The organism is Segetibacter sp. 3557_3, assembly GCF_004354985.1.
In the GTDB taxonomy this organism is placed as follows: Bacteria; Bacteroidota; Bacteroidia; order Chitinophagales; family Chitinophagaceae; genus Segetibacter.
The window spans coordinates 343243-400913 of the sequence record NZ_SMSK01000002.1; the positions used below are offsets into that span (position 1 = coordinate 343243).

Below are 57671 nucleotides of genomic sequence, written 5' to 3' on the forward strand. Positions count from 1 at the left end.
GCGGCGTGGGGAAAATGTAAAATGCAAAATGTAAAATGAAAAAGTGCGCCTGCACGGGAAAGCATTGTTTTGCAAACCAGAAGGTGAGTCGTCTGTGAACCACTCAACTGATCAACCTTTCAACTGATCAACTCTACCTCCGCGCCCACCTCCGCCTCTCCCGTTCTCTGCGGTTAGGAAAATGTAAAATGAAAAATGCAAAATGAAAAAAGTGCCCCTGCAGGGTAGAGCATTGTTTTGCAAACCAGAGGATGTGTAGTCTGCAAACCAGGCAACTGATCAACCTTTCAACTGATCAACTTTCCCTCCGCGCCACCTCTGCCTCTCCCGTTCTCTGGGGTTGAGAAAATGTAAAATGCAGAATGTAAAATGAAAAAAGGGACTCCTGCACAGGGGAAACTCTGCTGCACCAATATTGACTTAGTTCCAGGCAACGTTTCAACTGATCAACCTATCAACTTATCAACTCTACCTCAGGGCCACCTCCCCATCTCCCATTCTCTGCGGTGAAGAAAATGTAAAATGCAAAATGTAAAATGAAAAAGTGCGCCTGCACGGGAAAGCATTGTTTTGCAAACCAGAGGATGTGTAGTCTGCAAACCAGTCAACTGATCAACCTTTCAACTAATCAACCTTCCCTCCGCGCCACCTCCGCATCTCCCGTTCTCTGCGGTGAAGAGTCTAATTCGCCAATCCGTAATTCGTAATCCGCGAATTCTTTACCCTTCCGGCACAAACAGTGCCTTCAGTTCACTTGCATCTGCAGGCTTCATTTTTCCACCCAGTATCAGTCGGAGTTGCCGGCGGCGAAGTGCCCCTTCATAAAGTCTTACCTCTTCTTCTGTTTCTGGTTTAAGTTGGGGAACTGCACGAGGTTTTCCATTCGGATCAAGTGCAACAAAAGTGAAATAGGCCTCATTACTTTCATAATGATATTGGTGCAACATGTCCTCTCCCCAAACCTTGATGTGGATCTCCATAGAAGTCGTAAATGCCCTCGACATCTTGGCTTCGATATGAACAAGGTTGCCCAGTTTAATAGGGTTCTTAAAGCTAAGGTTATCTACACTCGCGGTCATGCAGGGCGCATTACAATGTTTTGCCGCAGAAATACTCCCGGCGATATCCATCCAGTACATCAATCTTCCACCCATCAGGTTGCCAAACGTATTGGTATCGTTTGGTAAAACCAGTTCATTCATTACGATAAAGCTTTCACTTGCCAGCCTTGGTTCCATTTTGAAAATTTGCGCAAAGGTATTGTATTGCCATTCCCTTGCATCAATCGATTTCTAGCCGGTTCATCGCGCAAACACTAAGGCAATAAAATGTTAGGGTCGCAATAGCAATTGAGCCGTTAGGACCCCGGGGAAAGGAACGGGGTTTTACTGCTATGATAAGTACCTTCAGTTGCAGGTGGAGAAATCCGCAATCAGTATTTTTCAGCCTTGTCGAGTTGTGCCAGGAACTTCTCTGCATTTTCGAGGTGTGCCTGCTTTTTCTGGTCGCTCATATTATCAAAGGTTCTGATCAGCATGCCAACACGTTGATTGCGCTCCATTACATCCCGGTGTACATGCATAAACCGCCAGAATAAACCATCCCAGGTTTGCTGCCATTCGCCCTTTTGGTAATCACTCATCTTCATAATGTAATTACTTCCACTGATATAGGGTTTGGTCATCATGAGCCCACCATCCGAAAACTGGGTCATACCGTAAGTGTTTGGCACCATTACCCAGTCATAAGCATCGCAATACATCTCCATAAACCAACGGTACACGTCGTCGGGATCGAATTCGCACAACAGCATAAAGTTACCCATCACCATAAGGCGTTCGATATGATGCGAATACCCAATTTGCAGCACCCGTTTTATAACGGTGTCGACAGGTAATATCCCGGTGGTACCTTCCCAGAAACTCTTCGGGATCTTACGCGTGAAGCCCCAGAAATGCCTGGTCCGTTGTTTTCTGCCTTCAAGTACGTAGATGCTCCTGATGTACTCCCGCCAGCCAATAACCTGTCGGAGGTAGCCCTCGAGCGAATTCATCGGAACCGCCAGTGCTTCTGCACTTTCAAGCGCCGCATCAACAATTTGTTGTGGCGTCACCAAGCCAATATTCAAAGCGGGCGTTTGTACACTGTGGTATAAGAAATATTCTTTTTTGACCATTGCATCTTCGTATACACCAAAACGTTGAAAGCGATGATGAATAAAGTCTTTCAACCATTCACGCGCTTCTTCAAAGGTTGTTGGAAAGAAAGAATTGCCACTTTGCTGAATAGGGTCGGCGGTGCCGGTGTTCTTAGCGTAGTGCTGTTTCACATATATCCGCGCTTCACGAACATACTCGTTCTCCTCGGGAAGGTCAACCACTGGAACGGTTTCACTCTTTGGCATTTTCTTGCGGTTCTCTGTATCGAAGGACCATCGGCCGCCAACAGGGCCACCCGTGGGTGTAAGCAGCAGGTTCCGCTTTTTTCGTTGCCATGCATAAAAGTCCGCCTGGAAATACGTCTTTTTCGAATTAAAAAACTCCCTCACCTCTGGAATATTGTTTAGAAAGTTCGGTGTTTGGTATTGCTCAGGAACAATTTTGTGCGTTCGGCAAGCCTTTACGAGCCTGCGTTCAAGCCAGTCGTCGACAACATCAGCAAAGTGCACCTCGCGTACTCCTTCGGCTGCCAGTTGCGGAATGAGTTTCCTGATGTCATTGTTTTCGTTCGTAGACTCGATATAGGTAACCTCAATATTTTTTGCCTCGAGATAGTGCTTGTAGAATTGCATGGAAGCACGGTGCAATACGAGCTTCTGTTGGTGGAAGGAAAATTGATCGAAAAACAACCATTCTTCTACAATTACCACCCGCCGGTCAGGTCTGATTGCCGGGTGATCTTCGAACAACTGGTGCGGAAAAACAAGGGTGACGGATGGCGCCATAAGTAGCTTTTTTTCCTTAACAGGGCAGATATTATAATGTTCATCTACAATCAGGGCGTTTTTTCGTCCGGGCCAAACGACAGCATCCGTACCCGGTATCGAACCCTTTTTGTATTCCGTATGTTTATCATATAACGCCTTTTAGCAAGGGCGCAATAATTGTTTACTTATCAAGTTCTACCGATATTCGCACATCATTCACTTTGCATGAATATATCCTTCGACAATACGGAAAATGCATTTGCCTACAAAACCAATAAGCAATTAAAGAAATCCCGGTTTCTTTTCAAAACAATGAGTTACTGGCTGCTGGCAAAAGCAGGTGTGAGGCTAACCCCTATAATCATGAAGCTTGGCCTTCCGATCAAAGGATTGGTGCGTAAAACCATATTTAACCAATTTGTAGGCGGTGAGACATTGCAGGAAACTGCAGGTGTTGGTAATGTGCTGGAAAAATATGGTGTACAGGTGATTTTGGATTACGGGGTCGAAGGAAAGGAAGGCGAAGAGAATTTCGATCAGGCTACCCGTGAATTTATTAAAGTAATCGACTACGCAGCCAGTCAGAAGAATATCCCTTACATCAGCGTAAAAGTTACCGGTATTGCGCGTTTCGACCTGTTGCAAAGACTTAACGAAGCGCCGCGGCTACGATCTGGCATCCACGACAACGAATTTGAAGACCAGGAGTGGGACCGTGTAAGTGAGCGGATGTACCAAATTTGTCACGAAGCAGCCGAAAGAAACATCGGGGTACTCATCGATGCCGAAGAAAGCTGGATACAGGATCCTGTCGACCGGTTAACGATGGAAATGATGGAAGAATTTAACCAGGAGAAGGCCATTGTTTATAATACAATTCAATTGTACCGGCACGACAGGCTCGATTTTCTGAAATTATCCCATCGTATTGCAAAACAGAAGGGGTTCTTGCTAGGGGTAAAACTCGTGCGGGGTGCATACATGGAGAAAGAGCGTTCCCGCGCAGCTGCTAAAGGTTATGTTTGCCCCATCCAGCCTGATAAAGAAAGTACCGACCGGGACTATAATGCGGCGGTAACTTATTCTATAGACCACCTACAGGAGATTGCCGTAATCGTAGCAACCCACAATGAGCAAAGCAACCTCTTGGCGGCACATTTAATGGAGCAAAAGAACATTCCGCATAACCATCCACATGTGCACTTTTCCCAACTTTATGGAATGAGCGATAACATAACATTTAACCTGGCTAAAGAAGGTTTTTCAGTAAGTAAGTACCTGCCTTTTGGTCCGATTGACGATGTTATTCCTTACCTTATGCGGCGTGCACAGGAAAATAGCAGCGTTAGTGGACAAACCGGGCGTGAACTGACCCTGATCGAAAAGGAGATTAAAAGAAGAGGCTAGCCCCATGTAAAAAGGTGAGGGCATCTAAATTTCGTGAACATGAGCCTGGTTTCACAATGATGAGCTCAGAACTCCAGTGGCCAACACCCAAAGCAGTTTCCTTGTAAAAACTTTCAACCAAGCACAATCCGCAATAAGTTTGCAGTTATGCAGCAGTATCACCAGCTTTTAAAGCATATTCTTGAGAACGGGGTAACAAAGTCGGACCGTACCGGTACAGGAACGATTAGTTGTTTCGGTTACCAGGTGCGTTTTCCATTACAGGATGGTTTTCCCCTGGTGACCACCAAAAAGCTGCATGTAAAGAGCATTATCTATGAACTGTTGTGGTTTCTACAGGGCAATACCAACATTGGATACCTTAATGAACACGGTGTAAAAATATGGGACGAATGGGCCGACCAGCAAGGCGAATTGGGGCCGGTATACGGCAAACAATGGCGGAGTTGGGAAGGGGCCAACGGTGTTGTGGTCGACCAGATCAGCGACGTAATCCGGCAACTTAAAACAAACCCCGATAGCCGGCGGATGATCGTAAGTGCATGGAACGTGGCTGAGCTTCCGCAGATGGCACTGATGCCCTGCCATGCATTGTTCCAGTTTTATGTAAGCCCACCGGATAATAAAAGAGGCGAGACAAAGGGCCGGCTAAGCTGCCAGCTTTACCAGCGCAGCGCGGATGCTTTTTTAGGCGTACCATTTAACATCGCTTCATACGCGCTTCTTACGATGATGATCGCCCAGGTTTGTGAGCTCCTGCCGGGTGAATTCATTCATACTTTTGGCGACCTGCACCTCTATAGTAATCATGTGGAGCAGGCCAAAATACAGCTTGAACGAAGTCTATTTCCGCTGCCCCAAATGCGGCTCAACCCTGCAGTAAACAATATTCTCGATTTTAGGTATGAAGATTTTACCCTTGAAAATTACCAGTATCATCCACATATCAAAGCACCGGTTGCTGTTTAACCGAAACAGGGTTTAAGGTCGGGTGGACTTTGGTTCCCGTTTTTTGTTAGCTCTTATTCCTACCATTTTCAATTGCACTTAAATGATCATTTCTCTTCTCGTGGCTGCTTCAACCAACAATGTTATCGGGCATAACAATCAGTTGCCCTGGCATCTGCCTAACGACATGAAGTTTTTTAAAAACACCACCTGGGGAATGCCCGTGATCATGGGACGAAAAACGTATGAATCAATGAAGGGGGAGCCATTGCCGGGGCGTTCAAATATTGTAATCACAAGGCAGAAAAACTGGAAGGCCGACGGGGTTGCAGTAACCAACAACTGGAAGGATGCAATGATGGTTGTAAACGAAACAGACTCAAAGGAGGTATTTGTAATCGGAGGTGGCGAAGTCTTCAAAGAAATCTTTCCACAGGCAAAACGGATATACATCACCCGTGTACACGCCGAAATAGAGGGGGATGTCTTTTTTCCGGAGATCGACAAAAAATGGGAACTTAAAAATAAACGGGACTGCTTTGCCGACGAAAAACATGCTTACGACTACTCATTTGAAACATGGGAGCGCAAATGAGCCCACACCTGGACGGCAGGGCGTAACCAGGAAAGAGCACCCTGATATCCTACCATCCTTCACAGCGTAACAAGCACCGGCTACTTAACGGTAAGCACTTAGTTGAAGCTCAAGTTTTGCCTTTATGGTGTTATGCCATTCCTCTTTTAATATCGACAAAACAATCGAGTCTCTCCGCCCTCCTTCAGGCTTTGGCATATTACTCCTTAGTATGCCCTCAACCTGGCAGCCGATCGATTTCATTGCGGCGATGCTTCGCTTATTATCATTGTCGGCCCTGAACTCCACCCGTTCAGCACCGAGCTGTTCAAAAGCAAACCCGAGCAACAGGTATTTGCAGTTTTTATTTAGCCCGGTGCCATGAAATGCGCTACCATACCAGGTATAGCCCAATTGCATAGTAGACAATGCCGGTTGAATATCATAAAAGCGGGTGCAGCCTGCGTAGCCATTTGCTTTTTTGTCGAAAACGATAAAAGGGTACTCCCTTTGTTGTGCCCTGCCTTCAAAGGCTTGCGCCAGGTATTTGTCCAGGTTTTCTTCGCCCCCGGCACCCTGTAAAGAATACTTCCAAAGCTCGGGCTCATTTAAACTAAACGGCAAATAAAATTCCCGATCCAACGTTTGTAAGGGCCTTAGCAACACCCTGTCGTTTTCAAGTTTGTATTCTTCGTTGAAGTTGAATTGCATAGTAGTACGATTGGACTACAACAATACGTTATTATCAGGGCAGTTTGTTTGCTTAAAAATTGTGATATTGCGCACTTAAATCTTACAACTAAATGTGTGGAATTGTTGGTTATACTGGTCACCGGCAGGCGTACCCTGTTGTTTTAAAAGGGTTGAAGCGCCTTGAATACCGGGGATATGACAGTTCCGGAGTGGCATTACTTAACGGCGACCTGAAAGTTTACAAAAAGAAAGGAAAGGTTTCCGAACTCGAAGAAGCTGTTATTGGGCAGGACCTGCAGGCCAACACCGGCATCGGGCATACCCGTTGGGCAACCCATGGCGAACCCAGCGATCGTAATGCGCACCCTCACCAAAGTGCGAGCGGTACCATAGCTATGATCCACAACGGTATCATCGAGAACTATGCCTCCATTAAGCACGAACTTCAGAATAAAGGTTATGTTTTTAAAAGCGATACCGATACCGAGGTATTGCTGAATTTTATAGAAGACATCAAGCGTAACAACAACAGTTCGCTTGAAGAAGCGCTTCGTATTGCACTTCGCAGGATCGTTGGCGCATATTGCATCCTGCTGGTTGACATTGATGAGCCTGAAACCATCATTGCTGCACGTAAAGGCAGCCCGCTTGTTATTGGTATCGGTAAGGGCGAACACTTTCTCGCTTCGGATGCTTCACCGATCATCGAATACACCAAAGAGGTTGTTTATGTAAACGACTACGAAATTGCCATCATTAAGCCCGATGAACTCGTGCTTAAGAATCTCGGCAACGAAAAGCAGACTCCCTTTATTCAAAAGCTCGATCTTGAACTCGCAGCTATTGAAAAAGGTGGCTACGAACACTTCATGCTCAAAGAAATACATGAGCAACCCGACACCATTTACGATTGCCTTCGCGGACGGCTGTTACATGAGTCCGGCAGCATAACCATGAGTGGTGTTGATAATCATCTTGAGGCACTGACCTCGGCCAACCGCATGGTACTCGTTGCCTGCGGCACCAGCTGGCATGCGGCATTGCTTGCCGAGTACATGTTTGAAGAACTATGCCGGATTCCGGTAGAAGTAGAGTATGCATCAGAATTCAGGTACCGCAACCCGGTTATCAACAGGGGCGACGTTATCATAGCAATTTCGCAGAGCGGCGAAACTGCCGATACCCTTGTAGCCCTCGAAAATGCACGTGAAAAAGGAGCCTTTATCTTCGGGGTTGTAAATGCAGTGGGAAGCAGCATTGCACGCATGAGTCATGCAGGTGCTTATTCGCATGCCGGTCCCGAAATTGGTGTTGCCAGTACGAAAGCTTTTACGGGCCAGTTAGCAGTGCTTGCCATGATGGCCCTGAAAATTGGTTATGCAAAAGGCAGCCTCAACGAGTCACGCTACCTTCAACTTATGAAAGAGCTGGAAGCGATTCCGGAAAAGGTGAGGGAAATATTACAGGACACGTCAAACATCCGGGCCATTGCCGAAAAGTATAAAGATGCAAGTGATTTCCTTTACCTGGGGAGGGGCTACAATTTCCCGATCGCACTCGAGGGCGCATTGAAGTTGAAAGAAATTTCTTACATACATGCTGAAGGATACCCGGCTGCCGAAATGAAGCACGGACCCATCGCACTTGTCGACGAAACACTGCCAGTTGTATTTGTTGCAACAAAAGACTCTTACTACGAAAAAATTGTTTCAAACGTACAGGAGATCAAGGCGAGGAAAGGTATTGTTATTGCCGTTGCAACCGAAGGCGACAGCGTTATTCCCGGCATGGCCGACGATGTTATGTATGTACCCGATGCCGATGAAATTCTTGCGCCTATTCTTAGCGTTGTTCCCCTGCAATTATTGAGCTATTATATCGGTATTGCAAAAGGGCTTGATGTTGATAAACCACGTAACCTTGCCAAGTCGGTAACTGTAGAGTAACCACGCAACAACGGGTACCCATACGCCGGTAATGGCTTTTTTTTGGTTACCAGCAGAAGCGCATTGTTCAACATCGTTGTGTCACTCCCTTGTACGGCAAACCTTTGTTCGGCGGGGCTTACAGCTCAACCTACCTTTAATTGCTATATCGGGAGGAATTCAAGTAAGCAAACGAAACCGGAAATACCAAAAGCTACGCTGTTTAGTCAGCAACTCATATCCCCTATGAAACGCTTTGCAAGCTATTGCTGCAGATCTTTGTTCCTCGTAACTGTATAACCTGCTGATGCGGGAAAAAGAACTTTCCTGTGTACAACCAACGTTATTGAATTGCCGTCTCTAAACGGGAGTGAAAGTTCAGGTGCACGCCCTTATAGGCATTGGTTTGCCGGCGCGGTGCAGGAGATTGCAATTTTGTTATGACCGTTAAATGATGCAAATTATGGGTGCTGCCACCAATATAATAAAGAAGAATTCAATGGCTTCGTTAGGCTACAATTTTGTGGCGCCACACTACATTCCAAAGGGAAAGGACGAATATTATTTACGCAATGCACAAAACCTTAATGGAGTAAACCACCGGCAACTTTCTGCATTTGAAATTGAGGTGCTTGTTCGAAACCGAAACACTTCCGACAACTGGAACAACATATTGGTTTCCGACGCTTTTAATCCTGAGCTGGTTAAGAATTGCAAATTTTTCGGGCTCGTTCGAATTGGCAAACTCGAGCAGTTCTGCCTCGAATTCAGCGACCTGAAAGTGCCGGTTGGATTATACAATTCTACCATCATCAGTTGTGATTTTGGCGACAACGTAGTAATCGACAACGTAAATTACCTTTCACATTATATTATTGGCAGCGAAGTGATCGTGGTCAACGTAAATGAGTTGGTCACTACCGATTTTGCCAAGTTTGGTAATGGGCTCGTTAAGGACGGCGAAGAAGAAAGCCTGCGCATCTGGTTGGAACTTTGCAACGAAAACGGGGGCAGAAAGATTATTCCTTTCGATGGCATGTTGGCTGGTGATGCTTACCTATGGACCAAGTACCGCGACGACTTACCCTTACTCGAAAAGTTCAAACAGTTTACAGAAGCAAAAGGAGATAAGCGCCGGGGCTATTACGGTAAGATTGGTGATCGTACCGTTATCAAGAATTGCAAGATTATCAAAGACGTGATGATCGGGAGTGATGCATACCTCAAGGGCGCAAATAAGTTGAAGAACCTGACCATCAACTCAGGACCTGAAGGTAAGTCGCAAATAGGAGAGGGCTGCGAAATGGTAAATGGTATTGTGGGTTATGGCTGTCGTGCGTTCTATGGTGTAAAGGCCGTTCGTTTTATCATGGCTTCGCACTCGCAGCTCAAGTATGGTGCCCGCCTGATCAACTCTTACCTCGGAAACAACTCAACCATCTCGTGTTGCGAGGTGCTCAATTCACTCATATTTCCTGCACACGAGCAGCACCATAATAATTCATTTTTATGTGCCTCAATGGTAATGGGCCAAAGTAATATTGCGGCAGGGGCTACCATTGGCTCAAACCATAATAGCCGGAGTGCAGATGGAGAGCTGGTAGCGGGACGTGGTTTTTGGCCGGGCTTATGTGTAAGCCTGAAGCACAATTCAAAATTTGCCAGTTACACGATAATTTCTAAAGGCGATTACCCTGCAGAACTTTGTGTTCCCTTTCCCTTCGCGCTTGTAAGCAATAACATCAGCCGCGATGAGCTTGTGTTGATGCCCTGCTATTGGTTTGCATACAACATGTATGCGCTTGCGCGTAACGAAAGAAAATACATTGATCGGGATAAACGGATTGATCGGAAACAACTAATCGAATACGATTACCTGGCACCTGATAGCATTAACGAGATTTTCATCGCGCTGGAAAAACTTAAACTGTATACAGGAAGGGCGTTTTTAAAAAGAACAAGTCCTGACGAAAGTTTTTCCGATGCGGAGAAAATCACAGCAGGTGAACAATTGCTGCTGGCTAAGGATCCGGTAATTGACGAACTGGAGATTGTTGCGCACGGGGTTGAAAATTCGAAAAGAAAAGTACTGATCATTAAAGTTCAGCAGGCCTACGACATCTATTGCCAGTTGGTTGTGGTGTATGCCTGTAATCAATTGCTCGACTTTGCCGATCAACACGAAAACTTCGAAAGCATGCTTGCTGGTATACCGGCAAAAATCAGCAGGGAAGCCTGGGCAAACATCGGCGGCCAGTTAATACCGGCTAATGAAGTAGAACAGTTGAAAAAGAATATCCGCTCCGGAAAGGTTAAGTCCTGGGATATGGTTCATGAATTCTATGGCAAACAGGGAAGCGCGTATCCGATGCAAAAACTACTTCACTCGGTAGCAGCACTCTTAGAACTTAAGCGCACAAAGAAGCTTTCGAAAGAACTATTGATGGTTAGCCTTGATGAGTTCCTGGTAACCAAAGAGTGGATGACGAAAAATATTTATCGTTCCCGCGCGAAGGACTATACCAACGAATTTCGAAAAATGGTTTACGAAAACGACGAAGAGATGAACGCAGTTGTGGGAAAGCTTGAAGACAACAGCTTTATTAAAGAACAACAGGCGGAACTTAAATTACTCAGAAAGCGGGTTGAAATGCTGAGAGCGAAGATGTTTGCAACTAACGTAAAGGGTAATAAAGAAAAGCTGGTGGCCGCCGGTTAAACATTTACGACGCTGTCCCAATTAAAGGTTTGCAGTGCGCTGTACAGGGTTGTTTAACACAGGCCTGCGGTTCTGCGCGATCACCCTCAGCATCTGGAACAGCACAGATAAGATGATTAAGGCTAAACCAATATAAAACGGGGCACTAAGCTCCTTGTTCTCCTGGTAAATAAGTATTGCCAGCAATATTCCGTAAACGGGTTCAAGGTTAAAGCTCAGGTTAACGGTGAAAGCCGAAATCCTGCGAAGTGCCTGGGTGACCAACAAGTACAACAATACCGTACAAAAAGAAGCCAATAATAATAGGTAACCCAGGTCAGTCGCCGATGGAAGTATTGAGCTCACCGGCGAGATGAGCAGGTATACGGGCATAATCAGGGTCAGGCCCAGGAACCCGCCCGTCATTTCATAAAGGGTCACGGTTTCACTGGAGTATAACTTGCTGAGGCGCTCATTAAAAACCGTGAAGAAAGCGACGATCAATGAAGAAATGATACCGAGGATAATTCCTGTACGGTACTTGGTGTCAAAATGAAAGATCAGACCAATCCCAAGGAGGGTTAATGCACTTAACAGTAGCTCGGCAAGCGAAAACTTCTTACGGTTTAGTATAGGCGCGAGAATCGCTGTGAAAAAGCCGGTCATGGAAAAACAAACGACGCCAATAGATATATTTGAGTACTTAATGCTGCCGTAAAAGAATATCCAGTGCAGGCCCAGCAAAAAACCGGCAAGGCCAATTTTTAAGAACTCTGCTCCAGAAATTCGTTCAAGTCTTTTTGAAATCAGCAGCAATACAGCCAGTAAAATGGCCGAAAGAAACAGCCGGTACCAAACGAGCAATCCTTCGTTTAGGGTGATTAATTTTCCGAATACACCGGTAAAGCCAGCAAGAATAATAGCGAGGTGAAGCTTGAGAAAAGCTTGTTTCATATGCCGGTGTGCTAATAAGATATCGAAATTCGTTCCTACAAGAATAAGCAAAAAAATACCCGCAAACAGTTGCGGGTACTCTTTTATAAAGTGTTTGCTAATTACCTCATTCTTGAAGCTGTGTCGCTGCTCATCGCGCCACCACCTGTGGTATCCATCATAGAACTAGAAGTATCCATCATAGAACGTGAAGTATCCGTCATGGTGTTAGATGTATCAACCGTAATGTTGTTAGTGGAAGAATCAGCAGTAGTTTCTGTAGTTGAATCTCCGCCACAAGCGGTAAGTGAACCAGCAACTACGATAAGTGCTAAGAATTTTTTCATAAATGTTAATTTTTTACTGCGCGAAAGTACATGCAAAAGCCATACAACCCAAAGTTGTCTGCTGATTTTAATTGAAATTAAAGTAGATATGTTCCTTTTGCTACTTTTTCCTAAAGAAAATTCTTACAGGCACCCCTGTAAACTTAAAATTTTCCCTTAGTTTGTTTTCAAGGTAGTTTTTATACGGATTTTTTATGTCGTCAGGATAGTTTGCAAAAAAGGCAAATGACGGAACATGGGTCGGCAATTGCGTAACATACTTGATCTTGATTGAATTTCCACGAACAACGGGAGCATGGTAAGCCTCCACGGCTTTTAGCATCACATCGTTTAGCTGGGAGGTAGCAATCTTGCGGGTTTTGTTTTCGTAAACCTCAAGCGCCACTTCCATCCCTTTTAGTATCCTGGTTTTTTCAACAACCGAGATAAAGATAATCGGCACATCCGTAAAAGGCGCCAGCTTTTCCTTGAGTTGTTTTTCGTAGTCCCTTGCCGAATTGGTCTCTTTCTCAACCAGGTCCCACTTGTTTACGAGTACAACGATACCTTTTCCTTTTTTTACCGCAAGGCTAAAAATGTTCAGGTCCTGCGCTGTAATTCCTTTAGAAGCATCCAGCAATAACAGGCAAACATCAGCCTCGTCCATTGCCTTGATTGCGCGTATGACGGAATAGAATTCAAGATCTTCGTTAACCTTAGTTTTGCGGCGAATGCCTGCAGTATCAATTAGTATAAACTCTTTCTGAAAAAGGTTATAATGGGTATGGATGGTATCCCGTGTTGTTCCGGCGATATCGCTAACGATCGTTCTTTCTTTCCCTACCAATGCATTCAGCAGCGACGACTTCCCGACATTCGGCTGACCTATGATAGCAAACTTGGGTAGCGGCGTAACGGTCGAAGCTTCATCAGAGTCTTCCTGGGAAATGAGAGTTGCAATCTCATCCAGGATTTCACCTGTTCCACTTCCGCTAATACTACTCACAAAAAACACCTGTTCAAATCCAAGACTGTAAAATTCATTTGCTTCAAGCAACCGATCACTGTTATCAACTTTGTTTATGCAAAGAAACACCGGCTTTGTACTCCGGCGAAGTACATCTGCCATCGATGAGTCCAGCTCTGTTATCCCGGTTGAAGCATCAACCATAAAAATGAGCGCGTTGGCTTCTTCAATCGCGATCTTAACTTGTTTGCGAATTTCGGTTTCGAAAATGTCGACACTATTGGGTACAAAACCACCGGTATCGATTACATTGAAAGTTTTACCTGTCCATTCTGCTACACCGTATTGGCGATCGCGGGTAACACCGCTAACGTCGTCAACAATGGCTTTTCGTTCTTCTACAAGCCGGTTAAAAAAAGTGCTCTTCCCAACATTGGGTCTTCCAACTATTGCTACTGTAAATCCCATATTAATTTCCTTATCTCCCCACCGGGGAGCATTTATAGACACAAAAAATTATTTCTAAGTATCGGAATATCTTTCCGCTGGTATGTAGGCCGTTTAACTTACTTAGCTGTTATAGCCATATTCCCTGAGCTTCAGTTCGTCGTCGCGCCATTTGTTTTTAACTTTCACAAACAACTGCAAAAACACCTTCCGGCCAAGAAACTGCTCCATATCTGTACGCGCAAGGGTTCCAAGCTGCTTGATCATTTTGCCACCCTCACCAAGAATAATCGCTTTCTGGCTTTCGCGTTGAACGATGATATCACCCTGGATCTTTATAAGGCTGTCTTTTTCCTTGAACTCATTAATCAATACCGTGGTATGGTAGGGGATTTCATCGCCAAACAATTGAAACACTTTTTCCCTGATCATTTCTCCAACGAAAAACTTGGTAGGAAGATCGGTCAGGTCATCTTCGTCGTAAAATGGTTCACCCTTTGTCAGGTAGCGCAGGATTAACTGAAGGAGCAAGTCAATGCCGTTGCCCTTTGCGGCCGAGATGCCGATCCATTCTTTGCAATATTTCTTCTCACTAAAGAATGCTTTTGCTTCTTCAATCTTTCCTTCTTTAGCCGTGTCGATCTTGGTGGTAACTACAATCGCCGGAACTTTAAGCCTGAGTGTTGAGAAAATCTCATCGGCCTCTTGCCAGCTTTCTTTTACATCAACCAATAGCAAAGCAATATCTGCATCTTCAAGGCTGCCTTTCACCGCCTTCATCATCTTTTCGTGCAGTTTATACTTGGGTTCTATAATGCCGGGTGTATCGGAGAAGATTATCTGGTATTCGCCAGGTTTGTTGAGAAAAGCTTTAATGCGGTGGCGGGTGGTTTGAACCTTGGAGCTGACAATGGCAAGTTTTTCCCCAATTAAGGCATTAAGCAAGGTGCTTTTGCCAGCATTTGGCTTACCGAATATATTTACAAAACCTACTTTCATCTAAGTTAAAAAACGGGGTGTTCGTTTAACCTAAAACAAACAAAGGATTGCAAAAGTAAGTTTTTACGGCCTAAGGGCGGGAATTACCTTATTATCTTAACAAAACATCTCAACCCGCTTGTTAATACCCAACATTTAGGGCATATAGGTGCTGATAGTTTTGCCTGGCAAATTGCTGAACCAAAACCCTGGTTGGCTGTTAATCGTTCCTGTTTTTAGGGCTGTTTTCATTCATGTGAGATGAATCGTTAATACCTACTGGAATCAACACTCGAACGCCCGTTTTTCCTTACATCCGCTTACCTTTGCGCATCATTTTTTAACCGGGGTTTAAGGAAGGTTTATAAGCGGGATTGTTTAATCGCTTGTTATTACGCTAAGAGATTGCTGATAAAGGGTTTGCAGTACAAGTGAGTGACACAACGATGCCGGGAAAAGTACTTCTGCCGGTACCAAAAAAAAATCGCAAGTATACATTATATGAACATATTTGAGCAACAAGCAACCGAATTTCAGCACAGGCATATCGGGCCCAACGACCAGGAAACTGCGGAAATGTTAGCGGTAATCGGGATGAAGTCGATGGATGAGTTAATTGACAAAACTGTTCCCGCGGCTATTCGTTCAACAAGTGAACTGGAAATTGCCGGTCCTGCAAGTGAGTTTCAGTACCTGAACGAATTTAAACAGGTTGCAGCAAAAAACAAGGTTTTCAGGAGTCATATCGGGCAGGGTTATTACGACACCATTATGCCTTCGGTAATTCTTCGCAACCTTTTCGAGAATCCGGGATGGTATACCCAATACACCCCGTACCAGGCAGAGATTGCCCAGGGCAGGCTGGAGAGTTTGTTGAATTTTCAAACAATGGTAAGCGACCTTACGGGCTTATCCATTGCAAATGCTTCGCTGCTTGACGAAGGTACCGCAGCTGCTGAAGCTATGGCAATGCTTTTTAATACAAAAAACAAGGCGGAACACATTACCGCGCCAAGGTTCTTTGTGGACGAAAGTGTTTTTGCGCAAACCATTGATGTTTTACAAACGCGTGCCTTACCCATAAAGATTGAACTGGTTATTGGGGACTTCCGAACCGCAAAACTGGATGAGACTTATTTTGGTGCGATTGTTCAGTATCCCAACAGCAACGGATCAATCGAAGACTACCGCGATTTCATCAAATCGGCACACGCCGTTCACGCCCAGGTGGTAATGGCAACCGACCTGCTTGCGTTAACCTTATTGACACCCCCCGGCGAATTGGGCGCAGATGTTGCCATTGGCTCTGCTCAACGCTTTGGTGTTCCGATGGGATTTGGCGGTCCTCACGCAGCATTTTTTGCTACTAAAGACGAGTTTAAGAGGGTCATTCCCGGCAGGATTATCGGTATCAGCATCGACGCTGAGGGCAACCGTGCATTGCGCATGGCACTGCAAACACGTGAGCAACACATCAGGCGCGAAAAGGCGACTTCCAACATTTGTACAGCACAGGCCCTGCTTGCAAATATTGCGGCTATGTACGCGGTTTACCATGGTCCTGAAGGTTTGAAGAGTATTGCGAAAAGGGTTAGCATGCTGGCTTATTCGCTAAATGTAGAATTGAGCGAGATGGGCTTTGAACAACAAAATCAATACTTCTTCGACACCCTGAAGGTTAAGGTTGATAATGTTAGTTCGCTGCGGCAGATTGCTGAAGCGCAAAGGATCAATTTCTTTTATTATCCCGATAACTATGTTGGAATAACGATAGATGAAACTACTGCCCAGTGTGATGTGCTTAACATATTACACGTCTTCGCACAATTGAAGGACATGGGTGAAGCCGGGGTAATGTTTGATTATAATAGTAACCTCGATAATATTCCAACACCCTTAACCAGGACATCTTCTTTTTTGGAGCACCAGGTATTTAATAGTCATCATAGCGAAAGCGAGATGATGCGTTATTTAAAGATGTTGGAAAACCGCGATCTCAGCCTTGCACATTCTATGATACCATTGGGCAGTTGCACCATGAAACTGAATGCTGCCACCCAGTTGATACCGGTTAGCTGGCCGGAGTTTTCGAGGATGCATCCATTTGCACCTGCTGATCAATGGGAAGGTTATCAGCAGATATTTACCGAGTTGGAAGACTGGCTATCAAAGATCACGGGTTTTGCCGCGACCTCATTACAGCCCAATAGTGGTGCACAGGGAGAATATGCCGGGCTTCTTGCAATCAGCGCTTACCATCGTCACCACAACCACGACCACCGCAACGTTATTCTTATCCCTATTTCAGCACATGGAACGAACCCCGCAAGCGCAGTTATGGCTGGGTTTAAAGTTGTGGTTACGAAGTGCGATGAAGCCGGGAACATCGATGTTGAAGATCTGCGTAAAAACGCTGAGAAGTACAAAGAGAATCTTGCAGGTTTAATGGTGACCTACCCTTCAACACACGGGGTATTCGAGGAAAGTATCAAGGATATCTGTGCGATTGTTCATGAGCATGGAGGGTTGGTGTATATGGATGGTGCAAATATGAATGCGCAGGTGGGGTTGACATCTCCCGGCAGCATTGGTGCCGACGTTTGTCACCTTAATTTGCATAAAACGTTTTCTATTCCACACGGTGGTGGTGGACCTGGAATGGGGCCGATTTGCGTAAATGAAAAACTGGCGCCGTTTTTACCGGGCCATGTAGATGAGCAATCAGGCGATCGTACTAGAAAAGGAGCTGTATCTGCAGCACGGTTCGGTAGTGCAAGTATCCTGTTAATTAGCTATGCCTATATTAAGATGCTCGGTCCGGTAGGGGTGCGGAGAGCCACAGAATATGCGATACTAAATGCAAATTATATGAAGGCCCGCCTTCAACAGCACTACAAAATTTTGTACAGCGGTAAAAATAATACTTGCGCCCACGAGTTTATTGTAGACCTCCGGCCATTTAAGGCATTTGGTGTAGAAGCGGAAGACGTGGCAAAGCGACTTATGGATTATGGATTTCATGCGCCTACGCTAAGCTTCCCTGTTCCGGGAACAATTATGATCGAACCAACTGAGAGTGAACCAAAGGGAGAGCTGGATCGGTTTTGTGAAGCAATGATTAGTATACACCAGGAAATTAAAGATATTGAATCGGGTAAGTCTGATAAGTCTGATAATCCGCTGAAGAATGCACCTCATACGCAACATGTTATATGCGCTGATGAATGGAAGCATAGTTATACGCGGAAAACGGCCGCTTTCCCACTGGCGTACTTAAAGGAACATAAGTTCTGGCCCGGGGTGAGCAGGGTGAATAATACCCATGGTGACCGTAACCTTATTTGTACCTGCGAGCCTATTGAAGCTTACCAGGATGCTGGTGTAAATTAATTTTACCCGACTTATAATGAGAACGATCCGGAGAAGTCCGGATCGTTTCTATTTAGATACGTTTGGGTATTTATTCAATGCTTACAATTTGATACGTTTTGCCGTTTAGTGAGCAGCTTTCACTCTCCTGTAAACCAACCAGTTTCTCACCAAGGGGAGACCTGTCGGAGATTGCAAAAACAACTTTATCGCCGATGCTTACCCGACCCAGCGCAACACTGATAAAAAATTGCTCCGTTGCTGTTGTTACAAGGCTCCCCCGCTGGATTTTAATCGTAGAGACATGGATATCCAGCTGATTTAGTGTGGCTAATTGAAGCTGTAGTTGGTTCAGGCGCTTTCGCACATTGTCCTGCTCTATTTGAAGCATGGCTCTGGCAGTTTCGTATTTGTCGCCGGCGGAGCTTTTTGTTTCATTGTGGGTGCTTTCGATAAGCTCTTTCAACAACTTCTGTTCACCGGCAACCTTTTCCGACAACAGGGCGTGGCATAAAGTGTAAACCCGTTGTTTGTTGTTCATGTAAGAAGACGGTGTTTGTATTACCGGCGCAACTAAGCTGCAATACGTTGAACGATTGCTTTACAAGGAATGCTGGAAGTAACTTCCACATGGTGACTGACATAGCGGGGAATTTGCACGACATCGCCAGGGTTCAGTAAACGGGTTTGTTGCCCAATAAAAACATTGCAGGTGCCTTCCACTATTAAGATCGTTTCCAGTTCATTTTCATGAACCTCAGCCGGAAAAGCGTGACGAACCCAAACCATGCTGGTGTTCCGGTCTGCAGTATGTTCGATCACCCTGACATACAGATCTCCAAAATCTGCCGGGACTACAAAGTGCTCGCTATCGAGCCAGGTGGAGAAGTCTGCGATAATAGTTTGGGGTGTGATTGTTGGAACACCGGACAGCACTTCGCCTTTTTCGAGCCTGCTTATATAATTGACAGCCGCCATAACCATCGGCTTTATAATTGGATCCGGTTGAACGGGGTTTTCTAAAGCGTAGGTGATTAAACTTTCTTCAAAGCGGGCAATTGCATCTGCAACTTCAGGGTACTGCTCCGCTAAAGCTTCGATAACCTGGTATTCTTTATCCGGGAGGGTTCCCAGCACGTAAGCTTCTAGCTTCCCTGACTCGATATATGCTTTAATATCTTTCATTGTATGTTTCACCTCGCTAAAACAGGGCGGGTAAATCTTTAGTAAACGTTTTGTGCCGGCAAAAGTATATTGTTTACACCTATAATTTATTGTACATACGAGAAAACCTGCTTTTCGGTTAATTATCTGACTAAAAAGCTCAACGCAAGGGTTTTTACGCTATAAAAGTAGGATGGACGGTGAAGATCAGGTTAAATCTTTAGTAAATATACGATGCGTAAGTAATTGAAAAAGCTAGGTTTAGATGTTTAGAACTGCTAATGATTGATTTGTCTTTTCTTTTCTTAAACATGATGAAATGCTTGCCATAGCGAAATAATCGGCGTAACTTTTTATCGTAAAAAACTACCATTATGAATCACTACCACATCGTTTCCCGGATAGCCATTTATTTGTTGGCGATTGTAATGATCATTTTCGGCATCTATCACTTTCTCAATCCCCGAGAGCTGGTCGGTTATGTTCCGGCATTTATCCCGGGTGGTATTCTCTGGATCTACCTGGTTGGAGCTGCATTTGTGTTGGTGGCCCTGGCCCTGATCACCAACCGGATGGTTAAACTAGCGGGTTATGTGCTCGCAACGCTGCTGATTATTTTTATACTTACCATTCACTTACCGAATTACCTTAATGCAGGCGATAAAGAAATGAAGCAAATTGCTTTGATTAGTTTGTTAAAAGATGCTGCGATTGCAGGATTTGCGCTTCATGTTGCAGCGGGCGCATACCATCAGAAGCTACACCTGGAAAACAGCGACTAAGCTATTGAACATCTCACCACAGCAGTTTATATTGTTGATTGGTGTTGTTGTTTCTGAACGCTCCGGGTCGCTCCGTTGCTGGTTAAGGACTAACCATCCGGTCCTGTGCCAAAACCCGTGCACATCGTATGGTTATTCCGGTATTTCGATTACCTTTGCTACCCCGAAAACAAAACCATTCGGGACAATTTATGCCTGAAAACGAAATTATTAACCCAAACGCTGATGCACAGGAGAGCGCCACGGTAGCACAAAATGCACCGGAAGCTTCTACAGCGACACCAAATGCACCTGCAGAGCAGCCAACCGATGCTGCTGACTCCGGACCGGCTGAAATACCCACACCAGTTCAACCCTCACCAGAAGAGGAGCCTTCAACACTTTCTGATCCCCCGGTTGAAGAACCAAAAGCTGAAACGCCGCATGATGATTTCGATTGGAGCATCGATAAGCGTAACGTAAGCACTTACAACAAGGAAGAAAGAGAAAAGTACGACAGTGTTTATGATAACACTTTTGTTCAAATTAACGACAGTGAAATCATCACTGGTAATGTTGTAGGTCTGACAAAGACAGATGTTGTAATCAATATCGGTTTTAAATCGGATGGCCTTATTTCTTTAAACGAGTTCCGCGACATTCCGACGTTAAAAGTTGGAGACGATGTTGAGGTAATGGTAGTTGAAAAAGAAGACAGGGCAGGTCACCTTCACCTTAGCCGTAAATCTGCAAGGATTTTCCGTGCGTGGGAACGTATTGTTGAGGTTCACAAAACCGGAGAAGTTATCACCGGAACAGTGACCAGCAAAACTAAAGGTGGTTTGATTGTGGATGTATTTGGAATGGAAACCTTCCTTCCAGGTAGCCAAATTGATGTTAAGCCAGTTACGGATTACGACCAGTTCGTGGGTAAAACCATGGAGTTTAAAGTTGTAAAAATCAACGAGGCTATCAAGAATGCCGTGGTATCTCACAAGGCGCTTATCGAAAGTGATATAGAGGCTCAACGTGCTGAGATCATGAGCAAACTGGAGAAAGGACAAGTACTTGAAGGAACCATCAAAAACATTACGGACTTCGGTGCGTTTATGGACCTTGGTGGACTGGATGGTTTGTTGTACATCACCGATATCAGTTGGGGACGTATCTCTCACCCTAGTGAAGTACTGAAACTCGACCAGCGTTTAAATGTTGTTGTTCTTGACTTTGATGACGACAAAAAGCGTATCAGTCTCGGTCTGAAACAACTTACTCCTCATCCATGGGATGTTCTGCCTGAAAATATTTCAGAAGGACAGGTGGTTAAAGGAAAAGTTGTTAATATTGAAGATTATGGTGCTTTCCTTGAGATTATGCCGGGTGTAGAAGGGTTGGTTCACGTAAGTGAAATTACCTGGGCTAATACCCCGATCAATGCTAAAGAGTTCTTCAAATTAAATGATGAATACGAAGCAAAGATCGTGACGCTTGACAAAGACAGTCGCAAAATGAGTTTGTCCATCAAACAAATGAGCGATGATCCATGGAGCACGATTGAGAACAAATTCCCTGAAGGCAGCAAGCACAATGGACTTGTTAAGAACATTACACCATACGGTGTGTTTGTTGAGCTTGAGCCAGGTATCGGCGGAATGATCCACATCAGTGATCTTAGCTGGTTAAAGCGTTATAATCACCCTGCTGATTATACAAAAGTTGGCGAACACATTGATGTAATTATCATGGGTATCGACAAGGACAACAGGAAGCTTCAACTTGGTCATAAACAACTTGAAGAAGATCCCTGGAATTCACTGGAAGATACCTTCTCTATCGGATCTGTGCATGAAGGCACAGTAACAAGGAAAGATGATAAAGGCGCTACCGTTCAACTTCCTTACGGACTTGAAGGTTTTGCACCGGCCCGTCACCTCGTTAAAGAAGATGGTAAGGCTATCGGACCAGATGAGCACAACCAGTTTACAGTTATAGAATTCGATCGCAATGAAAAGCGTATTGTTGTTAGCCATACCCGTATATGGGAGCAGGTTCAACACCAGGAGAAAGAAGTTGCGAAAAAAGAAGCAAAAGTAGAAGCTGATAAAACGCAGAAAGCTGTTAAAACAATTCAGCAGAAAGTGGAGAAAGCCACACTTGGCGACTTAAGTGCGCTGGCTTCGATAAAGGAAAAACTTCAACAACAAGAAGAGAAGAAGTAGTATTGTTAAGTATTAGTAATAACCCGCTGAGTTCTCTCAGTGGGTTTTTTTATTTCCTAAATTCTGCAACCAATTGTTTCTGCAGCCTGTCAAAAGAAGTGCCGATAGGTCGATTAAATAGATAGCTGCTGCAGTTACGATAACACTCCTATGAAACAAAAAGGGCTCCTTCGCGGGAGCCCTAACTTTATAAGTGCAATTATAGCCAGACACAAATTTGAGGCAAACCCAACACAGGAGTCTTGAAGTATACTGTCCCCAACAGACAGGCTACCTGATGCTTACCTGGCCAGGTAAGCCTTACCCGAGTAAAGGAAATTACAACAACTTGATATGAAGATCGCCAAAGTTCTGAAGCGACGATAACTTAAGGTCGGCAGCTGACCATCGCGGATCTTTTGAATGCGCAGGTACCGGAACAATAACACACTTCATCCGCGCTGCTTTCACTGCAATCATACCATTAAATGAGTCTTCGAAACAAAGACAACCCAGGGGACTTACATCCAGTTGCCGGGCGCAATTAAGGTAAACCTGTGGATGGGGCTTACCATACTCAAGGAACTCGGCTGTTGCAATTGCCTGGATATACGGTCGTATTTGCAGAATGTCCAAGACAACATCAACAAGGGCCTGGGGCGAAGAAGTAGCTAGTCCGATTTTGAATTCACGCCGGTGAAAAAAGTCAATGATATGCCCGACCCCCGGCATAGCCTTACCCTTAGTTCTGACCTTTTCTATTACGTTTCTTATGATCTCAGTTGCAACTTCATCCAACTGGGTTTGCGTAAATTGGTAATCCTTCATCCACCAGGCAACGAATTCACTTGTTCGCAAGCCTGTACTGGAAGCATACTCTTCTGGTGTGAGCCTCTTACCGTACCGGGCAAAAACTTCGTCAGCGGCTTCATTCCACAAAGGTTCGCTGTCGATAAGCAAACCATCCATATCAAAAATTACGGTATTGAGTTCCATACATCTGGTTGAGGTGCAAAGATAGCTGTACACCTATGCAATGCACGTCCGGATGAAGCGATTATCAACTTTAACAACCCGCTCGAAAAAAGAAAGTAACGGCATAATAATTAATGCTGGTAAGCGTTTGAAAGTCTCTAGCAAACGATATGGTTATGGAATATTACGAATACAATTACAAGCCAAATCCGCTAATGGGTATATGGGTTATCCTGGTGGGTCTTGTTACATTAACCGGAGTAATGATTGCTGATGGCGCAAAAGCAATCAGCACTTCTTTGGATCGGCTTTCCCGGTAACGAGGCGTTTGTACCCCGGGCGAACTTCGCCCTGGTCTGCTTGCGGGTAAAACAACTTTAGTCTTAAACTTTAATTACTTTTCCGAATTCTCCCCTTGCAGGATTCGAAGGCAGGATTGCGAACACGTCATCTGACGTTGTCCTGTCGATCATAGCGCAGCCGGTAAACTTCCCGAACGCCGGTAGTATTGCAAACCGTTTGTTGAAATAGAAGCAGGGAAATTTCAGGGATTGTCGTCCTCCTCCATTCAGTTCGATACAAGGGTGTATATGCCCGCTAAAAAAATATTCGGTGTTTGCTGATGGCTCGCAGGCATCTTTAATATCGTGAACAAAACAGAAGCGGTCAATGGAAAGATGGCCGGTTGTTACGGTTATAGCAGCCTGCTCATACCACTCCTTTTTTAATATGTCGTGATTGCCCTTTACCAGTTGCAGGTGAATCTCGCTTATGTCCCGTCTCCATTTTAGAAAATAATCCACCTCCTTATTGGCAACACTGTGCGACAGGTCGCCCACGATGATCAATTGTTTTGGCTGAAAGTATTGTACCTGGCTGAAGAGTCGCTGGAGATCTTCTTTGTAAACAGACTGTGGGACAGCAATACCGGATTTTCTAAAGTGACCTGTTTTTCCAAAGTGCAAATCGGAGACGATTAACGCTTGCTGGTCCTGCCAGTAAATGCACCGCTCAGCTGATAGCCATAATGTTTGTTGATGTAATAAATACTTCTCCGGTGCCTGCACGCTAAAATTTGAGGCGGCAAAGATAAGTGCATCAAAAAGAAAAACGGAAGGTTCAGGCCTTCCGTTTGTCTTGTAGTGCAGCACGTGAGATTTTAGTCCTCGTCGTGGCTGAAAGAAGCTGTTTCAGGATCTGGTAAACTACCACCTTCATCACCGTCTAAAATTCGGCTGGCGGGACCCTGGTTATCGCTTCGGAGGCTATCTTCAGCACTGGCAGCAGATAAACGATCCGAGTGATGGTGAACTTTCTCCTGAATCGCTTCCTCGCTGTTTGGATCTTCCTCGCGGTCGAGAACGCGCTCGGAGCGATCCTCCGTGTTTCCGGAAGATGATGAGCTTCCTACATTGGTTGTAGAGTTCTGTTCATTGCGGTCGGTAGTTATTCTCCGGCTGTAATCATTACCAAGATTACCTCCACCTTGTTCAAGACCTGAGCTACCTATATCTGATGTGTCGCGTGGCATAAATAAAAGTTTAATGAAGTAAAAAGATATAGTATTAAAATGTAAAAACTATGCCATGTGTAGCCCTGAGTAGTAAGACGTTTCATACCGTAAATTGCAGCCTAAAGAGTTTGATATGATGCAATGGGAGCGTATTTTTTCTGCCGACCGGATCGGGCATACTAAGGTGGAATCTGGCCCGCGATCTGGTTTTCAGAAAGACTACGACCGGCTCATTTTTTCCTCGGCCTTTCGGCGATTACAGAACAAAACACAGGTTTTCCCCTTGCCCGGCAGCACCTTTGTTCACAACCGGCTGACCCATTCTTTAGAGGTGGCAAGTGTGGGCAGATCACTGGGGAATATTGTGGGGCAAATGATCAGTTGCGAGATGCCGAAGGAAACAGACAGCTACGAATTTTATAAATACGAGTTGGCCAATGTTATTGCCGCGGGCTGCCTGGCACATGATATTGGCAACCCTGCATTTGGCCACTCGGGCGAAAAAGCCATTTCAGCTTATTTTACGACCAATGCCGGCTTGCATATAGAAGGCACTCCATTAAGATCATTTTTCGATGAAAGGCAATGGGCTGACCTTTCGAACTTTGAAGGAAATGCAAATTCGCTTCGCATACTTACGCATCGCTTCAAAGGAAGATTTCAGTATGGGTTGGGGTTAACCTACACCACCCTTGGATCAATTATCAAATACCCTTGTGAGGCGACCGCAATGGATAGCCATTTTAAGCATCGTAAAAAATACGGCTTTTTTCAATCGGAGAAAGAAGCTATGCATGAAATCGCCACAAGATTGGGGATCCCCCTTCAACTAGAGTATCCGGTGGTTTACAGCCGACATCCGTTCGTGTATCTCGTGGAAGCGGCGGATGATATTTGTTACCGTGTGATCGACATGGAGGATGCACACCGTTTAGGAATATTGCCTCACCACATTGTAAAAGAGTCGTTTCTTGACCTCATTGAAAAACTTAAACGGTCAGGTGACAATGCAGCAAGAATCAAGTTGACCTGCGACAAAATTGATGACGGGAACGAAAGAATAAGCTACCTGCGCGCACGGGTAATCAATTCACTAACAGCTTACGCGGCCGAAGTTTTCTGGAATAATCGCCGGCAGGTGCTTGCTGGCGGGTTCAACGATACTTTATTGGATGTTATCGAAACGGAATGCGATGCATTTTCAGCAGTGATGGCGCTGTCGAATGAAAAAATCTACAACCATGATACCGTTTTGGAAATCGAGATAGCGGGGTATAACGTTATGGCGGAACTCCTTCAACTCTTTGTACCTGCATTGTTAAAAGAGGCCCCGGACCATAAGGATAAGAAAATACTGAAATTGTTTCCAATGCAGTATCGCGAATTTGAGCAAACGAAGATACCGTATGAACGGGCTATGAATGCTTTTGATGTTATCTCGGGTATGACTGACTTGTTCGCGACAGAACTATACCGAAAGCTAAAAGGTATCGATATTCCTCAACACCGTTAGTTAAGACGAAGCTGCATCTTTCTCCATGGACTCATCTTCTGCAAGGCTTGTTCTCTTGGTTTCATCAGGCGGAGCAGGCGAGTCTTTCTTGATCTCCTCGGGAATATTTTTCTCCTGATTTTTGTCCTGCTCAATGGTTTTCAAGCTCCCCTCAGCGGCTGTACTTCTGTTGTCACCCTCCATATTCAGGTATTCATCGCCGGGAATTTGCATATCCTTGTCGAGGTCTTCGCGTAAAGGCTGATGTTCATTGTCGTTTGGCATAACAGTTTACAAGGCATTGATAAAAAATTATGCCCCGTGGTCGCGGGGCATAAACATAATACTCGTAAATAAGTCAGGATATTGTAAAAGTTGCGCTGCAGGTATAGTCGCAACTTGTTTGTAAAATCATTAAGATGAATTAGTTACAAAACGGATTGTAGAACAGAAACAACATTGGAGTTGTAACCTGTAACAACCTGTTCGGGAATGCCATCTCCATTAATGTCACCAATTGCAAGTGAGTATGGATATTTTGCAACATTGAAGTCTGCCCTGTTACCGATAGAAGCACCGGTAAATGCACCCGAGTTATACAAATTGCGGTACACTGATATCGACTTTGATGCTCCGCTGGCATTCGTAGCTACGATATCCGGTTTGCCGTCGCCATCGACATCAGCTATTGCAACACTGTAAGGCTTTTCGGCGGCAGAGATATCGATTTTCGCACCAAACGATGCAGCAGAAATGTTTCCACTTGTAGCGTTATTATGCAGGATTGATATTGTATTGCCCCCGGAATTAGCAGTAATTATCTCAGGTTTGTCGTCGCCATCAAGATCTGCAAGGGCGACGCCCACGGGATTATTCCCCGTAACAAAATCTACTTTAGCGTTGAACGCACTGGGGGTAATGGAGCCCGGTGTTGTATTATTTTTGAAAACAGATACCGTATTAAGCTGCTCGTTAGAGATTACCAGGTCGTTTTTGCCATCACCATCGATGTCGTCAATTGCTATAAAGCGAAGGACGGTGCCAAGGGTAAAATCAACTTTGCTGGTGAAAGATTTTGAACTTAACGATCCGGGTGCGGACTGATTACGAAGAATTGAAACAGTTCCGGTACGGTTTGCAGTAACGATATCTGATTTGCCATCGTTATCGATATCATCCACCGAAATTGAAGTAGGAGCGTAGCCGCAAGGGAAGTCGATTTTAGCGGCGAACTCGACATTTCCTTGGGTTCTTGTATTCCTGATAACCGATACAGTTGATGGCTGACCATTGTTTGCCACAATGATATCTTTTGCCCCATCATTGTCAACGTCTTCAACAGCAACGCACCATGGGTTGTTTCCTGTTGGCAGATCAATACGCTGCCGGAAAGATGAGGGCGAAATGGCGCCTGGTCGTCCTGAATTGATGAATATAGAAACGGTATTGGAAAACTGGTTCACAACGATAATGTCTGAGCTGCCATCATTGTCAATATCTGCGGTAGCGACAGAAAAGGGTAAATTCTGTGTGCGGAAGTCGACCTGGGGTTTATAAAAATTTGACGGAAGTGTAGGACCATACGAATTACCATTCGAAAAAGTAGGAATGAATGGTCGCTTAGAAAATGCAATTAACCCCGATGTTTTATTAAGTACCGAAATAGGCTTTAAGGTAGCACCAGCAGGAACAATCACTTCAAGTTTGTTTGCGGCAGCGCTTACTACTTTTCCTTCCACAGCACCAAAGAAAACGGTATTTCCAGTGGGGTTGGTATTGAAGTTTGACCCATCTATAACCACCCGGGCTCCCGCAACGGCTTTATTTGGCGAAAAAGAGTTGATTAAAGGTAACTGGGCAAGACAAGTAAGTGAGAAAGCTAAAATTCCCGAAAGCGAAAGGAGGAATTTCTTTGTAACTGGTGTCGACATAATGATCTGGTTGTTGCTGTTCAAAGGTAACTCTTAATACATCTTCGGAAAGTGGTGTCTGTAGTTTTAATCAATTATTTATTTCCTTGATATATGCCCTGGTGAACTTGCACCTCTGACCTGGTCGGGCATTTTTAAAGGGAGAAAAAACAGCTACTTGCAACAGGTAATCAAAGCGTTAGCATAGTGGAGAGTACCGTTGCCCTTCAGCACTTAGTTTAAGTATTTATTAAAATCGCGACAAATAGGCGGCAACAATGCCTACAGGTTAAATAATCCAGGGAAGAAGTATTCCTCAATGATCAGCAATGGAGATTGATATGAATCGTAGCCAAGCCTGTTGTAACCACGGCTCCGGAATGATAAACTCTATAAAATGCAGTTCCTGTCTTTCGATTTATTGGCAGTTAGGCCTAATGTTTTCGTCGACCATTGACTTTAGATCAAGATACAACTGCCTTGGCGGATCGGTGGAAAGTTGTTTTGTAACCATAACAAAGGCATAGTTTCGGCAAAGATCGATGATGGGCCAGGTACCGGCAAGGGAAGGGCTTGTGTACGCCAGGGCTTTGCCAGCGCCATTGTCTTCTAAAATCCAGCTTCCAAGCGCCAGATTATAACCCTCGGTTGCTTTCGGAGCACCTTTTATTGCAGCTGCTTCTGCTTGTAACGACAGCAATGTGGCCACAGACGCTTCATTTAGTACTTGCTTATTATTAAACGTGCCTTTATTGAGGAGCATTGCAAGAAAGTTTGAGAGATCGGCCGCTGAGGAACGGGCCCCGGTAGAAGGGTCGATTGCATCGTTGTAATCTTCATTGGTGAAGGTTGTATTTTTCATTCCCAATGGCCGGATGATCCGCTCCTGCATAAGGCGGTCAAACGAACGCTTTGTGATCACTTCAAGAACACGCCCCGCGATACTGTAGCCTGCATTACTGTACCGGAATTCGGTACCGGCATTGGTTTGTATATCTTTTTTGGAGGCATAGTCGTTTACTTCATCTTCCAGGCTCTTGAATTTGCTCTTTTGAAAGATTTTGCCCTCAGTTTTAATCCCCGTATTGTGGGTGAGGCAATGGCGAAGGGTGATAAAACCTTTGTAGTATTTGTCGAAAATAGGTAGGTACTGGCCTACTTTGTCGTCCAGCGAAATTTTTCCTTCCTGCACGTAAGTCAAAAGAAGCGCTGCAGTTAACCATTGGCTTGAAGCGCCAATTTGCTCCTGGGATTTGATGTTTAGTTTACCCAGTTCTTTTTTATACATCACTTTCCCGTCTTTATAAAGTACAAAAGCGAGGTCTTTACCAAATTTGTCTTTTTGCTGGTTTAACCGGGCTGACAGCGAAGCAGTATCCAGCTGCGCATTCGATATAAAAGCGATCGTTGAACATAAAATCAATAGACGAAAATGCATAAAGCTAAAGATGTTGTTTTTAGAAATTATCGAAAGGGATCAAGATACTTTATTTCTATGAAGTCAATCCTTGTTGACGATCGGTGTGGCTACGACAATACACACATCCAACCTGATTGTTTACACATAAAAAAGCCGCTAAGCATGCTCAGCGGCTAGTGGCGACTTTTACGCCCTCAGATTATTTTAATGGACAACCCGGTTACGCGATAGTAACCGAAGGTTTCCATGATATATCTGTAGATTGCATGAATACCTCCTTTTCTTTGGTGAGGAATGAAGGTAGTACAAAAATGAAAACCACAAAACGTAGCTCAAAAAAATTATGTGCTTTTAGCATTTTTCTAAGAAAATGGGGGTCTAGCCTTCAATCTTCCGTTTACTGTCGAGGTACTTCTGCTGAATGATTTCGCTCATAGGCTTCTCATATACTTTACTTTCAACCCACGAAATAACATCGAGGTAGGCGAAGGCGCGGGTTTCAAAACGGCTCTTCTCAAACTGCTTGATCTTATGCAGAAATTTTTCGAATTCGGGCTTCAGTTTACGGCTGGATATATGAAACGAATTCCTAAGAAACTTAAACATCAATTCTTCGATCACCGTAAGGTTCTCCATTTTTGCCATAAACCGGTAAACTGATTTGATCAGGTGTTCGAGAATATCTGAGTTGCCCAACTCATAATGCGCCATCAGGTGTAACAACCTGGCATAACACTGGAGATCAGTGCGTAAATCAACGTTGTCGTTGATAATTTTTTGCAGGTAGTCAATCGAAGTTTTGTAGTCGCCACTGCCGAAATAAAGCGATGCGAACTTGTAGTTAAAAACAAGTATCCGGTGGCCATCAATGAAGGCGGCATATTCCTGTATCTTCTCTTCTATGTAAGGAACCTGGTCCAGCGCCTCGGCGAACGTGCCCATCATGAAGTGTTGATTTATGCTTGCATGATAGATGTATACAAAGGTTTGAATGCGATTATTGTCGTGATGGTTTGCTATGGGGGACTCGGAAAACTTTTTAAACTGCAGCAGCGTTTGTTCGAATTTGCGGTGATTACGCAGGTCGAAGTGGGCATTCAGAAGGTTGTGCATGCCTTTAATGTAGTGCGCCGTCTCAACACCAATCATCTCTTCCTTTTCATGAAACAGGTCAACCCATTTTTGCGTATACCGGTAATACATAAGAAAGTCCTGGCGGATAAATGCATACCAACAATAGCTTTGATAGAGGTACAACTTCTCGTAGAAATGAGTGTCTACTTTCGAAAGATCCGGTAAATTATCCTGGAAAAACTTTTTGACTCCCGCCTCGTCTTTCTCGTTTCTCGCGTGGCCGTTTTTGATGTACCAGCTATAAAGCTGTAACGCAAGGTTTGATAACCTTGTGATCATTCCCCGCCGCTCATGAACTTCGTTTGCTTCTGCCGAAAGCCTGTCGGCCCGGTTTTGCATACTGCGGGTGATATGAAGGGTTTCAATCTTTTTTTCGAGGGAGATCACCTGAAGCAAAAAGCTGTCCTGGTAATAGGTATGGGCAAGCTCTTTTACTTTCTCAAGAATCTTCAGGCTTTGGATGTACAGGCCTTTATTGTACAATATCCTGGCATAGTCGAGTTGCTCATGCAGCTGGATGTCGATACTATCTGTGGTTTTAAGGAGTCGTAGGCTTGCAAGGACTTGCTTATACAGGTGCGATTTCAGGTTGGCAAGCTGCGGTTTCTCTATTGAGGGAAGTTTTTTAAGAAGAAGTTTTTCGTCGTAATCATTTAACCGGTCCAGGGCATCAAACAACTGGATGATCTTAAGGTCTTCTTTGGATGAACTCCGCTTGATATAGAGTTTGAAATTTCTTTTTTCAGACTTTTCCAGGGTATGAATCAGCTGAAATAATGTATCAGAAAACCGATTGGGCATAATGAAAAGATTAGCGGAAGATACAATACTGTAAAGGATTCCAGGGTGTTGAACATGTTCTTGACATAATGAAATCCCCGGAATGTTGATTATAAAAAAAATCAACACATCCTATCTTCGTAAAGCGAGTTGAAAAGAACGCATCATAAGCAGCGCATCGTTAGAAGGCAATTATAGCAGGCGGTGCAAAATAAGTGAAAAAAGACAAGCTGTAATGTTCAGCCTGGCAAATATTTATTAAGATTTTCATATGGCAAGCAATCGTTAGAGGTCGCTCCGTTTCCACGGAGGGACCATTTTTTTTATAGGACCTTGCTTAGCTGATTTCCGCCAATTTTTTCGTGTAGTCGTAGTGAAGGTCTTCGTGCAAAGCGGCTATGGCAGTCCGGGCCTTCTTTAGCTGTTGATCGTAAATCTTACTGAGTGCAATACTATGTTTGATGTTAACGCCTGTGCCCTTCAGGCTTTTACAAAAGTGTATCAGTAATTCCGCTTCTGTTTGCCGGGAAAGCGTAAAGCGACAATACCGCGAAATGTTCTTTAAAATTTTTCGCAGGCCTTTCTTCATCAGGTACAGGTTGTTTAAGGGTAGGCTTGAGAAACCTTCGTCGATTTCTGCTTTTGCACTTTCAACATAGTTATGTTCATCATGTGCCTCAAACAAGAGGTAAGATAACAGCTCCTTATTTTCTTTTTTGAATTTAGCCAGCCGGAGCGCAAGTTCCAGAAGTTGCTTCGGTGGTAAAGATGCCAGTTCGTGCTTAATCTCGTGTATCGTTGCTGCTTTCAAGGTAATTTCAACGGATTTTAAACTAAGTTCAGGCCTTTTAATGGAGCACAGTATTCCCGTTGCAATGGCTCCATTTAGTTGTTATCTCAATTATTCCGACAGACAGTCAGGTCATTTGAAGTGGTAAAGGACTTAGCCCCAGGCATAAATAAAAGGCGGTACCCGCCCAAGCTCTTTAACTATGGGTGGGAACCGACCATTTTGTGATATAGATATCCTGAAGGCAAAATGCCTCAATCCGCAATTTGTACTCCGCCAGTTTTACTAGAACTGGTATCCAAGTGCAACCCCCCGGTACCCCGGGCCAAATTGCGGAACAATGCTCAGGTCTTTCAAGTTCTTGTTTTTGTGTAATTGCGGAACGAGTATTCCCGCTCCTGCGCCAATAGCATAGCCCAGCAGGTTGTCGCTGATGAAGTGCATGCCTGCTTTATACCTGAGGTAGCCAACAAGGGCGGGTACAGCAGCACACACCCCCCACACATAAGGTTTAAGTTTTGAATCGGGGTTGAAATCCTGGAATACTTTAGCAGCAAAAAATGTGGCCGAAGCAGTTGCGGCTGTGTGACCAGCGAAAAAGGAGCGATGCGAATTCTTGTCCATTCGTTTATCCAGCGGCGCAAGTGTGCCATACACGTAGGGTCTGCTTCGTTGAACGCTGCCTGCAGTAATGGTAAACAAGGTGCCGGTTACAGCCATAGTTTCAACGTACAATGCTAAAACCTGAACGGGCTTGTGTCGCTGGTTTTTGTTGATCAGCATCATAGCAACAGGTAATGCAAAAGAATATTGAAAAGGTACGTAACTATCGCGATCTGCCCGCTCGGAATAGAAACCTGCGCTCGAACGGTCGAAGAAGGGAACTTTATCGGGTGTTTTCCGGGCAACCTCTGCTGCCGTAAGGTTCTTCTTTTGATCAATAAGGTGAACGCCCAGGCCGGTAAGCCCGATGCCTGCGGCTATGATCGGTCCATCTACCTTAAAGCTGGTTGTATACGGAGAAGTAATTACTTTTTTTGGGCGGAAGCTCCTGATCGTTGTGTCAGGAAGGGTTATTCTTATGGTGTCTTGTGCAATTGATGTGTTAACGACACATGCTAATACGAATACATGAATGTATTTCTTCATAGATCTGCTTTTTGTTTTTATACGTGATGTTAAACCTGATTGAAAAATGGCTGGCCTCCTTTGAACCGTACAGAACTGCATTGTATTAGTGTTAGCAGCGCCGTTCAGCGTGAAAAAGCTTATGCAAAAACAATGCTCAACCATTTGGTTTTAATTAACAGATGGTTATAAGCCTTTCCAGGTGCAGAAAGCGTTAACCCGGCACAATATTAAGCCCGGTTATGCAATGCGGCTGAAGTGAGTGACACAACAAAAGCCTAATAGTAGATTTACTGCCGGCTCCATAAAAATTCCTGAAGCAGCACTATTCACCAGCAGTAACATGTTGCCCCGAGCTGGCCCGTGTTATTGCTTTTTCCAATCCGGCAATCTTCCCGGTGTGTAGGGTGCTCCGTTTTGTTCGAGCACTTTTTCTAGTTTGTTGATTTCGGTGGCGACAAATTTCACCTGTTCAAGTACAGGGGCAAACTGCCTTGCAGCATCGTCGTAAGAAGTTTTAAACGTTGCGGTAGGGGTTATGGTTGTACTGATAATACCGTTCATTATATTTTGGATACGATTGCTGATGGAAGTTGGCGCCTCAAATTCACGCTTTGCCAGGGTAGGGTCTCCAACCAGGAGCTTCCCTGATTCGAGCAACCGGAGTTCAAGTGCGTTGATGTCGGTTAAGGTAGATGTTGGCAAGCCCGGCGTTTGCAGCACAGCCTCTTTGATATACTTTATTTTATTGCTTAGTTCCACACTGTATGCATTGGTGCCTTCTACTACCCGGTAAAGTTCCTCTACCTTTTTTGCAAAGGTGCTTAATACTGAATTTTCACCATCGGTCATATTGACCATATTCAAGGCGTCCACTTTGAAAGACTGGGCGGGTACCAGATCGCTGAACTTTCCATCTTCGAATTTGCTCATTGATACCGTATAAGTTCCCGGGCTAACCATGATGCCCTGGTCGGGAGAACTGAACACGTTGGTTTCGTCGAACGGCGTAAAACTTACCGCACTTTTAGTTCCTGTTCTAAAATCCCAGTTGAGCCGGTTAACGCCCTTTTTCGCGGGCGCATTTAGCCGGCGAACAACCTCGCCTGCTGCGTCCCTGATGGTAAACAATAGGTATGGAGCAGCTTCAATGTCTTCTTTCCGCAAGGAATCGATGGATGGATAAAACGGCGGATCGCCGATCCTGATCTTCTGCTGTTCGGCTTCCTGGCGTCGTTCGCGAAGTGTTTTAAGATCTTGTTTGAGGTAGTATGTTATGACTGCTCCCGGTTTCGGATTTGGGGTGTTCCAGTAACTTTCGCCCTGGAACCCTTTGCCGCGAATGCCAAGGGGCATGGACTCAATGTACATCAGCGCATTTTTCACCGGGGCAATAAATGCCGGTTTGTCGAGGTCCTGCTTATTTAAGCTTCTGAGGGGGCTATAATCGTCGAGAACATAATAACCACGGCCAAAAGTGGCCAGCACCAGGTCACCTTCCCGTTTATGAATTTCCATATCTTTTATGGCAACCGGTGGCAGACCTCCTTTCAATTGTATCCATTCGGCACCGGCATCTATGCTGAAAAACACACCAAACTCTGTTCCTGCAAAAAGGAGGTTTTTGTTGGTAGGATCTTCTGCCATGCAATAAACTGTTCCGCGTTGTGGAAGGTTGCTTTGAATGGCCGTCCAGCTTTTTCCCCCGTCGGTTGTTTTAAAAAGGTATGGTTTAAAATCGCCGTAGCGATGATGGTTAAAGGCCACGTAAGCTTCTTCTTTATTGTGTGCTGAGGCGATGATCAAGTTCACGTAAGTATTCGCTGGCACACCGGGAATATTGTCGATTTTAGTCCAGGTTGCGCCACCGTCTTTGCTGGTGTGAATAAGCCCGTCGTCGGTGCCGATAAAAAGAATGTTTTCGTCAATAGGAGATTCGGCAATTGTGGTTACCTGCCCATAAATATCTGTAGAGGCATTTTTGGCGACTGCATCAACGCTCCAGACTTTGCCCATGATGCTGAGTTTATTGCGGTCGATACCCCGCGACATATCGGGGCTGATGACTTTCCAGGTATTTCCACGGTCGTTGGTCCTGAATAGCCGGTTTGATGCAAAGTACAGGCGCTTATGGTCGTGTTGGCTGATGAGCAACGGAGCATCCCAGTTCCACCGATAAGGTTGTTCGCCTGCAGGCTCTACGGGTTTGATGTCGATGCTTTCCCCGGTTCTGCGATCAAAGCGTACCAGGCCACCGTATTGCGACTCAGCATAAACGGTATTTGAATCTTTGTAGTCGGCCTGGCTCTCAAAACCATCGCCGCCGTTGGTAATAAACCAGTCGCTGTTTACAATTCCGTTTGCGCTGATCGTACGCGAGGGGCCTCCCAGGCTAAAGTTATCCTGGGTACCACCGTAGACATAATAGAAGGGGAGGCTGTTATCCAGTGAGACCTTGTAAAATTGGGTAACGGGAATGTTTGCTTTGAAGTTCCAGTTTTTACCTTCATCGTAAGTTTCGTAGAGTCCGCCATCGCAGCCTACAAGCATATGCTGGGTATTTTTGGGATTCACCCAGATTACGTGATTGTCTACGTGTTTGCTTTTTTCGCCGAGGGGTTGAAACGTTTTTCCGCCATCCCGGCTTACCTGCAAATACACATTCATTGCATACACCTTGTTGATGTCAACGGGGTCGCAAAAGATCTCCTGGTAGTAATTGCCGGATGTGCTGTAATTGCTCCTTTTTTCCCAACTGGCGCCGCGATCGGTTGAAGCAAAAAAACCGCCCTTGCCGTCAGCCGCTTCCACAATCGCGTAAAGATAATCGGGGTTAACAGGGCTCATGGCCATTCCTATGCGGCCCAGGTCTACGCCGGTAGGAATACCCTTCATGATCCGCGTCCAGGTTGCCCCTGCATCGTCACTCTTATATAATGCACTCTCCGGTCCGCCGCCGACATAAGTAAATACCTTACGTTGTCTTTGGTGGGCGGCAGCGTATATGGTTTTAGGGTTACGGGGGTCAATCAGCACCTCGTTGAAACCGGTATGTTCACTTACTGTCAGCACCGCTTTCCAGCTTTTGCCACCGTCAGTGGTTTTATAAATGCCCCGTTCGCCGCCGCTGTTCCACAAAGGTCCGTATGCAGCAACATAAACAACATCGGTATTTGTAGGGTCGATGGCGATCTGGCCGATGTGTTCTGATTTTGTAAGACCCATGTTTTTCCAGCTTTTGCCTGCGTCTTCGCTTTTGTAGATGCCGTCGCCATAGCCTACCACCCGCTGGTTGTTATTTTCTCCGCTGCCCACCCACACGATATTTGGATTAGCAGGGTCCAGTGCAACACAGCCAATAGAATAAGCTGTTTGATTATCAAAAAGTGGAGCATAAGTGACACCGGCATTAGTGGTTTTCCAAACGCCGCCACTTGCCGTGGCAACGTAATACTCCGAGGGTCGTTGCGGATTAATCGCCAGGTCGACAATGCGACCCGATGTAAGTGCCGGGCCGATGCTTCGGAATTTTAAACCCGAAAAAGTAGCCGACTGCATAGGTGAACCTACAACGAGGCTGTCAGCAGCTTTGCGTACCTTTTTTTGAGCAATAACAGGTGTGCAAAAAATTATAAAGAGTGAAAATACAGGCAGGAAAATTCGGGTCATAGACAATGGAATTAGGTGGCGGAAATTAACAACAAATCAGCACGAAAACGGTATTTTCTGAAGTGCGGTAATAATCGGGTGTATCCTCTGGAAGAATTTAAGGGTGTCGGCTTTTGTTATACATCCGACCCCGCGTTAGCCGCCCGGCAAACCCTGTGGGGACGCGTGTCACGCAATCCTACCATAGTTTTACAGAAGCTGAATGAAGCATACAAGGTAATTTTAGCAGGAGTAAGCAGTACAGTAAACAGGTTAGGTTAACGTACCTTTAACGATAACAAACTTGTTCACAATGCCGCATTGTCTCATATTTTGCCGTTTATTTGAACTTTCCTTAGCAATTTTCTACAGGTTGCGGACATTTACACATTTTTTGTGAAAATTGTCCGGAACTTTTTCTGCTTTTGGTTGCTTACGCATATCTTTGCGCTCCGAAAAAAATATGTCTAAACAAGCCCTGATCAAACAAGATGGTTCCATTATAGAAGCATTATCCAATGCGATGTTTCGTGTCAAGCTCGAAAACGGTCACGAAATTATTGCTACTATATCCGGAAAAATGCGAATGAACTACATACGAATATTGCCGGGCGATAAGGTTGGTGTTGAGATGAGCCCTTACGATCTAAGCAGGGGAAGAATTATTTTCCGGTATAAATAAGAGTTTTGTTCCATTGCGGGTTCAACAGCCTGCGGGATTATATTAGTGAATTACCAGGAATATGCAGCAGCGTTTTCCGATAACATAGAAAACTAATCGTCATGAAAGTAAGAGCATCCATTAAGAAACGAAGCGCCGACTGTAAGATCGTAAGAAGGAAAGGTGTACTATTCGTTGTAAACAAAAAGAATCCCCGGTTTAAACAACGCCAGGGTTAATTCATCAGCAAGAGTTGGAGCCGGTTGCAACCGGTATCGCAAATTATAAAACCGAAATTTTAATATGGCACGTATTGCCGGTATAGATTTACCAAAGAACAAAAGGGGCGAAATAGGACTTACCTATATATTCGGAATTGGCCTCTCTACTGCCCAGTACATTCTTGATAAAGCGGGTATTGACAGGAGCAAAAAAGTGAACCAGTGGGACGACGAGGAGCAAACTTCAATTCGTAATATCATCAACAATGAGATTAAGGTAGAAGGTGCTTTAAGAAGTGAAGTGCAGATGAGCATCAAGCGTTTGTTGGATATTGCCTGTTATCGTGGTTTACGTCATCGTAAAGGTTTGCCATTACGCGGTCAACGTACACGTACAAATAGCCGTACAAGGAAGGGTAAGCGTAAGACAGTTGCCGGTAAAAAGAAGGCTCCCAAGAAATAAAGATTGCAGATCCCAGGTGCCAGTTTTCAAACCAATGGTTTGGAACCTGGTGCCTGTGATTTGTCGTTTATACAAGGCCGCCGGATCTGCTGCTTAGCAACAGGGAGGGGCCCATACATTAAGAAGACTACCTCAAGTAAATTTTATGGCGAAAGCACAACAAAAACAAGACAGCGCAAAAGCAGCTGCCAAGAAAAGGATTGTAAAGGTTGACGCATATGGTGACGCCCATATAAGTGCAACTTTCAACAACATCATCATTAGCCTGACAAACAAAAACGGCCAGGTGATCAGCTGGGGAAGCGCCGGTAAAATGGGTTTCCGTGGTTCTAAGAAAAATACGCCTTACGCAGCTCAGCTTGCTGCCCAGGACGCAGCGAAAGTTGCGATTGATGCAGGTTTAAAGCGTGTAGACGTTTATGTGAAGGGACCTGGAAGCGGAAGAGAAGGTGCTATTCGCGCACTTGCAAACAGTGGTATCGAAATCACCATGATCAAAGACGTAACTCCTCTGCCTCACAACGGCTGTCGTCCTCCTAAAAAGAGAAGGGTATAGTTAATTTTGGATTAGCGGATTTCGGATTGGCGGATTGAGCTGCCTTTTGAATTTCACATTTTGAATTTTGAATTATAAAGCTGGTGCAGCTCGAATTTTAAGATTTTTAATGATCTGCACCGGGAACAAAAAAATCTAAAACATAAGTTATTATGGCAAGGTATACTGGTCCAAAGACCAAAATTTCCAGGATTTTCGGTGAGCCAATCTTAGGTAATGGCAAGTGGTTGTCAAAAAACAGCAACCCTCCGGGTATTCACGGTGCACAACGTAAGCGTAAAACGTTGGGTGAATATGCACTTCAGTTAAAAGAAAAGCAAAAGGCAAAATACACTTATGGCCTGCTCGAAAAGCAGTTTCGTAATACGTTCGTGGAAGCTTCACGCCGTAAAGGTGTTACAGGTGATAACCTGATCAAATTACTTGAAGCCCGTTTAGACAATACCGTATTTCGTCTTGGTATTGCTCCAAGCCGTCCTGCTGCACGTCAGCTGGTTTCGCACAAACATATCACAGTTAACGGTGAAGTCGTAAACGTTCCATCTTTCCAGCTAAAGCCGGGAGACAGCATTGGTTTGAAAGAGAAGACTTCAACAAACACTGCGCTTACTGCTAACCTTAGGGGTAAAGGCAAAAACTTTAGCTGGCTCGATTGGAATGAAACGGAAATGAAAGGTACTTTCATCGCTTATCCGGAAAGGGAGAGTGTTCCTGAGAACATCAAGGAGCAACTGATCATTGAGTTGTACAACAAATAATCCGGTTTTCGGTGGGGGCCTGCCTTAATCACTGTGGTATTTCATATTAAACATTAAATCGTCTATAATAAGATGGCTATTTTAAATTTCCAGAAGCCCGATAAGATCGTTCTGCAAAAAGCAAATGATTTTGAGGCACAGTTTGAATTTCGTCCATTGGAGCCAGGCTTCGGTCTGACCATTGGAAATGCCCTGAGAAGGGTATTATTGAGTTCGCTGGAGGGCTATGCAATCGTGGGAATAAAGGTTGAAGGCGCAGAACATGAGTTTGCTACGATCAAAGGAATTACTGAGGATATCACGGAGATTATTTTGAACCTTAAGCAAGTTCGTTTCAAAAAGAAAGTTGAGCATGAAGTTCCATCTGAAAAGCTTACACTTAGCATAAAGGGTAAAACTGAATTCACAGCGGGTATGATAGCGGATGCCACTTCATCTTTTGAAGTGATGAACCCGGAGTTGTTGATTTGTACTATGGACAGCAGCGCTAAGCTTGATATCGAAATGACCATTTCGAAAGGTCGTGGCTATGTGCCTGCAGAAGATAACCGGATTAAGGACACTGTATTTGGATATGTTCCAATCGACAGTATCCATACCCCGATAAAAAATGTAAAATATACCATCGAAAACACCCGTGTCGAGCAAAGAACTGACTTCGAAAAGCTCATCATGGAAGTGAATACGGATGGTACAATTCATCCGGAAGACGCGGTTAAGCAGGCATCACGCATTCTTATCCAGCACCTGATGATCATCACCGACGAGAACATTACTTTCGACAACAAAGAAGAAAAGAAAGAAGACCTCGTTGACGAACAAACACTTCAACTACGTAAGATCCTTAAAACACCACTTGAAGACCTGGATCTTTCGGTACGTGCATTCAACTGCCTCAAAGCAGCAAAGATCAATAGTTTAAGTGAGTTGGTGCAATATGAGCAGGAAGACTTGATGAAGTTCAGGAACTTTGGCCAGAAATCACTCAGCGAAATTGAGCAGGTGTTGAACGAAAGAGGTCTTGGCTTTGGAATGGATTTGAGCAAACTCGGGTTAGATAAAGAAGATTATTAAAGTTAAAAGTCAAAAGTAAGAAGTCGCAATTGGTGTTAGCTCACCTTTTAGTTTTGAATTTTCTGCTTTTGAATTAATCATGTACGCTGCAAATCCTGACACGGTGCAGCGGAAAAAATTCAAACGTCATGCGTCACGGAGACAAAATTAACAACCTCAGCAGAACAGCAAGCCATCGCCGCGCCTTGTTGTCGAACCTTGCTGCACAGCTTATTCAGCACAAACGTATTACTACTACGTTGGCTAAAGCAAAAGCGCTTCGCACCTATGTTGAGCCACTGATTACAAAGGCAAAAGACAATACTACTCACCAACGAAGGGTAGTGTTTAGCTATCTCCAGGATAAAGAAGCCATCAAAGAACTATTTGATGTAGTTCGCCTGAAAACCGAGGCTCGTCCCGGGGGTTATACAAGGATCATCAAACTTGGTGTTCGTCATGGTGACAACGCTGAAGTTGCAATGATTGAGCTGGTAGACTACAACGAGATCTACGGTAAAGGCATTGGTGAGCAGAAAGAAACAGGTAAAAGAACACGTCGTGCCGGTAGGGGTAAAAGAACAACCGCTCCCGCTGATGCTACTGCTCCGGCAACTGCAGAAGATGCTACGCCTACAGCTACAACTGAAACTGAAGCTGAACAGCCTGCAACTGATGCTGCTGAGTCTACTGCAACAAGCAACGAATCAGGAGAGCAAGCACCTAAATAAATGTTTAAACTCAATAATAAAAAAAGCAAGGTCATTGATGATCTTGCTTTTTTTATGTTTAAAAGTTTAGGATTTTATATCTGGCAGTAATGATACTTTTGCGCGTTTGTTTGCGGTATTAACTAAGTCCGTGTGAAAATGGACCCTGCTACTGTTGACTTACACAAAGCGAAAACATTGGCTAACGTTCAAAAACTTCATACTTTATAATGAATCATCAACCGAATGCTATTCTATTGCTCGAAGACGGCACTTTGTTCCATGGTAAAGCTTTTGGCAAAATTGGGACAACTACTGGCGAAATCTGTTTCAATACCGGCATGACCGGTTACCAGGAAGTATTTACCGACCCAAGTTACTACGGTCAGATCGTGATCATGAATAATGTTCATGTTGGAAATTATGGTGTAAATGACAATGATATCGAAAGTAGTTCGGTAAAAATTTGTGGCTTGATTGGCCGGAACCTTGAAGAACTCTACAGTCGTAAACAGGCGAACGGTTCTTTAGACAACTACCTAAAGTCGAATGGAATTGTATCAATAGAAGATATTGATACCCGTGCCCTGGTTTCACATATTCGTACTAAAGGGGCGATGAACTGCATCATTTCGTCGGAGATTACCGATGAAGCAGAATTACGCCAACGGTTGGAGGCTACCCCGCATATGGGGGGCCTGGAGTTAGCCTCGAAAGTAAGTACACAAGAAACGTATGAACAAGGCGATCCCGCTGCAGCCATTAAGATTGCTGTTGTCGATTATGGTGTAAAACAAAATATTCTTACCTGCATGACGAGTAGGGGAGCGCATATAAAAGTGTTTCCTTCCACAGCTACGCTCTCGGACATGAAGGAGTTTAATCCTAGTGGATATTTTATTTCCAATGGCCCGGGTGATCCTGCCGCAATGGGTTACGCTGTGGATACATTGAAAGAAATCTTGAACGAAGACAAGCCTGTATTTGGTATCTGCCTGGGGCAGCAGTTGCTGGCGCTGGCAAACGGTATTCCAACCTTTAAAATGCAGAACGGCCATCGCGGTTTAAACCACCCTGTTAAAAACCTGCTTACCGGCAAATGTGAGATCACTACGCAAAATCACGGTTTTGGTGTTGACCCTGAAGCAGTGAGAAACAATCCCAATATCGAGATCACTCACGTGAACTTAAATGACGATAGTATTGAAGGCATCCGCGTAAAAGGCACAAAAGCTTTCAGTGTGCAATACCATCCGGAAAGCACACCTGGCCCTCACGACAGCCGGTACCTTTTCGATGAATTTATTGGTATGATGTCTTAAGCGCTTTAAACATAATTGTAGAAGGCTGTTCCTGTATGGGAGCAGCTTTTTTATGTCAGCTATTTGGGCAAGCCCCTGGTACCACCACTTTCAATAGCTTATGAGATTAAGACCCAAACCGGTTTAATTAAGAATTTTTTGGGACCCAGCTGCAGTATTTCAATTGTAAATCGTTGCCCGCCCGGCTGCGCCTGTCGCACGGGCGTCGCACTCCCGTCCGAACGGCTTCAGTCGGGCGGGCTTGTACTGCATCTCGTGGCTAGGCAATCAGCTGAACAGGCGCCCTAAGAAAGCGACACCTGATCAAGACTTTGATTTGTGCATTTTGATATTGTACATTCGTAGCAATCAAATGATACCGTTATGAATATTTCCATTATTAACGGCCCAAATCTTAACCTGCTTGGGAAACGCGAACCCGACATCTACGGAAATGAAAGTTTCTCTGACTTTTTGAATGAATTGAGAACACGTTTTCCTACGGTTACCTTCAACTACTTTCAGAGTAATGTAGAGGGCGAACTAATTAATGAGATCCAGCATGTAGGCTTTACTTATGATGGTATCATCATCAACCCCGGGGGATATACTCATACGTCAGTAGCAATCGGTGACGCAATTGCTGCGATCAAATCACCGGTTATAGAGGTGCACATCAGTAACATATTCGCCCGGGAAGACTTTCGAAAGATTTCGCATGTCAGTGCGAAGTGTATCGGCACAATTTCAGGGCTGGGGCTTAAAGGTTATGAATTGGCTATAAAATACCTGATGGAACACCGGTCGTCAAATGTGATCAGTGAGTTTTTGCATAAGCTTTGAGTGGGTATTGGGTATTAAGGTATTGGGTATTGGTTGATAAGTTGACTGGTTGATAGGTTGATCGGTTGACTGGTTGATAAGTTGATCGGTTGACTGGTTGATGAGTTGACTGGTTGATACGTTCAAAGGGTACAGTGTAAAGTAGGGGGCAGATAGTAAGTTGACTGTAGTGTTCCGTCAGTGAACGCAGCTGCGTAACATGATTAGGAAAAGTTAAGTACGCTTAGCTAATTGTATTGATGTCGAGGATAATCGTTTTGCTACCTCTTTTTTGAGCTTCCTGTACCATATGTTGGGTTCCGCCCGGACCGTCCCCGCCTTTGCGGTCCCATAAGGCAATCAGCGTCATTTGTGCGCCGCCGCAAACGAGTGAACTGTTGAGCATCCACAAGTTATTTCGCTCCCACAGGTAATCCGGTTGATGCCGGGCTTGCAGCCATCGGGGCAATTCTTTTGTATTGGACAGTATTCTCCTTGATAATTTATTGTATAGCGCGTCAAATCGCTCAATCCACGATGCTCCTGCGGGGGCAACTGAGGCTAGCACAAAAGCTTCACGCGGCAGCGCCAGGAAGAGTTCACTTTTAATACCAAATTCATCACAGATTTCCTGGAACAATATGTCCCCGCCACTGGCGCCACCTGATATCCCACGAAGTTTGGGATGTTTGGCCTGTTCCCCCACAATTGCTTGTTTGATGGCTGCTCTAACAGCGGCTTCTTTGCCTGCAGGGAACCGTGGTTCGGGTCGGCCGGGTTTGTCGATCATATGCCCTGTAAACAGCAAGTAATGTTGTTTATCGGCTGTTTCCGGTGCCGCGGCCTTTGAAAATGCAGCAAGCGCGGCATCCACATTGGCAGTAAGCACACCCAATTGCTTAAAGATCATAAGCTGCCTTCGTGCAGATTCAAACGTCAGGCCTTCGCTTGCCTGGATAATCTGATCGTACATGTTCCCCACCCTGGCGGGCCTTTGAAGCGTTATACATGCCAGGTCGGCTTCAGACATGCTCAACCAGGGATCGGGCTGGACCTGGTTGCTGTTGCGCTTGCGCTGTGCCTGGATCGCCCCTTTTACCATCACCGAAAGCACCCGGCATCTTTCCCGGTAATCTTCCAATTGCTCTGCAGCATCCTTTTCGGTGTCAAATTGTTCTTCCCAGGTCTCTGGAAGTGCCTCCGCAAGACAGATGATTATGGTGAGTAATGCAAGGGCATTAATGCCCGAGTAATAGTGGTTTAGATCCTGCTGGTAGCCTTCTTCGTAACCTGTGTAAGCCTCACTCAGGTATTTTGATTTCAACGCCTGTTTGCGCCATTCTTCTTCGGGGGCTCTACGCCAGGTATCCACCCACTTTACTTTTGCGTTTCTACCCCTGAGCGTAAACATCTCAGCTTTCTTTGCTGCATCATTGCCGTTTAATTTCGAAAGTACCCTTCCGATTGCCTGTTCTGAAAGCTTCAGGTATTCCCAGGCTTGTTCATGGTTTGTACGTAGTTCATCTTCGGCGCGCCGTTGATAAATGGTTGCAAGACGATCATTAGCTTCCTGGTCATATGGTGAACGCATGCGTATTTTGTCCCAGTAAATACCCGCTGATTCAAGATCGTTCGATTGAAACAAAGCTTCGCCGATGTTTCTCAACGCGGGTATCTCCCAGGGATAACCGGCAGCTTCCGATGCCAGTAACGCGAGCCGACCCAACTGTTTTCCCGCCTTGGCCAATTCCACCTCTTCACCAAAGTCAGGCGGTACGGCCAGGAAGCGTTCAGGGTCTTGAGCCTGCAACTTTGGTAACATAAAAAAGACGGGGCTGTCTGATTTGTCCGCGATCATTGTTGCACGCAATCCGTTGATCAACGCATCCAGCGCTTTAGCCGGGTTTTCTTCCGGGTAACTGAGGTACCGGTCTGTTTTCAGATCAAAAGGGATCTCGTCTTTTGAACACCTAATAAGGAATGTTTTCCGGTCACGCAGGGCATGTCGAATCCCAAGTTCGTAAAAAACATTTGCGTTGTGGATCGATAAATCGGCAATCACAAGATCGGCAAGCAGCAGCTGGGCAAACATATCTTCCCGAATGTTACCCTGCTCAATAATCACTGCTGTAGTGCTGCCGGGGATCCCGACGGCATTTAGGGCAGGCTGTATAAGTTCACTGTCGACCTTTTCGAAATCTACACCTTGTTTTGTCCCAAACGGACGAACGATAAAGGCCTGCATGATGTTTCCGGTTTCAACTAAAAATACGAATTAGGATGGTGCAAATTCGACAGCACTGCCCATTACAAAAGAGCAGCATGCTAAACGAAGGCACCAAAGTGCTGTAAGTTGACCTGCTCTTTAGCAGCCGTTCTACCTACAAGCGACATGTCGTTAAGGTAAGTAACAGAGTCCATTTCCCTGACGTGATTTGATTTGATATCGTGGAGTCCCATCGTGTCCAAACCCTCCTGGCTGAGATCGGCATTGTAACGAACATACAGAAACTGGCGGTTGGTATCCTGGTCCATCTCGATCATGTTGCCTTCTTCATCCATTGGGATCATGTACTTCAGCTCCCGGTCGATGGGAGCACCATAGGAACACCTGCCAACAGTTCGGCAATTGATATCCTGGTCGACCTGCATCGCATATAACAAATTATTTGGAAGTCCCTTCGCCGCCTCAAGCAGGTTATCGTATGTGCCGGATGTCGGTGCCGCGCCTGTTCCTACCGAAACGATCAGCAGTTTGTTTTCGCCGGTTTCCCAATTCAGGTTGTATGCTGGTTGGGTTGCCATTCGGTATAACAGAAAAGATGGGTTGTTATATGGCGTAACCCCACCATCTACAAATACAAATGTTTTTTCAGGATCATTTGGGTCCCATTGGAGTGTTTCCGGTGGAAAGAAAACCGGGGCCGCCGTACTTGCCCTCACCAGCTGATGAAGCTTGATCCGGGCGTTACAATCGGGACGAGTAAGGTCGTTGTATTTTGCCAGTGGATTATTGCTGATCGGCCATGGAGAATCTGTAGTTCGATTCATGGTTACAACAAGCAGAAGACATTTGAATTTCCCATTCTGAACTACCATATCGGTATCTGCACCAAAAGTTTCTTTTAACATGTTTAGCAGGGGCCCCGACTCATACAACGCCTTCCATCTTTTCAGGATGAAGGTTTTATCAAACATGTCTTTTCCTTTGTGCTTATAAAAGTCGAGCAGCTGTTCTACAGACATCCCAATAGACAAACCGGCAGCGATAATGGCACCAGTACTTGTGCCCCCGATATAGTCGAAGTATTCTCCCAGCCGAAAGTCTGACCCGCGATTAAGCTTTTCTCTCAATTGACTCTCCATTTCGGCAAGAAACTCCAAGGTGATTATACCCCGGATACCTCCTCCATCTAATGCAAGAATCTTTCTTGGTTGTTTCTGTTCATAGCGTTCAGCAAGGTTGCCCCATAATGACATATGCGTAGTTTTAAGAAGTTAATATGATAACCCGTTTAGTAGTGAATCCGCACCATAAATATTTGGCTCAAGCCTAAAAACAGTGATGGATTACAAAAGCGGATTACAAAAGCATGCTCTTTAGTAAACAACATCCGTCAGCGATCGCCAGCTTCAAATCGGGTATAAGGTAGAAACAAATCGTTCGGAAACAAATAGGGCTTTAATTAATTTGCTAGGCTATGTGCTTCTCTTCACTTACGATCACCTAGATGCGCGTAGCTGTGAGCGTTTATAGCAAATGATGCTTGCAACAAACGACCATGATATATCATCACAGTAAGCGAACAGGTTAGCATCACCGCTAAGTTCAAATATCGTTTTTCATCCGTTGATGAACGTAAGATTGGGAGGAACTCCATTTCCCTTAGATGATCCAATACCGGGCTAATCTCGAATTTGGAATAGGATTCCGGCCGGTGGAAATAAGGCATTATTAAGTACTTTGTATCAGTTTGGTAATCAGCAGGTTGTGGCTTGGCACAGATTGGGTATTATAGATGGAAACCTTTATAAAACACTCCAATATGAATGCTAATTACACCACTTCCAATGTTACCTTATCACTTACTCAGAACCGTTTAATTGAAGATTGTATCGCTGGTAAGAGAAAAAGCCAGAAAGAAATGTATGATCTTTTTTCTTCAAAGATGTTTGCCATCTGTTTGCGGTACGCAAAAAATCAAATGGATGCTGAAGACATTCTCCAGGAAGCCTTCGTTAAACTTTTCAATAACCTTGATAAGTTTCGCGGCGAAGGATCATTTGATGGATGGGTTCGTCGCATCTTCGTTAATACTGCAATTGAACACATCCGCAAAAGAAGCCTCAATACTGTCGTAAGCGAAGGCCTTGAGAATTCTATCGCCGACAAGTACACCACTCCACTAGACAACATGTTTCAGAAAGACCTTGTAAAAAAAGCAAACGCGCTTAGCGATGGTTACCGTACGGTGTTTACTTTATATGCTATCGAAGGCTACTCTCATAAAGAGATTGCGGGTTGTCTTGGAATTACAGAAAGCACTAGTAAGTCACAATATTCAAGGGCTAAAGCGTTGTTAAGAAGTGTGCTTACCGATCGTCCGCAGAACGAAGGTGACGACAACTAATAATGGTCGATCAATAAACTTGCATTACTGTTTATACCTGAAAGATGCCCGTTATGCCGCATAACTGTTGGGCAGATTAGCTCCAGAGGTGAAATACTATCAATGGCTGTATCATCTCATTTCTATTGTTTGGAATAACGTCAGTAAGCGACTTTGAAATGCGGCGGTACAAGCGTGCCCTATTCTTCCGACTGCGCAGCCGACGCGTAATGATGATCAATATAAGTATTCCACCCTTTCTCCGCAATCCTAAATAAATGGTAAGTCTGTCGCATTCATTAATAAGTCCCTTTATGCAAGCCACTGTTACAACGTGTATTTGCCTACAGCATCTACCTTGTACATGCACCATTACTCGAAATGTTTCTATGAAACAGGAATTGATGTATTAGTCCTCTAAAATGAAGTATATACTCTTGTACCTAACGGTAAATTTTTCGATTACTGTTACGGGTTCTTCTGAGGCTTTATCTTGGTTGCAGAAAAGCCATTTGTAACTAGAGCGCTTTTGATGCAGCAAATCCCTGTACAAAGTGGTCTAGTGTAAAATCCGTATCGTTAACAACTCATCAAACCCTTTTTAACACAACCCTTTCTTTTGCGCGAAGCCTGGTTCCAAAACCGGGTTTCGTCGTTTCAACCCAATCCTTACGCGTTTGAGGCGGTTGATCCATAGATCCCATTGCTTCGCATAGAGGAATTACTGATGGGCAAAAAGCCAACCTGTTATCGACCTTACATACATGAGGTCTTTTTTCCGGTGGAGATCAGGATTGTGAAAAAAATATGATGTCGGGTTCTGTTGTCAATATCGATGAAAAAAATGGTAACGCTTAGATGCGCAATCAAGGAAGGTATACCGGCAAAGGTGAAAGAGCTTACCCATTCTTTGAAGTGACTCTACTGCATTGCAGGAGTTCGATTCCTGCATCAGATCATTTGTACGATGGAGGATGATATAGGCTTAATTTGCTTCATACACCTGCCTTAAACCTATTAAAAACAATCAAGCTGGTATGGCAAAACCTGAGAACCGAATTGCGTGACATTATAGCACAATATGACTAAGCTATTCAATGCTAGCAAAGGGGCGCTTTGATGATACTTAAGTGCATGAACAAGGATACTAGTTTAAGCAGGCTAAACCCAAAACCTCACGCCAGTTTCTCAGCCGAAAAATCAATTGGTCAGTACGGCTCGCCGAATGAAATTCAAGAGTGTATTGTTAGTATAACAGCTTTATCAACAAAGAAACGATTGCATAAATACAGGTAGCAATGAAAATTCCCCTTGCAGTACGGTCATGACGCTTGTTGATGAAAATGGTGAATACAACAGCGTTTGCGATTAGTGAAATGCTGATGATACCTGTTAACAAAGTCTTTTGCGTAAACATTACCCTAAAGAACTCCTCAAGGGTAAACATCCTGAACTGAAACAGGTAGTAAATAAGCATCCCTGCAACGGGAGCTATAAGCCCAAGTGCCAGGCCTAATCTCAGACTATCTCTTCTGCCCATTAATTCGTCTTTAAAATCTTTCGAAGTTTGTCTTTCAGCTTATAATCGGTGAGATCAAATTGAACCGGAACGATGCTAACAAAGTTGTTGTTGAGTGCCCAAACATCCGTATCCTTTCCCTTATCGAAATTGATGAACTCACCGGTTAACCAAAAGTATTTCCGGCCGTTTGGATCTTTTCGTTCATCAAAATCTTCTTCGTACTTCGCATAAGCCTGGCGGCACAACTTCATACCTTTTATCAGGTTTACATCCACTGAAGGAATATTAACATTCAGGCATAAATGTTTGTCGATGACCTTACGGCTCAGCAACTGTTGAACGAGTAATCTTGCGAATTTTTTTGCACCCGTAAAATCAGCGTCGATATTATAGTCGAGTAACGAAAAACCAAGGCTTGGGATGCTTTCAATGGCTGCCTCAACAGCGGCCGACATGGTGCCGGAGTAAATAACGTTGATGGAATGATTTGCACCATGATTAACTCCGCTTAGGCAAAGGTCGGGTTTGCGGTGGAGGACTTTATCGACGGCCAACTTTACGCAATCTACCGGGGTGCCGCTACATTGCCATGCTTCCACACCGTCAAAAAACGAATTGGCGGAATGTAGCCTGAGGGGATGGCCAATGGTAATGGCATGTCCCATTCCACTCTGGGGCTTGTCCGGTGCAACCACAACAATTTTTCCCAGGTCTTTCACCGCTTCAACAAGCGCCTTTAAACCGGGTGCTGATATACCATCATCATTGGTGATTAAAATAATGGGTTCATCGGGTACCTGCTTTTGTGTTGCAGCAGATTTTGGTTTGGAACGGATAGGGGCATTTTTAGATGCAAGCAGTGTTTCAATCGTCTTTTTAGCTTTTGCCATGTTCAATAATATAGCGCAAAAATCCCGATAAAAAATAACGGGTCAAAATAAATTGTTTGTCAACTAATTTTATTAGTAATTTGCGGCTAAACTAATTAGTTCCGTTATGTCGCAAGCCGGTAAAAACCTAAAATACCTCCGTAAACTTAAGGGGTGGACACAGGAAGAATTTGCCAATAAGCTAAAGATTAAACGTTCGCTGCTGGGTGCATACGAAGAAGAGCGGGCCGATCCACGTATAGAGGTACTGGAGATTGTCAGCAGCCTTTTTAAGACCTCGCTCGACGAACTGCTGCTAAAGGACCTTGCCGGCATGAAGCCGGGCAGCTACCTGGATAAGCGCCGCCAGATGAAGATGACGAGTAATACCGCCGAGATCCAGTTTGTGCCTGTTAAAGCTGCTGCAGGTTATCTTGCCGGCTATACTGATCCGGACTTTATTGATGAGCTAAACACCTTCACCTTACCGATGCTTTCAGCCGGGCATTATCGTGCATTCGAGATCATTGGTGACAGTATGCTTCCAACCCCAAGCGGTTCGGTAATAGTAGGGGAGAAGGTCGAAGACGTGGAAGATATAAAAACAAGTAACACTTATATTGTCGTATCCCGGAATGAGGGAATCGTTTATAAGCGTGTGCTTAAAAGCAACAGGAACAAAAGCAAGCTTACACTCGTAAGCGACAATCCACAATACGAACCCTATAGTATAAATTCCGAAGAGATCATGGAACTATGGCAGGCTCAAATGATTATTGCAAAGGCAAATGTTCAACAACGATGGGATGTGAACCAACTCGCAGGTTTGGTAAATAACCTTCAGGACCAGATCAGCACTTTAAAGAAGAAAATCAATTAGGAGAAACCCGATAAATCCTAGGCGATATGAGGAACAAGCTTTCGTGATAGTAAAGGTTCAGCTTGAAACCCATTTAAATGCTTTTTCCTGTTCGCTGAGGTGAAACCCCCGGTATTCACCAGGCAAGAGCTTTCCCACCGTATTAGTAAATGTAATCACTCCGCGTTCAGCGCTAACGATTGCAACCTTTTTCCACCGGGTGAAGTACTGAAAACCCAGCACCATATCATTTAGCAGGGCCTCTATAGAAAAGTTGCCAATTGGAGTTTCAATAACCATTATGTAATAGAGCCATTCATTTTGCTGCCGGTATAAGGTAAACGCCGGAAATAGAACATTGTGATAATCTGTGTCAACGACCTTGCCGGTGGCACGCATTCCTAAAACATGTTCTGGCAGATGTTCAATACGGGCAAGCATAACCAAATCATTTAGTAGGTAAAACGCAACAAACACGCACCAAAGGGCTGCATGTTTTCTCATCGGGATTCACATATACTTCCTGGTCACTTTTCTTTTTTCTTCCCTTTATCTGCCTTTGTTTCCTGTTTGTTATGTGTGGTGTCATCCCCCTTATCGTCCTGCTCTTCATTTTTGCGGCTATCAAGGTTATCCCTGATTTCCGGGCGAGGAACATGCGAATTGCCCTGCTTGTTTTGTTGATTGTTGGTACCCCTTGAATCTTTCATAACTAAGCTTTAAAGTGAAGGCAAAAAAATTATACCATTGTGTTCGCCAATACCTTCTTATAATATGTCCAGTAGGCCAGAGCGTTAGCGTCCTTTGGAATACTTAATTGATCATGCACCCTAACTCATCTGGTATGCATCAATTTGCTCGCCTATCAATTGGATCATCGCGGGGTCAATAGGTTTATCAGCATTTTTAAGTGCCAGTCGCCAGCTATACTCGTCTCCGGGTTTTGAACTTGGCGTAATGGTAAACTGGTATTCGTTGTTTATTGAAACATCATAATAAAAGATGTCCTCTTCCTGGCAACATGGCTTTACTTCTGCAATGTGTAATCCATTATTATACCGGTACTCAACAAAAAATGGCGTTAACTCATCCATAGGTGGGCTTTTGATAGTCACTGGTTTCAAACCATATGCCACCCGGCTATCTTCAATTTTGTTAACTGGTATGTTTTTTATATAACGAGGTAAACGCTGTTCAGTCTACAAATCAGGTGTAATCAACGCATTAAAGCATTAGCATTCTAAAAATTCAGGTTACGTGCCAGCCCTCTGATGCATGATCTTAACCTCACCTGTAAGTTAAATTACTGCAACTTTGCGCTTCTTACAAACCGATCCAACTAATGGCTACCTCGCGTAAAGCAGCAATGGGCTTCATTTTCATCACCCTTCTTATCGATGTTACGGGGCTGGGTCTGATCATCCCGGTATTTCCAAAACTAATCACCGAACTTATACACGACGATATTAGTGCAGCAAGCGAGTGGGGTGGCTGGCTAACTTTTGCGTATGCTATCATGCAGTTTCTTTTTGCGCCCGTTTTAGGTAACCTGAGCGATAAATATGGCCGGAGACCCGTATTGCTGTTTTCGTTGCTGGGGTTTGGCATCGATTATCTTTTTCTTTCTTTCGCGCCCACGATCTGGTGGCTCTTTGCCGGCCGGCTTATCGCTGGTATTACTGGAGCAAGCTTCACCACCGCAACGGCCTACATCGCCGACATTAGTACCGATAAGGACCGTGCACAAAACTTCGGAATGGTGGGAGCGGCATTTGGCCTCGGATTTATCATTGGTCCGGTTATAGGCGGTTTACTGGGCGGCTTTGGTTCGCGTGTTCCATTTCTGGTTGCGGCCGGGCTTGCGCTCCTGAATGCATTGTACGGCTACTTCGTTTTACCTGAGTCGCTAGACAAAGCCAATCGCCGCCCTTTTAGCTGGAAGCGGGCCAACCCGCTCGGATCACTGGTTCAGTTGCGCCGATATCCTTCAATGGGAGGACTAATTGGCGCTTTTGTACTCATCTATATTGCATCGCACGCCGTGCAAAGCACCTGGACCTATATCAACATCGAAAAATTTCAATGGAGTGAAGCTATGATCGGTTATTCGCTGGGTATGGTAGGGCTACTTGTTGCACTGGTTCAAGGCGGACTTATCCGGATCGTTAACCCAAGATTGGGCAACGAAAAAAGTATTTATGTCGGTCTTATCATGTATGCCCTGGGACTTATGCTGTTTGCTTTTGCTTCACAAACCTGGATGATGTTTGCCTTTCTTGTGCCGTACTGTCTGGGCGGTATTGCAGGTCCGGCACTCCAAAGTATTATATCCGGCGAGGTTCCGGCTAATGAACAGGGCGAACTCCAGGGCGCGCTTACCAGCGTAATGAGTGCAACCTCCATCGTGGGGCCACTTCTTATGACGCACTTGTTTGCATGGTTTACAGGTCCCGCGGCTCCGGTGCAATTCGCAGGTGCCCCGTTCTTAGTGGGCGCGATCCTCATGTTAATCAGTGCCATACTTTCCTGGCTGGCGTTGCATAAAAGAAAAATCGTTACTGCTTAATACGAAAGAAAGTTCAGGCCTCAGTTAAAGGAGCTCCTCCGATCAATGTGTTTTCTTTTGGTGACCAGCGATCGTTCGCTATGGCACATCCTTGCTACGCTCAGTTCAAAGGCAACGCTTTGGGCAGCTGTGATACTGCTCTTGCTTAAACGTGCACGATTACAAAGAATAACGCATGGTAACTCCATACGTTCGTTGGTCACCCAATACCCCTGCGTAATGACCGGCATTCCCACCCGCCGGCAACAATTGTTCGAAATAATTTTTATCCAGCAAATTTCGCGACCAGATAAAGGCTGAAAGTCCCTTGCTTGCCCTGAAACCCAATCTTGCATTTACAAGAGCATAACCATCAATGTTTAAAACGGATGAAGGGGATGGGCTGGACGAAAAACGGGAGCGAAAATAACTGTCTAGTGCTATAAAGAAATTAGCGTTGTTCTCCCAAATGGTCACTGGCTTAATAAACTCGCCACCAAGTGAGCCTGACCATTTTGAAATACCGGGTAATACGCCACCGGAGATGTCTTTAAATGCTTTTTGCACCCCGTTTTCTGTTGCACCCGTTTGTTCGAGGGGCAATGGCGCGTTTGTGAACTGCACATAAGTTCCTTCTGTATACGCCAGAGCACCGTTGAACGAAAAATGGCGGTTTGCCCTAAAACTTCCATCGAATTCGAGCCCTTTCACGTTTACCTTCTCAGCATTGGCGATGTAGCCACGATTTACGCCAAGTTGAGCAGATTGCACGTTTGCCTGGTAATTTTTAATGTCGGAGTTATGCAGTACAAGATTTAGGGTCAGCTGTTCGCTTGGATTGCTTTTAATGCCAATCTCATAGTGTTTCAGATATTCTGGTTTTATTACGGCAAGTTCAAGTGCCGGGGCGCCATTAACCACCGGCAGTCCGGCTACATTTACCCCAATAGGCTTGAAGCTGGTTGAGTAAGTTGCAAATGCGTTGATGTGCTTGTTTGGCCGGTATGCAAGTGTAAGTTGGTAGGTCAGGTTATTTTCGTTGGCGTCGGCATTGTAAGCTTGGTTGCTGTAAACTGCTTCTTTAAAGCCTTGCAGGGCAACCTTGTCGGCTTGTGATCCATTGTACCTGGCAGTATCAAGTCCACCATACGTGGTTCGATCATATACCACATCCTTTTTGTCAAGGTTGAATCGTAACCCCGGTAAAACGTGTAAGCCTTTGGCAATCTCCCAGTCAACATTTGCAAAAGCCGCGGCACTCAACGACTTAATTGACTGTCTTGTTCTGATGCCAAAGCCTTCAAAAAGCCCCGGCGTTTTCCATAAAGCGCTGGTTGAGCTCTGTTGAAAACGCCACGTAGCAGTTCCGGCCTCTTCAATTGTAACGGGATCAGACTGCACCTCCTGGTTGATCGCGTATAGGCCTACAACCCCACTTACCCGTGAGGATATCTCCCCCGAATACCGGATTTCCTGCGAAAGCTGGTCCTGCTTGGAATAATTATTTGATTTTCTCAGGGATTGCAATCCGGTAAAATCCCTGTCATTGGATGGATCCCATTTCCAGTAGCGCCATGCTGTAGTAGAAGTAAGGGTTCCTGGTCCCAACTTTATGTCTACATTAAGTGATGCGCCTCCCAGGTCATTGCCGGAGTTCCATGGGCTATCATGGTCAATAACCCGGTCAAAAGGGTTCAGACTTGGCAACTTGTAATTAAGGTCAGCAATGATGGCATTGAACTGGCGATAAGCCGGGCGTTTGGTTTCTGCTACTCCTGCAACTACCTGGGCGTAGCCGTCGGGCCGCTGCCGTGTATTATCAACAACCAGGGTTAAAGCTGTTTTTTCTGAAGGCTTGTACAACAGTTGACCGCGAATACCAAAGTTATTGATCGTATTGGTAGCTTTGTCGGTGGCGATATTTTGTATTAAACCGTTCCGGTTTGTGCCCGAGAACGATATACGCCCAGCAAATTTCTTGCTTAGTGGACCGGTTATCGATGCTTTTGCCTGAACATAGCTGTAGTTGCCATAGCTTAGTTCGAAGTTGCCTCCTGGATTAAAGCTTGGTTTACGGGTGGTTATATTAAAGGCACCCGATGTGGTATTTTTACCGAACAAGGTTCCTTGCGGTCCCCTTAGTACTTCAATACGTTCCACGTCGATGAAGTCGAGCGTTGTTGCGGCAGGTCGGGCAAAGTAAACACCATCCACATAAAAGCCAACTCCCGGGTCCAGCCCGTCGTTGGTAAGTCCAAATGGTGAGCCTAACCCACGAATATTGATACCTGTATTCCGTGGGTTGGAACTATAGAGCTGAACCGATGGAATTAATTCCTTCAAGCGGTTAACGTTAAATGCTCCCGCCTCTTCGGCCTTGGCGCCACTTACCACGGAAATTGGAATTGGAATATCCTGGACAGATTCTTCCCGACGCCGGGAGGTTACAACAACACCGCCGAGTTCTGCGCTATTTTCGTCAAGCTTTATGGTCACCTTACTTTCACTGATAACTAATTCTTTCCTGGTATAACCTAAAAACGAAACGATAAGCGTGAATGGCAACTTTTGACCTGTTATCAGCGCAAACTCACCGCCAGCATTCGTTGTAGATCCATTGGTAGTGCCTTTAATAGATACCGAGGCACCCGCCAACAGCTCATTTGTACGGCTGGAAACAACTTTACCTGTTATGGTCGCATTGATTACGGGGTTGTTTGTTTGGTTGTTGGCTGTATCAATCACCTGGGCATTCGAAAGAATGGGAAACAGCAATACAAGGAATAGGGTTGTAAACTTCATTTTGGTTTAGTTAATTATCAGTTGCCTTGATTGATCTTAACAGGAAAGCTTTTCCGTTAAGCCGCGCAAACATATAGCAGCATTTTTAGTCTACCAAATTTGTAGACAATTAACTTTTGGAATATTATCCTGATTAATATTGCCGCAATTAGGATTAGTAGATAGCGGGTTATTCCAGTTTATCCGATAGCACGGCCGCCATTATTTAATTGGAAGATTGCCGTTAGGTTCTGGGGCTTGGTTGTTTTAAAAGAAGCGGGGGACTATTGGGGCTTAAGGACCAACGTTAGAGAAGGTAATAAAACTAGTACAGGCGGAGAATGCATGGAGTATACTGGTAGACCGTAAAACGAAAAAAGCCTGCAAAATTGCAAGCTTTCTTTGATCATTGAGGGGTGGAGCTGAGCGGAGTCGAACCGCTGTCCAAACATATCTGCCCTAAGCCTTCTACATGCTTATTCCGGAATTATTTGTCGGGAGGCAGCCGGGACCGGACGAACCAATCACCTCCTTAGCTGTATGGTCTTAAGCTACAATCACAGCCTTTTGTAGCAGCACCCTGTTTTGTTTTTGAGTCGGCGGGGAAGCGTGGCAACAGGTCAGCCTGCTATCCCGGCCCTAATGAGTGCTAATTCTCTGAATTAGGCAGCCATGGCGTAAGTATTTTCGCCTTTTATTGTTTGAGCCTTCAGATTTAAGTGCTAATTGCCCAACGCACTGCATGCTTATACCTACAACAACCTATGCTGTCAAAACCAATACAGCCCCAGGTAATTTGTGTCTGCAAACTTATAAAATCTTTTCCTAACAACGAT

Annotated in this window: 49 protein-coding genes and 1 other RNA gene; 22 read left to right on the plus strand and 28 right to left on the minus strand. The window is 44.8% G+C overall.

Going from position 1 to position 57671, the window contains the following annotated elements; translation table 11 throughout:
* Positions 1 to 719: 719 nt before the first annotated feature.
* Complete coding sequence (locus EXU57_RS05760) at positions 720 to 1238, minus strand: acyl-CoA thioesterase (RefSeq protein ID WP_133267225.1); 519 nt, start codon at positions 1236 to 1238, stop codon at positions 720 to 722.
* A 194-nt stretch (positions 1239 to 1432) separates the two neighbouring features.
* On the minus strand, positions 1433 to 2944 hold the full coding sequence (locus tag EXU57_RS05765; RefSeq protein ID WP_133267226.1) for a cryptochrome/photolyase family protein: 1512 nt from the start codon (positions 2942 to 2944) through the stop codon (positions 1433 to 1435).
* Between the two features lie 207 nt (positions 2945 to 3151).
* On the opposite strand from EXU57_RS05765, the gene EXU57_RS05770 reads away from it, so the two are divergent.
* From EXU57_RS05770 to EXU57_RS05780, 3 genes are all read left to right on the plus strand, one after another.
* On the plus strand, positions 3152 to 4333 hold the full coding sequence (locus tag EXU57_RS05770) for a proline dehydrogenase family protein (RefSeq protein ID WP_133267227.1): 1182 nt from the start codon (positions 3152 to 3154) through the stop codon (positions 4331 to 4333).
* Positions 4334 to 4480: 147 nt separating this feature from the next.
* The gene (locus tag EXU57_RS05775) at positions 4481 to 5302 is read left to right on the plus strand and encodes a thymidylate synthase (RefSeq protein ID WP_133267228.1); all 822 of its coding nucleotides are present in this window, start codon (positions 4481 to 4483) and stop codon (positions 5300 to 5302) included.
* Positions 5303 to 5384: 82 nt separating this feature from the next.
* On the plus strand, positions 5385 to 5876 hold the full coding sequence (locus EXU57_RS05780; RefSeq protein ID WP_133267229.1) for a dihydrofolate reductase: 492 nt from the start codon (positions 5385 to 5387) through the stop codon (positions 5874 to 5876).
* A gap of 84 nt (positions 5877 to 5960) precedes the next feature.
* On the opposite strand, the gene EXU57_RS05785 is transcribed toward EXU57_RS05780, so the two are convergent.
* Positions 5961 to 6566: a GNAT family N-acetyltransferase gene (locus EXU57_RS05785; protein ID WP_133267230.1), complete on the minus strand. Its 606-nt coding sequence runs from the start codon at positions 6564 to 6566 to the stop codon at positions 5961 to 5963.
* A 92-nt stretch (positions 6567 to 6658) separates the two neighbouring features.
* Between EXU57_RS05785 and glmS the strand changes: the two genes are divergently transcribed.
* Together glmS and EXU57_RS05795 are read left to right on the plus strand one after the other, a co-directional pair.
* Positions 6659 to 8494, plus strand: coding sequence for a glutamine--fructose-6-phosphate transaminase (isomerizing) (gene glmS, locus EXU57_RS05790; RefSeq protein WP_133267231.1), 1836 nt, complete (start codon positions 6659 to 6661; stop codon positions 8492 to 8494).
* A gap of 430 nt (positions 8495 to 8924) precedes the next feature.
* Positions 8925 to 11192, plus strand: coding sequence for a DUF4954 family protein (locus EXU57_RS05795; RefSeq protein WP_243745523.1), 2268 nt, complete (start codon positions 8925 to 8927; stop codon positions 11190 to 11192).
* A 21-nt stretch (positions 11193 to 11213) separates the two neighbouring features.
* On the opposite strand, the gene EXU57_RS05800 is transcribed toward EXU57_RS05795, so the two are convergent.
* From EXU57_RS05800 to era, 4 genes are all read right to left on the minus strand, one after another.
* On the minus strand, positions 11214 to 12125 hold the full coding sequence (locus EXU57_RS05800) for a DMT family transporter (RefSeq protein WP_133267232.1): 912 nt from the start codon (positions 12123 to 12125) through the stop codon (positions 11214 to 11216).
* 101 nt (positions 12126 to 12226) lie between these two features.
* Positions 12227 to 12451 (minus strand): hypothetical protein, encoded by a 225-nt coding sequence (locus EXU57_RS05805; protein WP_133267233.1) that lies wholly within the window; start codon positions 12449 to 12451, stop codon positions 12227 to 12229.
* 100 nt (positions 12452 to 12551) lie between these two features.
* Positions 12552 to 13907 carry a ribosome biogenesis GTPase Der gene (gene der, locus EXU57_RS05810; RefSeq protein ID WP_317130022.1) on the minus strand — a complete coding sequence of 452 codons (1356 nt, stop codon included), beginning with the start codon at positions 13905 to 13907 and terminating at the stop codon, positions 12552 to 12554.
* A gap of 60 nt (positions 13908 to 13967) precedes the next feature.
* Complete coding sequence (era, locus tag EXU57_RS05815; protein WP_133267234.1) at positions 13968 to 14843, minus strand: GTPase Era; 876 nt, start codon at positions 14841 to 14843, stop codon at positions 13968 to 13970.
* A 480-nt stretch (positions 14844 to 15323) separates the two neighbouring features.
* Here era and gcvP point away from each other — a divergent pair, with 480 nt between their 5' ends.
* The gene (gene gcvP / locus EXU57_RS05820) at positions 15324 to 18212 is read left to right on the plus strand and encodes an aminomethyl-transferring glycine dehydrogenase (protein WP_133267235.1); all 2889 of its coding nucleotides are present in this window, start codon (positions 15324 to 15326) and stop codon (positions 18210 to 18212) included.
* A 70-nt stretch (positions 18213 to 18282) separates the two neighbouring features.
* Here gcvP and EXU57_RS05825 read toward each other — a convergent pair whose 3' ends face one another.
* Entirely contained in the window at positions 18283 to 18732 is a 450-nt protein-coding gene (locus tag EXU57_RS05825) for a hypothetical protein (protein WP_133267236.1), read from the minus strand.
* 32 nt (positions 18733 to 18764) lie between these two features.
* Entirely contained in the window at positions 18765 to 19376 is a 612-nt protein-coding gene (locus EXU57_RS05830; protein WP_133267237.1) for a cupin domain-containing protein, read from the minus strand.
* Positions 19377 to 19729: 353 nt separating this feature from the next.
* Here EXU57_RS05830 and EXU57_RS05835 point away from each other — a divergent pair, with 353 nt between their 5' ends.
* Complete coding sequence (locus tag EXU57_RS05835; RefSeq protein ID WP_133267238.1) at positions 19730 to 20137, plus strand: DoxX family protein; 408 nt, start codon at positions 19730 to 19732, stop codon at positions 20135 to 20137.
* Between the two features lie 191 nt (positions 20138 to 20328).
* A complete protein-coding gene (gene rpsA, locus EXU57_RS05840; protein WP_133267239.1) occupies positions 20329 to 22335 on the plus strand; it encodes a 30S ribosomal protein S1 in 2007 nt (668 codons plus the stop codon).
* 318 nt (positions 22336 to 22653) lie between these two features.
* Here the strand turns inward: rpsA and hxpB are convergent, their stop codons facing one another.
* The gene (gene hxpB / locus EXU57_RS05845) at positions 22654 to 23310 is read right to left on the minus strand and encodes a hexitol phosphatase HxpB (protein WP_133267240.1); all 657 of its coding nucleotides are present in this window, start codon (positions 23308 to 23310) and stop codon (positions 22654 to 22656) included.
* A gap of 155 nt (positions 23311 to 23465) precedes the next feature.
* Between hxpB and EXU57_RS24990 the strand changes: the two genes are divergently transcribed.
* Positions 23466 to 23609: a hypothetical protein gene (locus tag EXU57_RS24990; RefSeq protein WP_165958044.1), complete on the plus strand. Its 144-nt coding sequence runs from the start codon at positions 23466 to 23468 to the stop codon at positions 23607 to 23609.
* A 63-nt stretch (positions 23610 to 23672) separates the two neighbouring features.
* On the opposite strand, the gene pdeM is transcribed toward EXU57_RS24990, so the two are convergent.
* Positions 23673 to 24440: a ligase-associated DNA damage response endonuclease PdeM gene (gene pdeM / locus EXU57_RS05850; protein ID WP_243745524.1), complete on the minus strand. Its 768-nt coding sequence runs from the start codon at positions 24438 to 24440 to the stop codon at positions 23673 to 23675.
* Between the two features lie 8 nt (positions 24441 to 24448).
* Positions 24449 to 24820 carry a hypothetical protein gene (locus EXU57_RS05855; protein WP_133267241.1) on the minus strand — a complete coding sequence of 124 codons (372 nt, stop codon included), beginning with the start codon at positions 24818 to 24820 and terminating at the stop codon, positions 24449 to 24451.
* A gap of 115 nt (positions 24821 to 24935) precedes the next feature.
* On the opposite strand from EXU57_RS05855, the gene dgt reads away from it, so the two are divergent.
* Positions 24936 to 26315, plus strand: coding sequence for a dGTP triphosphohydrolase (dgt, locus tag EXU57_RS05860; RefSeq protein ID WP_243745525.1), 1380 nt, complete (start codon positions 24936 to 24938; stop codon positions 26313 to 26315).
* On the opposite strand, the gene EXU57_RS05865 is transcribed toward dgt, so the two are convergent.
* From EXU57_RS05865 to EXU57_RS05895, 7 genes are all read right to left on the minus strand, one after another.
* A complete protein-coding gene (locus EXU57_RS05865) occupies positions 26316 to 26579 on the minus strand; it encodes a hypothetical protein (protein ID WP_133267242.1) in 264 nt (87 codons plus the stop codon).
* Between the two features lie 143 nt (positions 26580 to 26722).
* Entirely contained in the window at positions 26723 to 28225 is a 1503-nt protein-coding gene (locus EXU57_RS05870) for an FG-GAP-like repeat-containing protein (RefSeq protein WP_133267243.1), read from the minus strand.
* A 397-nt stretch (positions 28226 to 28622) separates the two neighbouring features.
* Positions 28623 to 29642: a serine hydrolase domain-containing protein gene (locus tag EXU57_RS05875; RefSeq protein WP_133267244.1), complete on the minus strand. Its 1020-nt coding sequence runs from the start codon at positions 29640 to 29642 to the stop codon at positions 28623 to 28625.
* Between the two features lie 360 nt (positions 29643 to 30002).
* A complete protein-coding gene (locus EXU57_RS05880; RefSeq protein WP_133267245.1) occupies positions 30003 to 31559 on the minus strand; it encodes a hypothetical protein in 1557 nt (518 codons plus the stop codon).
* Between the two features lie 316 nt (positions 31560 to 31875).
* A complete protein-coding gene (locus EXU57_RS05885) occupies positions 31876 to 32349 on the minus strand; it encodes a hypothetical protein (protein WP_133267246.1) in 474 nt (157 codons plus the stop codon).
* Between the two features lie 264 nt (positions 32350 to 32613).
* Positions 32614 to 33477 (minus strand): phosphatase PAP2 family protein, encoded by an 864-nt coding sequence (locus EXU57_RS05890; RefSeq protein ID WP_165958045.1) that lies wholly within the window; start codon positions 33475 to 33477, stop codon positions 32614 to 32616.
* Between the two features lie 345 nt (positions 33478 to 33822).
* Positions 33823 to 37125, minus strand: coding sequence for a VPS10 domain-containing protein (locus EXU57_RS05895; protein ID WP_133267248.1), 3303 nt, complete (start codon positions 37123 to 37125; stop codon positions 33823 to 33825).
* 442 nt (positions 37126 to 37567) lie between these two features.
* Between EXU57_RS05895 and infA the strand changes: the two genes are divergently transcribed.
* The 9 genes from infA to aroQ all read left to right on the plus strand — a co-directional run bounded on the left by infA (position 37568) and on the right by aroQ (position 43670).
* On the plus strand, positions 37568 to 37786 hold the full coding sequence (gene infA / locus EXU57_RS05900; RefSeq protein ID WP_133267249.1) for a translation initiation factor IF-1: 219 nt from the start codon (positions 37568 to 37570) through the stop codon (positions 37784 to 37786).
* Positions 37787 to 37887: 101 nt separating this feature from the next.
* Positions 37888 to 38004, plus strand: coding sequence for a 50S ribosomal protein L36 (rpmJ, locus tag EXU57_RS05905; protein ID WP_133267250.1), 117 nt, complete (start codon positions 37888 to 37890; stop codon positions 38002 to 38004).
* Between the two features lie 64 nt (positions 38005 to 38068).
* Positions 38069 to 38449 carry a 30S ribosomal protein S13 gene (rpsM, locus tag EXU57_RS05910; RefSeq protein ID WP_133267251.1) on the plus strand — a complete coding sequence of 127 codons (381 nt, stop codon included), beginning with the start codon at positions 38069 to 38071 and terminating at the stop codon, positions 38447 to 38449.
* 145 nt (positions 38450 to 38594) lie between these two features.
* Positions 38595 to 39005 (plus strand): 30S ribosomal protein S11, encoded by a 411-nt coding sequence (rpsK, locus tag EXU57_RS05915; RefSeq protein ID WP_133267252.1) that lies wholly within the window; start codon positions 38595 to 38597, stop codon positions 39003 to 39005.
* A 152-nt stretch (positions 39006 to 39157) separates the two neighbouring features.
* Complete coding sequence (gene rpsD / locus EXU57_RS05920; protein ID WP_133267253.1) at positions 39158 to 39763, plus strand: 30S ribosomal protein S4; 606 nt, start codon at positions 39158 to 39160, stop codon at positions 39761 to 39763.
* A gap of 72 nt (positions 39764 to 39835) precedes the next feature.
* Positions 39836 to 40837, plus strand: a complete 1002-nt coding sequence (locus tag EXU57_RS05925; RefSeq protein ID WP_133267254.1) for a DNA-directed RNA polymerase subunit alpha — start codon at positions 39836 to 39838, stop codon at positions 40835 to 40837.
* 128 nt (positions 40838 to 40965) lie between these two features.
* Entirely contained in the window at positions 40966 to 41547 is a 582-nt protein-coding gene (gene rplQ / locus EXU57_RS25860; protein WP_133267255.1) for a 50S ribosomal protein L17, read from the plus strand.
* Positions 41548 to 41756: 209 nt separating this feature from the next.
* Complete coding sequence (gene carA, locus EXU57_RS05935) at positions 41757 to 42848, plus strand: glutamine-hydrolyzing carbamoyl-phosphate synthase small subunit (RefSeq protein WP_133267256.1); 1092 nt, start codon at positions 41757 to 41759, stop codon at positions 42846 to 42848.
* Positions 42849 to 43211: 363 nt separating this feature from the next.
* Positions 43212 to 43670, plus strand: coding sequence for a type II 3-dehydroquinate dehydratase (gene aroQ, locus EXU57_RS05940; RefSeq protein ID WP_133267257.1), 459 nt, complete (start codon positions 43212 to 43214; stop codon positions 43668 to 43670).
* Positions 43671 to 43893: 223 nt separating this feature from the next.
* Here aroQ and EXU57_RS05945 read toward each other — a convergent pair whose 3' ends face one another.
* The gene (locus tag EXU57_RS05945; protein ID WP_133267258.1) at positions 43894 to 45894 is read right to left on the minus strand and encodes a tetratricopeptide repeat-containing protein; all 2001 of its coding nucleotides are present in this window, start codon (positions 45892 to 45894) and stop codon (positions 43894 to 43896) included.
* Positions 45895 to 45974: 80 nt separating this feature from the next.
* The gene (locus EXU57_RS05950; RefSeq protein WP_133267259.1) at positions 45975 to 47129 is read right to left on the minus strand and encodes a patatin-like phospholipase family protein; all 1155 of its coding nucleotides are present in this window, start codon (positions 47127 to 47129) and stop codon (positions 45975 to 45977) included.
* Positions 47130 to 47695: 566 nt separating this feature from the next.
* Here EXU57_RS05950 and EXU57_RS05955 point away from each other — a divergent pair.
* Complete coding sequence (locus EXU57_RS05955) at positions 47696 to 48280, plus strand: RNA polymerase sigma factor (protein ID WP_133267260.1); 585 nt, start codon at positions 47696 to 47698, stop codon at positions 48278 to 48280.
* Between the two features lie 1225 nt (positions 48281 to 49505).
* On the opposite strand, the gene EXU57_RS05960 is transcribed toward EXU57_RS05955, so the two are convergent.
* Both EXU57_RS05960 and surE read right to left on the minus strand, forming a co-directional pair.
* Positions 49506 to 49799: a hypothetical protein gene (locus EXU57_RS05960; RefSeq protein WP_133267261.1), complete on the minus strand. Its 294-nt coding sequence runs from the start codon at positions 49797 to 49799 to the stop codon at positions 49506 to 49508.
* Complete coding sequence (gene surE / locus EXU57_RS05965; protein WP_133267262.1) at positions 49799 to 50671, minus strand: 5'/3'-nucleotidase SurE; 873 nt, start codon at positions 50669 to 50671, stop codon at positions 49799 to 49801. Before surE ends, EXU57_RS05960 begins: the two co-directional genes overlap by 1 nt.
* 106 nt (positions 50672 to 50777) lie before the next feature.
* Here surE and EXU57_RS05970 point away from each other — a divergent pair, with 106 nt between their 5' ends.
* A complete protein-coding gene (locus tag EXU57_RS05970) occupies positions 50778 to 51530 on the plus strand; it encodes an XRE family transcriptional regulator (protein WP_133267263.1) in 753 nt (250 codons plus the stop codon).
* A 57-nt stretch (positions 51531 to 51587) separates the two neighbouring features.
* Here EXU57_RS05970 and EXU57_RS05975 read toward each other — a convergent pair whose 3' ends face one another.
* The 3 genes from EXU57_RS05975 to EXU57_RS05985 all read right to left on the minus strand — a co-directional run bounded on the left by EXU57_RS05975 (position 51588) and on the right by EXU57_RS05985 (position 52603).
* Complete coding sequence (locus tag EXU57_RS05975; protein WP_165958046.1) at positions 51588 to 51950, minus strand: STAS/SEC14 domain-containing protein; 363 nt, start codon at positions 51948 to 51950, stop codon at positions 51588 to 51590.
* 86 nt (positions 51951 to 52036) lie between these two features.
* The gene (locus EXU57_RS05980; RefSeq protein WP_133267265.1) at positions 52037 to 52219 is read right to left on the minus strand and encodes a hypothetical protein; all 183 of its coding nucleotides are present in this window, start codon (positions 52217 to 52219) and stop codon (positions 52037 to 52039) included.
* Positions 52220 to 52339: 120 nt separating this feature from the next.
* Complete coding sequence (locus tag EXU57_RS05985; protein WP_133267266.1) at positions 52340 to 52603, minus strand: hypothetical protein; 264 nt, start codon at positions 52601 to 52603, stop codon at positions 52340 to 52342.
* Positions 52604 to 52851: 248 nt separating this feature from the next.
* Here EXU57_RS05985 and EXU57_RS05990 point away from each other — a divergent pair, with 248 nt between their 5' ends.
* Positions 52852 to 54075, plus strand: coding sequence for a TCR/Tet family MFS transporter (locus EXU57_RS05990; RefSeq protein WP_133267267.1), 1224 nt, complete (start codon positions 52852 to 52854; stop codon positions 54073 to 54075).
* A gap of 159 nt (positions 54076 to 54234) precedes the next feature.
* On the opposite strand, the gene EXU57_RS05995 is transcribed toward EXU57_RS05990, so the two are convergent.
* Both EXU57_RS05995 and ssrA read right to left on the minus strand, forming a co-directional pair.
* Complete coding sequence (locus tag EXU57_RS05995; RefSeq protein ID WP_133267268.1) at positions 54235 to 56856, minus strand: TonB-dependent receptor; 2622 nt, start codon at positions 56854 to 56856, stop codon at positions 54235 to 54237.
* Between the two features lie 393 nt (positions 56857 to 57249).
* Positions 57250 to 57624: a transfer-messenger RNA gene (gene ssrA, locus EXU57_RS06000) on the minus strand.
* Positions 57625 to 57671 lie beyond the last annotated feature (47 nt).

What these genes read in the sequence shown, in the direction of transcription:
- EXU57_RS05875 (WP_133267244.1), bottom strand. Translation starts at nt 29,642, where the DNA reads ATGCATTTTCGTCTATTGATTTTATGTTCAACGATCGCTTTTATATCG.
- rpsK (WP_133267252.1), top strand. Translation starts at nt 38,595, where the DNA reads ATGGCGAAAGCACAACAAAAACAAGACAGCGCAAAAGCAGCTGCCAAG.
- EXU57_RS05925 (WP_133267254.1), top strand. Translation starts at nt 39,836, where the DNA reads ATGGCTATTTTAAATTTCCAGAAGCCCGATAAGATCGTTCTGCAAAAA.
- EXU57_RS05780 (WP_133267229.1), top strand. Translation starts at nt 5,385, where the DNA reads ATGATCATTTCTCTTCTCGTGGCTGCTTCAACCAACAATGTTATCGGG.
- EXU57_RS05785 (WP_133267230.1), bottom strand. Translation starts at nt 6,566, where the DNA reads ATGCAATTCAACTTCAACGAAGAATACAAACTTGAAAACGACAGGGTG.
- rpsD (WP_133267253.1), top strand. Translation starts at nt 39,158, where the DNA reads ATGGCAAGGTATACTGGTCCAAAGACCAAAATTTCCAGGATTTTCGGT.
- EXU57_RS05960 (WP_133267261.1), bottom strand. Translation starts at nt 49,799, where the DNA reads ATGGGCAGAAGAGATAGTCTGAGATTAGGCCTGGCACTTGGGCTTATA.
- EXU57_RS05775 (WP_133267228.1), top strand. Translation starts at nt 4,481, where the DNA reads ATGCAGCAGTATCACCAGCTTTTAAAGCATATTCTTGAGAACGGGGTA.
- surE (WP_133267262.1), bottom strand. Translation starts at nt 50,671, where the DNA reads ATGGCAAAAGCTAAAAAGACGATTGAAACACTGCTTGCATCTAAAAAT.
- EXU57_RS05880 (WP_133267245.1), bottom strand. Translation starts at nt 31,559, where the DNA reads ATGCCCAATCGGTTTTCTGATACATTATTTCAGCTGATTCATACCCTG.
- EXU57_RS05990 (WP_133267267.1), top strand. Translation starts at nt 52,852, where the DNA reads ATGGCTACCTCGCGTAAAGCAGCAATGGGCTTCATTTTCATCACCCTT.
- EXU57_RS05870 (WP_133267243.1), bottom strand. Translation starts at nt 28,225, where the DNA reads ATGTCGACACCAGTTACAAAGAAATTCCTCCTTTCGCTTTCGGGAATT.
- EXU57_RS05795 (WP_243745523.1), top strand. Translation starts at nt 8,925, where the DNA reads ATGATGCAAATTATGGGTGCTGCCACCAATATAATAAAGAAGAATTCA.
- hxpB (WP_133267240.1), bottom strand. Translation starts at nt 23,310, where the DNA reads ATGGAACTCAATACCGTAATTTTTGATATGGATGGTTTGCTTATCGAC.
- aroQ (WP_133267257.1), top strand. Translation starts at nt 43,212, where the DNA reads ATGAATATTTCCATTATTAACGGCCCAAATCTTAACCTGCTTGGGAAA.
- rpsA (WP_133267239.1), top strand. Translation starts at nt 20,329, where the DNA reads ATGCCTGAAAACGAAATTATTAACCCAAACGCTGATGCACAGGAGAGC.
- EXU57_RS05855 (WP_133267241.1), bottom strand. Translation starts at nt 24,820, where the DNA reads ATGCCACGCGACACATCAGATATAGGTAGCTCAGGTCTTGAACAAGGT.
- carA (WP_133267256.1), top strand. Translation starts at nt 41,757, where the DNA reads ATGAATCATCAACCGAATGCTATTCTATTGCTCGAAGACGGCACTTTG.
- EXU57_RS05765 (WP_133267226.1), bottom strand. Translation starts at nt 2,944, where the DNA reads ATGGCGCCATCCGTCACCCTTGTTTTTCCGCACCAGTTGTTCGAAGAT.
- EXU57_RS05770 (WP_133267227.1), top strand. Translation starts at nt 3,152, where the DNA reads ATGAATATATCCTTCGACAATACGGAAAATGCATTTGCCTACAAAACC.
- EXU57_RS05760 (WP_133267225.1), bottom strand. Translation starts at nt 1,238, where the DNA reads ATGGAACCAAGGCTGGCAAGTGAAAGCTTTATCGTAATGAATGAACTG.
- glmS (WP_133267231.1), top strand. Translation starts at nt 6,659, where the DNA reads ATGTGTGGAATTGTTGGTTATACTGGTCACCGGCAGGCGTACCCTGTT.
- EXU57_RS05830 (WP_133267237.1), bottom strand. Translation starts at nt 19,376, where the DNA reads ATGAAAGATATTAAAGCATATATCGAGTCAGGGAAGCTAGAAGCTTAC.
- EXU57_RS05865 (WP_133267242.1), bottom strand. Translation starts at nt 26,579, where the DNA reads ATGCCAAACGACAATGAACATCAGCCTTTACGCGAAGACCTCGACAAG.
- EXU57_RS05975 (WP_165958046.1), bottom strand. Translation starts at nt 51,950, where the DNA reads ATGCTTGCCCGTATTGAACATCTGCCAGAACATGTTTTAGGAATGCGT.
- EXU57_RS05970 (WP_133267263.1), top strand. Translation starts at nt 50,778, where the DNA reads ATGTCGCAAGCCGGTAAAAACCTAAAATACCTCCGTAAACTTAAGGGG.
- EXU57_RS05950 (WP_133267259.1), bottom strand. Translation starts at nt 47,129, where the DNA reads ATGTCATTATGGGGCAACCTTGCTGAACGCTATGAACAGAAACAACCA.
- infA (WP_133267249.1), top strand. Translation starts at nt 37,568, where the DNA reads ATGTCTAAACAAGCCCTGATCAAACAAGATGGTTCCATTATAGAAGCA.
- rpsM (WP_133267251.1), top strand. Translation starts at nt 38,069, where the DNA reads ATGGCACGTATTGCCGGTATAGATTTACCAAAGAACAAAAGGGGCGAA.
- EXU57_RS05805 (WP_133267233.1), bottom strand. Translation starts at nt 12,451, where the DNA reads ATGAAAAAATTCTTAGCACTTATCGTAGTTGCTGGTTCACTTACCGCT.
- EXU57_RS05980 (WP_133267265.1), bottom strand. Translation starts at nt 52,219, where the DNA reads ATGAAAGATTCAAGGGGTACCAACAATCAACAAAACAAGCAGGGCAAT.
- EXU57_RS05825 (WP_133267236.1), bottom strand. Translation starts at nt 18,732, where the DNA reads ATGAACAACAAACAACGGGTTTACACTTTATGCCACGCCCTGTTGTCG.
- rpmJ (WP_133267250.1), top strand. Translation starts at nt 37,888, where the DNA reads ATGAAAGTAAGAGCATCCATTAAGAAACGAAGCGCCGACTGTAAGATC.
- EXU57_RS05995 (WP_133267268.1), bottom strand. Translation starts at nt 56,856, where the DNA reads ATGAAGTTTACAACCCTATTCCTTGTATTGCTGTTTCCCATTCTTTCG.
- EXU57_RS05955 (WP_133267260.1), top strand. Translation starts at nt 47,696, where the DNA reads ATGAATGCTAATTACACCACTTCCAATGTTACCTTATCACTTACTCAG.
- EXU57_RS24990 (WP_165958044.1), top strand. Translation starts at nt 23,466, where the DNA reads ATGGAATATTACGAATACAATTACAAGCCAAATCCGCTAATGGGTATA.
- gcvP (WP_133267235.1), top strand. Translation starts at nt 15,324, where the DNA reads ATGAACATATTTGAGCAACAAGCAACCGAATTTCAGCACAGGCATATC.
- era (WP_133267234.1), bottom strand. Translation starts at nt 14,843, where the DNA reads ATGAAAGTAGGTTTTGTAAATATATTCGGTAAGCCAAATGCTGGCAAA.
- EXU57_RS05895 (WP_133267248.1), bottom strand. Translation starts at nt 37,125, where the DNA reads ATGACCCGAATTTTCCTGCCTGTATTTTCACTCTTTATAATTTTTTGC.
- EXU57_RS05945 (WP_133267258.1), bottom strand. Translation starts at nt 45,894, where the DNA reads ATGCAGGCCTTTATCGTTCGTCCGTTTGGGACAAAACAAGGTGTAGAT.
- EXU57_RS05985 (WP_133267266.1), bottom strand. Translation starts at nt 52,603, where the DNA reads ATGGATGAGTTAACGCCATTTTTTGTTGAGTACCGGTATAATAATGGA.
- EXU57_RS05890 (WP_165958045.1), bottom strand. Translation starts at nt 33,477, where the DNA reads ATGAAGAAATACATTCATGTATTCGTATTAGCATGTGTCGTTAACACA.
- dgt (WP_243745525.1), top strand. Translation starts at nt 24,936, where the DNA reads ATGATGCAATGGGAGCGTATTTTTTCTGCCGACCGGATCGGGCATACT.
- EXU57_RS05835 (WP_133267238.1), top strand. Translation starts at nt 19,730, where the DNA reads ATGAATCACTACCACATCGTTTCCCGGATAGCCATTTATTTGTTGGCG.
- EXU57_RS05800 (WP_133267232.1), bottom strand. Translation starts at nt 12,125, where the DNA reads ATGAAACAAGCTTTTCTCAAGCTTCACCTCGCTATTATTCTTGCTGGC.
- rplQ (WP_133267255.1), top strand. Translation starts at nt 40,966, where the DNA reads ATGCGTCACGGAGACAAAATTAACAACCTCAGCAGAACAGCAAGCCAT.